This window comes from Myroides sp. N17-2 (assembly GCF_002286775.1).
Classification (GTDB): Bacteria; Bacteroidota; Bacteroidia; order Flavobacteriales; family Flavobacteriaceae; genus Flavobacterium.
Genome location: NZ_NSGJ01000014.1, coordinates 57,672 through 111,363, shown reverse-complemented (window position 1 = coordinate 111,363; position 53,692 = coordinate 57,672). Strand labels below are relative to the sequence as shown.

General features: G+C 34.7%; 42 protein-coding genes and 1 other RNA gene (1 of these 43 running past the window's edge). 15 read left to right on the top strand and 28 right to left on the bottom strand.

Going from position 1 to position 53,692, the window contains the following annotated elements:
• The first annotated feature begins 231 nt into the window (after positions 1 to 231).
• Positions 232 to 759, top strand: coding sequence for an NADPH-dependent FMN reductase (locus CF599_RS08090; protein WP_121965527.1), 528 nt, complete (start codon positions 232 to 234; stop codon positions 757 to 759).
• A gap of 266 nt (positions 760 to 1,025) precedes the next feature.
• Here the strand turns inward: CF599_RS08090 and CF599_RS08085 are convergent, their stop codons facing one another.
• From CF599_RS08085 to CF599_RS08060, 6 genes are all read right to left on the bottom strand, one after another.
• Positions 1,026 to 2,528 carry a WG repeat-containing protein gene (locus CF599_RS08085; RefSeq protein WP_121965533.1) on the bottom strand — a complete coding sequence of 501 codons (1,503 nt, stop codon included), beginning with the start codon at positions 2,526 to 2,528 and terminating at the stop codon, positions 1,026 to 1,028.
• A 370-nt stretch (positions 2,529 to 2,898) separates the two neighbouring features.
• The gene (gene ggt, locus CF599_RS08080; protein WP_121965526.1) at positions 2,899 to 4,575 is read right to left on the bottom strand and encodes a gamma-glutamyltransferase; all 1,677 of its coding nucleotides are present in this window, start codon (positions 4,573 to 4,575) and stop codon (positions 2,899 to 2,901) included.
• 153 nt (positions 4,576 to 4,728) lie between these two features.
• The gene (locus CF599_RS08075; protein ID WP_121965525.1) at positions 4,729 to 5,361 is read right to left on the bottom strand and encodes a hypothetical protein; all 633 of its coding nucleotides are present in this window, start codon (positions 5,359 to 5,361) and stop codon (positions 4,729 to 4,731) included.
• Positions 5,361 to 6,599: an AAA family ATPase gene (locus CF599_RS08070; protein ID WP_121965524.1), complete on the bottom strand. Its 1,239-nt coding sequence runs from the start codon at positions 6,597 to 6,599 to the stop codon at positions 5,361 to 5,363. The genes CF599_RS08075 and CF599_RS08070 overlap by 1 nt, the downstream gene beginning before the upstream one ends.
• 84 nt (positions 6,600 to 6,683) lie before the next feature.
• Positions 6,684 to 7,193, bottom strand: a complete 510-nt coding sequence (locus CF599_RS08065) for an HPP family protein (RefSeq protein WP_121965523.1) — start codon at positions 7,191 to 7,193, stop codon at positions 6,684 to 6,686.
• Positions 7,194 to 7,727, bottom strand: coding sequence for a TetR/AcrR family transcriptional regulator (locus tag CF599_RS08060; RefSeq protein WP_121965522.1), 534 nt, complete (start codon positions 7,725 to 7,727; stop codon positions 7,194 to 7,196). It abuts the gene before it with no gap.
• Between the two features lie 684 nt (positions 7,728 to 8,411).
• Between CF599_RS08060 and CF599_RS08055 the strand changes: the two genes are divergently transcribed.
• The 3 genes from CF599_RS08055 (at position 8,412) to CF599_RS08045 (ending at position 10,150) form a co-directional block, all read left to right on the top strand.
• Positions 8,412 to 9,143, top strand: coding sequence for a hypothetical protein (locus CF599_RS08055; RefSeq protein ID WP_121965521.1), 732 nt, complete (start codon positions 8,412 to 8,414; stop codon positions 9,141 to 9,143).
• 217 nt (positions 9,144 to 9,360) lie between these two features.
• On the top strand, positions 9,361 to 9,651 hold the full coding sequence (locus CF599_RS08050) for a DUF1778 domain-containing protein (RefSeq protein ID WP_121965520.1): 291 nt from the start codon (positions 9,361 to 9,363) through the stop codon (positions 9,649 to 9,651).
• A 1-nt stretch (position 9,652) separates the two neighbouring features.
• Positions 9,653 to 10,150 (top strand): GNAT family N-acetyltransferase, encoded by a 498-nt coding sequence (locus CF599_RS08045; RefSeq protein ID WP_121965519.1) that lies wholly within the window; start codon positions 9,653 to 9,655, stop codon positions 10,148 to 10,150.
• A 107-nt stretch (positions 10,151 to 10,257) separates the two neighbouring features.
• On the opposite strand, the gene CF599_RS08040 is transcribed toward CF599_RS08045, so the two are convergent.
• Complete coding sequence (locus tag CF599_RS08040; RefSeq protein ID WP_121965518.1) at positions 10,258 to 10,986, bottom strand: ZIP family metal transporter; 729 nt, start codon at positions 10,984 to 10,986, stop codon at positions 10,258 to 10,260.
• 4 nt (positions 10,987 to 10,990) lie between these two features.
• The gene (locus tag CF599_RS08035) at positions 10,991 to 11,722 is read right to left on the bottom strand and encodes a bifunctional 2-polyprenyl-6-hydroxyphenol methylase/3-demethylubiquinol 3-O-methyltransferase UbiG (protein WP_121965517.1); all 732 of its coding nucleotides are present in this window, start codon (positions 11,720 to 11,722) and stop codon (positions 10,991 to 10,993) included.
• 227 nt (positions 11,723 to 11,949) lie between these two features.
• Between CF599_RS08035 and CF599_RS08030 the strand changes: the two genes are divergently transcribed.
• The 3 genes from CF599_RS08030 to CF599_RS08020 all read left to right on the top strand — a co-directional run bounded on the left by CF599_RS08030 (position 11,950) and on the right by CF599_RS08020 (position 15,425).
• Positions 11,950 to 13,098 (top strand): THUMP domain-containing protein, encoded by a 1,149-nt coding sequence (locus CF599_RS08030; RefSeq protein WP_173835526.1) that lies wholly within the window; start codon positions 11,950 to 11,952, stop codon positions 13,096 to 13,098.
• Positions 13,099 to 13,100: 2 nt separating this feature from the next.
• The gene (locus tag CF599_RS08025) at positions 13,101 to 13,334 is read left to right on the top strand and encodes a hypothetical protein (protein WP_121965515.1); all 234 of its coding nucleotides are present in this window, start codon (positions 13,101 to 13,103) and stop codon (positions 13,332 to 13,334) included.
• 720 nt (positions 13,335 to 14,054) lie between these two features.
• Positions 14,055 to 15,425: a Gfo/Idh/MocA family protein gene (locus CF599_RS08020; protein ID WP_121965514.1), complete on the top strand. Its 1,371-nt coding sequence runs from the start codon at positions 14,055 to 14,057 to the stop codon at positions 15,423 to 15,425.
• A 519-nt stretch (positions 15,426 to 15,944) separates the two neighbouring features.
• On the opposite strand, the gene CF599_RS08015 is transcribed toward CF599_RS08020, so the two are convergent.
• The gene (locus CF599_RS08015) at positions 15,945 to 18,149 is read right to left on the bottom strand and encodes a S9 family peptidase (RefSeq protein WP_121965532.1); all 2,205 of its coding nucleotides are present in this window, start codon (positions 18,147 to 18,149) and stop codon (positions 15,945 to 15,947) included.
• A 574-nt stretch (positions 18,150 to 18,723) separates the two neighbouring features.
• Between CF599_RS08015 and CF599_RS08010 the strand changes: the two genes are divergently transcribed.
• Positions 18,724 to 20,133 carry a glycosyltransferase family 2 protein gene (locus CF599_RS08010; RefSeq protein ID WP_121965513.1) on the top strand — a complete coding sequence of 470 codons (1,410 nt, stop codon included), beginning with the start codon at positions 18,724 to 18,726 and terminating at the stop codon, positions 20,131 to 20,133.
• 179 nt (positions 20,134 to 20,312) lie between these two features.
• Here the strand turns inward: CF599_RS08010 and CF599_RS08005 are convergent, their stop codons facing one another.
• The 7 genes from CF599_RS08005 to ffs form a co-directional block, all read right to left on the bottom strand.
• On the bottom strand, positions 20,313 to 23,276 hold the full coding sequence (locus CF599_RS08005) for a prolyl oligopeptidase family serine peptidase (RefSeq protein WP_121965512.1): 2,964 nt from the start codon (positions 23,274 to 23,276) through the stop codon (positions 20,313 to 20,315).
• Positions 23,277 to 23,338: 62 nt separating this feature from the next.
• Complete coding sequence (locus CF599_RS08000) at positions 23,339 to 24,991, bottom strand: fatty acid--CoA ligase (RefSeq protein WP_121965511.1); 1,653 nt, start codon at positions 24,989 to 24,991, stop codon at positions 23,339 to 23,341.
• A 166-nt stretch (positions 24,992 to 25,157) separates the two neighbouring features.
• Positions 25,158 to 25,490 (bottom strand): hypothetical protein, encoded by a 333-nt coding sequence (locus CF599_RS07995; protein ID WP_121965510.1) that lies wholly within the window; start codon positions 25,488 to 25,490, stop codon positions 25,158 to 25,160.
• A gap of 160 nt (positions 25,491 to 25,650) precedes the next feature.
• On the bottom strand, positions 25,651 to 27,057 hold the full coding sequence (locus CF599_RS07990) for a sigma-54 dependent transcriptional regulator (protein WP_121965509.1): 1,407 nt from the start codon (positions 27,055 to 27,057) through the stop codon (positions 25,651 to 25,653).
• A 415-nt stretch (positions 27,058 to 27,472) separates the two neighbouring features.
• A complete protein-coding gene (locus tag CF599_RS07985) occupies positions 27,473 to 29,782 on the bottom strand; it encodes a BamA/TamA family outer membrane protein (RefSeq protein ID WP_121965508.1) in 2,310 nt (769 codons plus the stop codon).
• On the bottom strand, positions 29,763 to 34,832 hold the full coding sequence (locus tag CF599_RS07980; RefSeq protein ID WP_121965507.1) for a translocation/assembly module TamB: 5,070 nt from the start codon (positions 34,830 to 34,832) through the stop codon (positions 29,763 to 29,765). The genes CF599_RS07985 and CF599_RS07980 overlap by 20 nt, the downstream gene beginning before the upstream one ends.
• Before the next feature lie 123 nt (positions 34,833 to 34,955).
• Positions 34,956 to 35,054, bottom strand: an RNA gene (gene ffs, locus CF599_RS07975) — signal recognition particle sRNA small type.
• Positions 35,055 to 35,142: 88 nt separating this feature from the next.
• Here ffs and CF599_RS07970 point away from each other — a divergent pair.
• Positions 35,143 to 36,240 carry a glutaminyl-peptide cyclotransferase gene (locus CF599_RS07970; RefSeq protein ID WP_121965506.1) on the top strand — a complete coding sequence of 366 codons (1,098 nt, stop codon included), beginning with the start codon at positions 35,143 to 35,145 and terminating at the stop codon, positions 36,238 to 36,240.
• 72 nt (positions 36,241 to 36,312) lie between these two features.
• Here the strand turns inward: CF599_RS07970 and CF599_RS07965 are convergent, their stop codons facing one another.
• The 3 genes from CF599_RS07965 to CF599_RS07950 form a co-directional block, all read right to left on the bottom strand.
• Positions 36,313 to 36,987, bottom strand: a complete 675-nt coding sequence (locus CF599_RS07965; protein WP_121965505.1) for a DUF2461 domain-containing protein — start codon at positions 36,985 to 36,987, stop codon at positions 36,313 to 36,315.
• On the bottom strand, positions 36,984 to 37,481 hold the full coding sequence (locus CF599_RS07960) for a DNA-deoxyinosine glycosylase (protein WP_121965504.1): 498 nt from the start codon (positions 37,479 to 37,481) through the stop codon (positions 36,984 to 36,986). Before CF599_RS07960 ends, CF599_RS07965 begins: the two co-directional genes overlap by 4 nt.
• A gap of 829 nt (positions 37,482 to 38,310) precedes the next feature.
• Positions 38,311 to 39,132, bottom strand: coding sequence for an AraC family transcriptional regulator (locus CF599_RS07950; RefSeq protein ID WP_121965503.1), 822 nt, complete (start codon positions 39,130 to 39,132; stop codon positions 38,311 to 38,313).
• Between the two features lie 122 nt (positions 39,133 to 39,254).
• Here CF599_RS07950 and CF599_RS07945 point away from each other — a divergent pair, with 122 nt between their 5' ends.
• A complete protein-coding gene (locus CF599_RS07945) occupies positions 39,255 to 40,178 on the top strand; it encodes a GNAT family N-acetyltransferase (protein ID WP_121965502.1) in 924 nt (307 codons plus the stop codon).
• A gap of 49 nt (positions 40,179 to 40,227) precedes the next feature.
• Here the strand turns inward: CF599_RS07945 and CF599_RS07940 are convergent, their stop codons facing one another.
• From CF599_RS07940 to CF599_RS07925, 4 genes are all read right to left on the bottom strand, one after another.
• Positions 40,228 to 40,758 carry a GNAT family N-acetyltransferase gene (locus CF599_RS07940; RefSeq protein ID WP_173835524.1) on the bottom strand — a complete coding sequence of 177 codons (531 nt, stop codon included), beginning with the start codon at positions 40,756 to 40,758 and terminating at the stop codon, positions 40,228 to 40,230.
• Positions 40,759 to 40,805: 47 nt separating this feature from the next.
• Complete coding sequence (pdxY, locus tag CF599_RS07935; RefSeq protein WP_254050257.1) at positions 40,806 to 41,657, bottom strand: pyridoxal kinase; 852 nt, start codon at positions 41,655 to 41,657, stop codon at positions 40,806 to 40,808.
• Between the two features lie 327 nt (positions 41,658 to 41,984).
• Positions 41,985 to 43,052 (bottom strand): SDR family oxidoreductase, encoded by a 1,068-nt coding sequence (locus tag CF599_RS07930; RefSeq protein WP_121965501.1) that lies wholly within the window; start codon positions 43,050 to 43,052, stop codon positions 41,985 to 41,987.
• 89 nt (positions 43,053 to 43,141) lie between these two features.
• The gene (locus CF599_RS07925) at positions 43,142 to 43,714 is read right to left on the bottom strand and encodes a Crp/Fnr family transcriptional regulator (protein WP_121965500.1); all 573 of its coding nucleotides are present in this window, start codon (positions 43,712 to 43,714) and stop codon (positions 43,142 to 43,144) included.
• A gap of 98 nt (positions 43,715 to 43,812) precedes the next feature.
• On the opposite strand from CF599_RS07925, the gene CF599_RS07920 reads away from it, so the two are divergent.
• A complete protein-coding gene (locus CF599_RS07920) occupies positions 43,813 to 44,187 on the top strand; it encodes a hypothetical protein (protein ID WP_121965499.1) in 375 nt (124 codons plus the stop codon).
• Positions 44,188 to 44,213: 26 nt separating this feature from the next.
• Here the strand turns inward: CF599_RS07920 and CF599_RS07915 are convergent, their stop codons facing one another.
• Genes CF599_RS07915 through CF599_RS07905 form a run of 3 tightly spaced genes read right to left on the bottom strand, consistent with a single transcriptional unit; the run spans position 44,214 to position 46,513 of the window.
• Positions 44,214 to 44,972 (bottom strand): hypothetical protein, encoded by a 759-nt coding sequence (locus CF599_RS07915; protein ID WP_121965498.1) that lies wholly within the window; start codon positions 44,970 to 44,972, stop codon positions 44,214 to 44,216.
• A 24-nt stretch (positions 44,973 to 44,996) separates the two neighbouring features.
• Positions 44,997 to 45,734: a hypothetical protein gene (locus tag CF599_RS07910; RefSeq protein ID WP_121965497.1), complete on the bottom strand. Its 738-nt coding sequence runs from the start codon at positions 45,732 to 45,734 to the stop codon at positions 44,997 to 44,999.
• Positions 45,735 to 45,769: 35 nt separating this feature from the next.
• Positions 45,770 to 46,513, bottom strand: coding sequence for a hypothetical protein (locus CF599_RS07905; protein ID WP_121965496.1), 744 nt, complete (start codon positions 46,511 to 46,513; stop codon positions 45,770 to 45,772).
• Between the two features lie 578 nt (positions 46,514 to 47,091).
• Between CF599_RS07905 and CF599_RS07900 the strand changes: the two genes are divergently transcribed.
• Both CF599_RS07900 and CF599_RS07895 read left to right on the top strand, forming a co-directional pair.
• Positions 47,092 to 47,742, top strand: coding sequence for a hypothetical protein (locus CF599_RS07900; protein ID WP_121965495.1), 651 nt, complete (start codon positions 47,092 to 47,094; stop codon positions 47,740 to 47,742).
• Positions 47,743 to 47,751: 9 nt separating this feature from the next.
• On the top strand, positions 47,752 to 48,240 hold the full coding sequence (locus CF599_RS07895; protein ID WP_121965494.1) for a GNAT family N-acetyltransferase: 489 nt from the start codon (positions 47,752 to 47,754) through the stop codon (positions 48,238 to 48,240).
• A gap of 107 nt (positions 48,241 to 48,347) precedes the next feature.
• Here CF599_RS07895 and CF599_RS07890 read toward each other — a convergent pair whose 3' ends face one another.
• The gene (locus CF599_RS07890) at positions 48,348 to 48,584 is read right to left on the bottom strand and encodes a hypothetical protein (RefSeq protein ID WP_121965493.1); all 237 of its coding nucleotides are present in this window, start codon (positions 48,582 to 48,584) and stop codon (positions 48,348 to 48,350) included.
• Between the two features lie 290 nt (positions 48,585 to 48,874).
• Positions 48,875 to 50,770 carry a molecular chaperone DnaK gene (gene dnaK, locus CF599_RS07880; protein ID WP_121965492.1) on the bottom strand — a complete coding sequence of 632 codons (1,896 nt, stop codon included), beginning with the start codon at positions 50,768 to 50,770 and terminating at the stop codon, positions 48,875 to 48,877.
• Positions 50,771 to 51,875: 1,105 nt separating this feature from the next.
• Here dnaK and CF599_RS07875 point away from each other — a divergent pair.
• Positions 51,876 to 53,300 carry an L-serine ammonia-lyase gene (locus CF599_RS07875; protein ID WP_121965491.1) on the top strand — a complete coding sequence of 475 codons (1,425 nt, stop codon included), beginning with the start codon at positions 51,876 to 51,878 and terminating at the stop codon, positions 53,298 to 53,300.
• A gap of 5 nt (positions 53,301 to 53,305) precedes the next feature.
• Positions 53,306 to 53,692: the start of an SH3 domain-containing protein gene (locus CF599_RS07870; protein WP_121965490.1), read on the top strand. It continues 792 nt past the right edge of the window; only the first 387 of its 1,179 coding nucleotides appear in the window; it begins with the start codon at positions 53,306 to 53,308; the stop codon falls past the right edge of the window.

Genomic DNA, 53,692 nt, shown 5'->3' with positions numbered 1-53,692 from the left:
GAGAGACACTGTGTCCATTTGTGCCTTGATATTCCATATATCAAAGGTAAACATTTTTAGAAGCTGAAAGCTAAATGCACTAAAGTGCATAGTTTTAACTATAGTCTGCGACCAATAAAGTATTTACTAGCAGACATTAATCCTTTAAACCTACTTTCTTATCCTACATTAAGTAGAATACCTCATCCCACACAATATCTTTGTCCTATCAAAACATAAAGAGTAATACCAATGAATATATTAGCATTCGCTGCTACTAATAGCAGCACTTCAATCAACTTACAATTAGTTAAAAACGCAACAACTCAATTCGAAGATCATACTATCCAAATTATAGACATCAATGACTATGAAATGCCTATCTATTCACAGGATAGAAACAATAAAGGTGTTCCTCAACAAGCATTAGACTTTAATGAAGCGATCAAGAATGCAGATGCTATAATCATAGGATTAGCAGAACACAACGGTACCTTTAGCACTGCCTTTAAGAATATCTTTGACTGGGGATCTAGAGTAGAGAAAAACTTCTTTCAGAATAAACCGATGCTACTATTATCTACCTCTCCAGGTCCACGTGGCGGACAGTCTGTTATGGAAAGTGCTGCTACAATCTTCCCTTACTTTGGAGGAAACATAAAAGCGCAGTTCTCACTACCAAGTTTCCAAGATAACTTTAGTAATGGAACAATCCACACACCCGAACTAGCCTCACAATTAAGAGATAAAATAAATACTTTTAAACAAGAACTTTCTTAACTCCAACCAAAAAGCCCAATAACATGCTGTTATTGGGCTTTTATTTTTTTAATTATTATAATACACATCACGCCCTGTCGGCACATAATTATTATGAAAACATCCAAGGATGTTTTATGTGGACGTATGTGATACGTCCCTACGATTGCGGAAATACGTTGTCGATATTGATTGCGAATATATATTGTGGATGTATACACATCACACTATATATCACGTCATCTGAGTACTTACTGCCTATAAGGCAAACAATTCTTAATTCTTAATTACCTCAAGATATTCTTTCCTGGATGAAACTCCTCTCCATTTTTTAGATTCACATAGAAACAATTGTACTCGTTTTTACGCTCCTCTTTCTCTCTTTCTAATTCCACCTCTGCGAGATAATCAGCTCCATCTCTCACAGTCACAAATACAGGTTCGTAGACCACTAGACCAGTGCGTACATCAATTATTCCATATAACCCTTGCTCTTCCAATTGAAATACACAATACTTGATATTGCGCATTAATCGCAAAGAATAAAAACGAGGTGACAATACCCATTGACGACACTCTACATTCCATATCCCAATTCTGTTAACTTGATCCTTCTTGATAGAAACAAAATACAACGGTTCCTTCACACTGCTAATAGCATTAATCTTTTCTAATAAGAAACCTTCAGGAATATCCTTATCATCAATCAAAAGTTCCTTCGCAGGCCAAATCACTTCATTGTAATACGAAGTAATCGAATAATCACTTGGCTTATCTAAACAATCTTTTAATACACCGTGCTTAGTTAAAATATAGAACTCATTATGGCGATTATCACTATCTACAGGAGCCACTTCCACAATAAAGAATTGCTTCGAAGGCACAGGATATATATTTAGCACATGCTGCCAAATGTCTTGTATCGTACGCTCACTTTTGATTGTAATCACTTTCAGATGTACTGGCACATACATATCAAACTCATAGTTCACATAATAACGCCCATTACCCGTTGTATCCCTACATATAACTGGTTTGGCAGCCAAGTGAGACTTCTCTGTATTCATGCGTACTTTATATTCCTTTCCTTTATAGGTAATAGGAAAAATCGGCTGCGGAATGATTTCATAAGACTTAATGCGTTTTCCTTTTAGATTATAAACCCTTACCTCATCTTCATTCACTTTCCTCACCCATCTCAATCCATTGTCATAGGTACTAACAACTCTTTTGACAATGCGTTTTAATCGATCACTTTTAGCAAAATACAAATCATCTCCTATCTGAATCAACTTAGCACCAATTTTATTTATCTTAATCTCTTCTGTACTTTCGTATAGCCCTTCTTTAGAAACTGTTCTGGACTCCAGCACTTGTTTTGTATCCAACACTAATACCGTCGTTTTAGTACGAAATACTTCTGTTCCCCACAGTGGTTTTAGTGAAGCACCAGCACTCATTACATTAAAATTAGGCAAGAACTTCCATTGCCAAAAACGACTGTAAACAGTATAGGAATGAACAGTCTTCGCTACTGTAAAACCCCCTACTTCATACAACTCTATCTTCTCAAACCTACACTTCAGGACTTCCTTATTTTGCAAATCAATCACACCATATAACCCCTCCTTATCGCGTACAACAGCATAACCCGACTTAGTGAATAATTCACCATCGGCATACTGCTGACTGATAACGATTTGTTTGTCTTGATTACAATAGCCATACATCCCCCCTTTATCTAAAAAAGGATATATAACAGCGGTCTTATTAGTTGATGTGGTGTCCATAAGCCTGAAGTTTAAAAAGTCTCCTAAATATAGTGATTTTTTCATATGTAACCTCCTATACACCAGTGTTTTTTCACTCCAAAAAAGCGCATATCAATTAAGAATTAAGAATTGTTGCCCATGTACATCCACATAGTAATTCCCCACAGTTGCGCTAGCAAAGGACAGAATGCTAGAAAACATCTAGTAGATGTTTAATGTGGGCGTATAGTAATACGCCCGTACCGTTGTAGAAATATATTATGAAAATACGTTGTGGATATTGATTGCGAATATACATCACGCCCAATATCCACAATCAAAAAAAGACCGTCTTATAAAAGACAGTCTTTATATCACCATGGCTGAAAGCCACTAATTCCTAATTAAATTAGTATCCTACAGCGACATCATCACCACGTGTATCTGCACCAGCCTGATAAGTACCATTCTTATTTACAAGAACTCCCTCAACACGCCCATATGGCTTGCGTTCTTTTAGGATATACCCTTTATCAGTAAGTGCTTTACGTACACCTGCTGTGATAGCCGTTGGTTCATAATCAATGTGATCAGGAAGCCATTGGTGGTGAAAACGAGGAGCAGATACTGCCTCTTGCATATTCATCCCAAATTCAGTAACATTTAATATCGTTTGGAATACCGAGGTAATAATTGTTGATCCTCCAGGAGTCCCCACTACCATATATAACTTATTGTTCTTCTCTAAAATAGTAGGAGACATCGAACTAAGCATTCGCTTCTCAGGCTCTATTGCATTAGCCTTTCCGCCTACTAACCCGTACATATTAGGTGTACCAGGCTTCACAGAGAAATCGTCCATCTCATTATTCAATAAGAATCCCCCACCTCCTACGATAGTCTTAGATCCATACGAATCGTTTAATGTCGTCGTTGCTGACACAGCATTTCCCCATTTATCCACTACACAGTAATGCGTTGTTTCTTCACTCTCATATCCCCCTAATGCACCAGCTTTAATATCGGCACTCTTTGTCGCCTTGTCAAAAGACATAGATGCCATACGCTCCACATTATAATCTTTATTTACCAATTGCTTTACTGGAACTTTATAAAAGTCAGGATCTCCTAAGTGTTCCGCTCTATCTGCATATACTCTACGCTCAGCCTCTACCATTACTTGCACTGTTTTCTCAGACTGGAATCCCCATTGTGACAACGGATATTTCTCTATAGATTGGAACAGCGAGATTAACGCTATTCCTCCACTACTTGGCGGTGGCATAGAGATAACCTTGATTCCCTTATATTCTCCTGTGATTGGCGTTCTCCATTTTGCTTCATAACGTTTCAAATCCTCCAGTGTCATCATCCCATTCCCTCTCTTCATTTCCTCCACGATTAACTGTGCAGTCTTTCCTTCATAGAATCCCTTTCTTCCTTCTTTCTGTACGCGTTTAAGTGTCTCAGCCAAATCTTTTTGAACGAATAGATCTCCTTTATTCCATTGTGATCTATCTGTGATAGCTGTCTTTTGTGTACTAAACTTCACAAAATTATCGTGTTGCTTAGTGAACTCCCCAGCTTGTTTTTCAGTAATATAAAACCCTTTCTCAGCTAGATCAATAGCGGGTTGTACCAACTCCTCCCATTTTAACGTACCATACTTAGCATGTGCTTTTACCATTCCATCAATTGTACCAGGTACTCCTGATGCTAGCCCACCTTTCATACTCAACTCAGTAATCGCTTCTCCATCTCCACCCCAATACATATTTTCTCTCGCCTGCATAGGCGCTTTTTCTCTATAATCTAGTGCATCTACCTTTCCATCGTGACTGCGATATACGATAAATCCACCGCCACCTATATTACCTGCATTAGGATACACCACTGCCAATGCTAACTCTACCGCCACAGCAGCATCGATAGCATTTCCTCCTTTTTTAAGGATATCTACTCCTACTCTACTTGCTTCTGGATGCCCGGATACGATTACTCCATTTTTATACGCCTGGGGGTTCTGTGCTACTACTTGTAATATACTTCCACATAGTATAAAAGCTGATAATATAACTTTCTTCATGTTTTTTTGTTTTTGTTACTGCAAGATATAAATTTTGAGTTTATTATTAAAATGGGGGTTCAATTCTCTTATAAAAACAAAAAGAGTATATAAACATACTTAAACGTCTATATACTCTTTTTACTATTTCTGATATTGTTTAATGAATATTAACTACATCAAACCATTTTCTATGAGCAACTTTTTAAACATCAACGAAAAAGCTTGATCAGGATTGGCAAATATTCTCAATTTATCCTTAAACATATCATCAAAAGGCAGCTCTAATAAAGCTCTTTGTCTAATAATCTTATCTAATTTTCTCAGCTCTGTACTTCTAAGTGTATTATACAATGGTTTATTCAGATGATACTTCTGTATTGTATTTCTTCCTATCACACTTAATCCAATAACAACCTCATCTTCAAAACCTAAATGCTCTTCTATCTCAGCGTCTGTTGCTGTACAAGGATCTAAACAATTCTCATTAGGCAAAGCTCCATTAGCTATCTTTCCGACATTACTATCTTTATGTGAGAGATATAAGTTCTCCCATTCAAAGGCTTTAGTTGGATCCTCAGACACCTCAACATAATGATCTACTTGAGCTTCACTTAAATCATTAAACTTAACCTCACTATAAAAACATTTATAGAAGCTACTTCTAGCTAAAATCTCCTTTACCTCTTTATGCCCATATTGAGCTGAACTAGGTCTGTCTTTACCAGATGTTATAAACCTTTCTGTCCATACTACCTCATTATCTACTAATTTCTGAGGCTTATCTAATCGATCAATATGCCTCATTACTTAGCTTCTAATAATTGTTTAAGCGTATCATCTAAATTCAAGTAACCAAAATACTGTGGATTAATAGCTACTAACTTTTCTTCTATTTCCTTTTCTTTAATCTTATCACCAGCTTCGATTGCCTTGATTCTTTCCTGTAACAGTTTATCAATTTCAGCATTTGCAAAAGAACTTGTTTCTCCAAATACATCAGAACTCAATATCTCTTCAATAGGTTTATTAGAATATCTACTAGTCTCATCTATTATCCTTGAGTAACCTACTTCTGGTTTACACACATATACTTTTGCCCCTTCTACAGATCCCACGATAAATGGAGAATGTGTAGTCACTATAATCTGTATATTAGGGAACAACTTTAAAATAGAGTTTAAGAAAGTCTTTTGCCACTTAGGGTGTAAATGATTCTCTGCTTCGTCTATTAATAACACTCCAGGTGTTAAACACAGTTCCTCTAAAAGCAAATCATTTAGCTTATAGACAGAATACATCTGACTTAATAAAGAGATTAATCGTTGTACTAAATACAGATTACCACTACTCAACTTCTCTATCGTTATATCCACTCCATTCTGTCTAATAACAGGCAAGAAAGTAGAACGCTCTACGTGTAACAGCTCTCCATCTAAAAGACTAATCTCAAATATCTTCTTTAATACACCGTAGATATACTCTCCTTCCGCTCTCTCTGTAGGATTACTAGATGATTTAAAATAATCAAAGAATGTAATTACCTGCGTTGTATCTGTATTACGCTGAATACCATCTAAGCAATTTCTTAAATAACCTTCAGGTTTAATAAAACCTAAGGCATTTATATGAAATGTTTGGTGATCATTCTGTGATGTCCAATAGTTTAGTATCCATTTATTTCCTTTTGATGATGAATCGAATAATGCTCTAAGAAAAAATTCATACTTTTCTCCTCTATTATAAATGTCAAAACTCTCTTTGCTATTACCTTCATTTAACCTCGCTTCTAATAACAAATTAGCATAATTCAACTCTAACTCCATATTCAATAAAAAATCATTATTCCTTCTTATTGAACGGATGCTATCACTCTCATATTCCAAAAACATCTTTCTAATCGCATCGATGATAATAGTCTTACCAGCCCCATTCTCTCCAGTGATAATAGTTACTTGACTACCCGCATTTTCATTAGTAGCAAATTCTATCTCATCATCTAAGAAAGGGCCAATATTCTTTAAGTATAACTTCTTTAATTTCATCTTATCATCTTTTAGGTAAAATTAGATAAATCTTATTTATCACACAAATATCATTTATTGGTCAAACCCAATACTCTCTAACCATTACCACCAATACTTCGGATACTTTCTTTTCTTGCTTATATTATTAAAAAGCAAGGCTATAACGGTGATAATAACCGCTCCTGTCAATACAGGGTTAATTATAAAAGACCAACTAGCGCCTCCTAATATAATAACTAGAGGATCTGCTCCTGCTGGTGGATGAGTAGTCTTAGTCAATAGCATTAATCCTATCGCAGCTCCTACTCCTATCGCTAGTGAGTACCACTCTGTCCCTAAAAACATCAAACAAAGTAACCCCACTACACTTGCTAATAAATGTCCTCCTATGATATTACGTGGTTGCGCTAAAGGGCTATCAGGTACACCAAATGCCAATACACACGTCGCACCGAAAGGAGCCATAATTAAAGGCATTGATAATTCCTTCGTCATATAGGCAATTACACCTATAGCTAACATTCCACCAATACCTGAATAAATAGAATGGGTAGAGGTAGCCGACTTAGGACTCATTTCAGTTGTTTTAAACTTCGCTATATATCTCTTCATTTATAATACATCTTTCTTTAGTAAATCTATAATCTTCTTCACACAATCCGAATTTTGATACACACGGCTCTCTGTTAACCCCGCTTCAAATAACATATATAAGGTAAACGCCTTCCCTTGATCAGCAACTACTGTTTCAAAAAAAGCCTTTAACTCCTGCTTGTGCTGATGAATAACATCGTAAATCTTGCCTTTATCCTGTGGTAGTTCAGCTAACATATTTAGAAATGCACATCCTCTATACCCCTCTTTCTTATTCATCTCCATAATATAAGTGAAGACTGCTATTACTTTCTCTTTTTCAGTGCGCTTCTTCTCTACCAAAACCCGTAACCCTTCAAACCAATAGCTATGCCTACGATTAAGATACTCTACAGCTAAGTCATCCTTCGTTTTAAAATGGTCGTAAAAGCTAGCCTTAGCCACTTTAGCTTCTTCTATTACAGCATTGATACCTGTATTATTGTACCCCTGCTGATGGAAGAGCAAAGTCGCCGCTTTTAATATCCTCTCTTTAGGTGAATTATCTTTCATACAGCAAATGTAATAAAAAAAAACAGACAATTCTGTCTACTTTATGCGTTTTTAAAAGATAGCATAAGCAAATTATTTAACCTGTTCAGATAGGAAAAAGAAGCCTAATGATTTACACCTTTTTTACACACAAACTCCAACATCTGACGTTTTGGGCAAATTTTTTATGTAAAAACACTTCCCTACTCGACTGCATAGGAGACAAGAAGTGGACTAGAAGGAACCTTCTTATAAAATTCAAAGATTCTACTCTCTCATCTTTAACACATTTACTGGGCTCAGCTCAATACACTTTTTTTCTATGGTAAAAAACGTTTTTTGTTCATCACTATTCAACTAATAATAGTACACCCTATGGCACAGGTATTTTACAATAAGTATTTTGCCATTAGAATTTTAGCGTATAACTAACCCTAAAAAAGCATTCTATTACACAGAAAAAAAGCAAGGTTAGTCAACCTAAAAAAAGAAAATATTAGATCAAAAACAAGTGTATCGTTAGATAGGGACGAATTGAGAAATTCGTGCAGTTTTCTTTGGAGTGAGTCCATAGTGACTCCATAATGAGTCCATAGTGACTCCATTAAATAAGTCTTTTTAATGGACTTACTATGGATGCACAATGTTTTCAATATACATCCACACAAAAGCAAAGTGAATCAATTAACTTTAAAATAGCAGAAAATGGCAATTATCAATTCGAAAGGGCAACTAAAAGGAAACATAGGCCCTGTGACTAATCGCGTAGTGAATGGAAAAAACATTATGCAAGTTAAAGGTCGAAAACCTAAACAGACTAAAAATACAAAAAAAGCGGCTTCAGACTTCGGTTACGCTTCTAAGATGTGTAAAGTTCTACGAACATCAGTCGTTCAGATTATCAGTAAAAATCACGATAATAAGCTTTTTATTCGCTTTACTACAGCTGCTACAAATTTACTGAAATTAAATCCAACTATTCCAAAAGGGGAAAGAACTTTTATGAATACAGATATGAAAGGCCTAATAGGTTTTGACTTTAATATTAACAGTCCGTTTACTCGCTACTGTCAATTGCCTATACAGATAGAAAAAATCAGTGACAATCAACTTGCTGTAACTATTCCTGCATTTACAACCAAAGAGGTCTTTACTTTCATAGAAAAAACCTGTATAGCTAAAATTGGATTGACCTTGATTAGTCAGCCGCTAATAGAATACACTCGTATGGTTAGTAAACACTACTCTTTTACAACATCTTTAGATACAACAAATGAAGCTCAACAGTGGATTACAGAAATCCCTTCAAATGAGAACTTTAATATGATCATTGCGACTCTTACTTTCTCTAACAATTATACAGGTGAAAATGAAATAAGCATTAACAACAAAGATTTTAATCCAAGTACTATCCTCTATATCGACAATGGTCTATAGAGTAATTAGTCTACTATCTTTTATTCATAAAAAAAGACGATTCTCACGAATCGTCTTTTTTGTTATATCTACTATCTTATTATATAAAATACGCTACCACTACACCTCATATAACAACATAAAAAAAACTATAAATAGTTAATTTTAAAACACATATAACATTAAAAAAACATATTCTATTTACTTTTTTCATACCTTTGTATAACATTATTTCTTGATGAACGCTATATCTAAAAATACAACAGAACTTAATAACCTACTCTCAAAAGAACAACAAATTCTTTTTGAGAGAGCTTCTGTATTGGGTGGATATAAGAACTTAACTGATTTTATTCTAAACATCGTGCAACAAAAAGCAGAAGAAATTATTAAGAATAATGACCTTATTATTGCATCTGAAAAAGACGCAGAGATATTCATTGATGCAATTAATACAGTGCAAGAGCCTTCTACTACCTTAAAAAAAGCATTTGCTGATTATAATTCACTGCTAACTAATAAGAAGTAACATGCTAACAGAATTACTACAAAAAAAGCATAATAGAATAGACTTTGACTGTGGTAAAGAGTTACTAAACAACTATCTTAAAAATCAAGCTAGACAAGATCAAACGCGTAATTTAGCAAGTTGCTTTGTATTACTAGATGATGATGCTATTCAAATCAAAGGTTACTATACTTTATCCAATACTAGCATTCCTTTAGAATCATTACCCGATTCTTTAAAAAAGAAACTTCCTAGCAGTTATCAAAGCATACCTACTACATTGATGGGAAGATTTGCTATTAGCAATTCTTATCAAAAAAAGGGCTTAGGCAAATTATTACTAGTTGATGCATTGATGAGATGCTATGAATACAGTAGTCATATAGGTTCCTTTGGTGTTGTCGTAGACCCAATAGATATGGAAGCAGAGAGATTTTATTCCCACTATAAGTTTATTAAACTCCCTGATAGTGGAAAAATGTTTATCACAATGAAAACACTTGAAATACTATTTAAATAGAATTAATTCGTAGCAAATGGTAGTTAAGGATTTAAGGTATAACCTTCTAGTTCATAAAAAAAAGACGATTCTCACGAATCGTCTTTTTTGTTATATCTACTATCTTATTATATAAAATACGCTGCTACTACACCTAGTATAATAGCGATTAGCTTATTGATATTAAATGAATGCCCTTCATTACTCTCAAAGATAATCGTCGATGAGATATGAAACAAGATACCGACTACGATAGCTGATATCTCAGCATAATACTGGCTTAAGAAAGCTACATTACCAGATATCAATGTTCCTATCGGTGTCATTAATGAAAAGATAATCATAAACATAAATACGACTTTCTTATTCATATTTGCATTGATAAAGAAAGCGGTAAGAATCACAGCTATTGGCAGATGATGTATTCCTATTCCCCAGGCTAACTCCTCATGTTGACTCACTGGCATTCCTTCAAACAATGCGTGAATACACAAACTGATAAATAACAACCAAGGTACTTTATCAAGCTTATCATGTGAGTGTACGTGTCCGTGCTCTGCTCCCTTAGAGAAAAACTCTAAGACAATCTGGAACACTATCCCTATCATAATAAAGAATCCAATATTACCAGAACTATGGTCATGCCCATGCGCGTGAGTATGACCTACATGTTCAGTGATAGCAGCTGCTTCACTAGCGGCATATACATCAGGCAATAAATGGGTAACCGTTAATGTAAGTAGAAATGAACCACTAAATGCCATTAATAGTTTAAGGTTTTTCTTGTTTTTAGGCTCTAATATCACTGCTATTAGATATCCTATGATAACGGCTAGTAAAGGAATAATATAAACCATAGGCTTATTTGAATATCATAATTAATCGATCTGATTCTTGTCTGTAAAATGGCTTTAACTTATAATCACCGAAGACATCTAATAAATAGATTTCTTTTTCATTCATCATCGCTTCAAAATCTTCTAATCTCAAGGCTTTAACTTTCTCCATATACTCGTGGTGTTCACCATCTGCATCGAAGATAATTTCTTTGATAATAAAACCGTCTTCATATTTACGTGTAATATTAAACTCTATACCATCTACTGTCTTTACTTCAGAAGGTACTAGATTTGCTATTACTTTATCTACGTTCATAAAGTCTATCACTGCTAATCCAAATTCATTTACACTTTTATGGATAGCATCTAAGGTACGCATATTGTCTTCTGGATTAGGGAAATACCCAAAACTAGTAAACAAATTAAAGATAGCATCATACTTCTCTGTCGAAGGTTCGCGCATATCTCTAACTTCAAAATGTAATGTATCAGTAGCATACTGACTTGCTTCGGCTATACTATTAGGTGACAAATCTACTCCTGTCACATCATAACCTAATGAATTTAAATATATAGAATGTCTCCCTTTCCCACAAGCTAAATCCAATATTTTAGCTCCTTCATCTAGATTTAAATATTGCGTTAAATTATCAATTAACACTTGTGCTTCACTGTAATCCCTATCTTTGTATAAAGTATGGTAATAAGTGGTGTCAAACCACGACTTATACCAGGCTTTGTTCTCTGTTGACATATATTTATTTTAAAACTTCTTTATTAGCCTGCAAATTTACTTTATTTTTGCGGATTAAACATAGCATATATCACAGACATATCAGGATTTTAAATTCGGGTTAAATAGTCTTGTTGTAACGGAGAAAAAGTTGTAACTTAAACGATACTATGTCACATATAAAGTTTTGGTTTATAATTGAATAGTCAATTATTCCTTATATAATAATAAAGATGGAAAATTTTAAAATGGTTGCGAAGACATTCTTCGGTTTTGAAGAAGTATTAGCAAAAGAATTGCAGTTATTAGGTGCGTCAAGTGTACAAGAAGGTACTAGAATGGTGAGTTTTAAAGGAGATAAAGGTTTTATGTATAAAGCTAATCTAGCCTTGCGCACTGCTTTAAAAATACTTAAACCTATTAAAACTTTTGCAGTCTATAATGAAGGTAATTTATATAAGGGAGTTCAGAGTATTGACTGGAGTGAATATATCAATGCTAATCAATCATTCGTTATAGATGCTACGGTATTCTCGGACAACTTTAATAACTCACAGTTCGTGTCTTTAAAGGCTAAAGATGCTATCGTAGATCAGTTTAGAAGTAAGACTGGTGTACGTCCTAGTATTGATAAAGATTACCCAGATTTGAGAATTAACATTCACTTACAACAAGATTTGTGTACGGTATCTATCGATTCATCAGGAGCTTCTCTACACCACCGTGGATATAGAACGGCTACTAATATAGCGCCTATTAATGAGGTGTTAGCTGCTGGGATGTTATTAATGTCAGGATGGGATGGTCGTACAGATTTTATTGATCCGATGTGTGGATCTGGTACTATTCTGATAGAGGCTGCTATGATAGCTTGTAATATTCCTGCGAATATCAACAGAAAAGAGTTTGCCTTCGAGAGATGGAATGATTGGGATGCAGAATTATTTGATACTATCCAAGAGTCACTTTTAAAGAAAGTAAGAGAATTTCACTATACTATCAAAGGATATGACAAGGCTCCTTCTGCAGTAGCAAAAGCTATTGACAATGCTAGAAATGCCAACTTAGATGAATACATCAGAATAGAAGATGGTAACTTCTTCGATTCTCAAAAACAGACTGAAGGACCACTACACATGGTATTTAACCCTCCTTATGGAGAGCGTCTAGATATTAACCTAGAGCGTTTCTATAGAGAGATCGGTGATACATTAAAACAGTCTTATCCAGGTACAGAAGCTTGGTTTATCACTGGTAACGTAGAGGCATTAAAATTCGTAGGACTTAGACCTTCAAGAAAGATCAAGTTATTTAATGGTAAACTAGAAGCTAGATTTGTCAAATACGAATTATACGCAGGAAGTAAAAAAGGAAAATATATGAACCAAAACGATTAGTTATGAGTGTAGGTACTAAAACTATATTATTACAGTTCGCGAGTTTTGCTATACTATTTTTTATATGCAAATTCGCTCTTGCAACATTCACTGAATTAAGTGGCTTATGGTTACCTGCTACGAGTGCTGTTGTGGCGACGATCTTAGCTCCTCAATTTAAAGTATTCAAAACGGATAAAGGAGAAAAGATTTGCGTTCGTTGGATATTCTTAAAAGGTGTTAAGGTTTTGAACTAAAAACAAAGCTCTAAATGAATAATAACAACGTTATTCTCTTAGAAAACACGCAAATAAGCAACTATCTATAAAAGATAAAAGGAAGGGTTAAAAAGACAGTTTTTGACTTTTATTGTAGGGTTAAATAACCTACATTTGTCTCATATCCCTTTAAAATTACAAATACTAAAAAGCCAATTGAATATCGAAAGATGACGATTGGCTTTTTGCTTTTATCACCCTTGTCTTCCTAAGGAGACACAAGATATTGCCTCAACTTTATGTACCAACAGGGTGTAATCTTGATTACGTATTTACATTGGATCATATATTTCCACAACTATTATCCACAACTTATTTCCACAATCGTAGGGACGTATCACATACGTCCAAATAAAACATCCTTGGATGTTTTCATAACATTTATGAAAGTGTATTATGGCTACTGGGTAGGCTGTATGTAATACAGCCCTACGATTGTGTGCAACAGAACGTGATTTGTGTTGTGAATATTTACACAAAGTCAGAAGACTTCACACACAAGGCGGTCACTCTCTATAATGGGCATTTGTTTTACTATTTTCATATTATTTCTTTTCACAAATTACAGCAATTTACCCTTTTATATCAAACCCTTTTTTTATAAACAACAATACAAAAAGAGAAATAAGTCACCTTTTTACTTTTAAATCCCCTCTCAATCTTCTATTTTTGAGAACTAACCTAATAACAATAACTATTATGAACAGAAGAAGTTTTCTTCAAAATACCAGTATGGCAGGTATAGGAGCACTTATTGTTCCTTCTTCCCTATTTAGCTTTTCTAACTCAACCAAAAAAGTACGCATCGGAATGATCGCTGTGGGGCTTAGAGGCCAAGTACACTTAGACGAATTACTTAAACGCGACGATGTGGAGGTAATCGCAATGGCTGATCCAGATGATAGAATGATCAAAAGAGCACAAAAAATAGTAGATAAACACAACAAAAAACAACCTATCGTATACGGAAACGGTGATTATGACTACCGTAACCTACTTAAACGAGAGGATATCGATGCTGTAATTATTTCTTCTCCATGGGAATGGCATGAAAGACAGGGGACAGAATCTATGCGTGCAGGAAAGATAGTGGGGATGGAAGTATGTGGTGCTATGACTCTAGAAGAATGTTGGAAATACGTAGATGTATATGAAGAAACGAAAGTACCGCTGATGATGCTAGAGAATGTGTGTTACCGCAGAGATATTATGGCTGTCTTTAATATGGCTAAAAAAGGAAAATTTGGGGAGTTAATCCACGGTACTGGTGGGTATCAACATGATCTACGCAATGTACTCTTTAACGATGGCGTACAACCTTATGGCGGTGGTGTAGAGTTTGGCGAGAAAGGATTTAGTGAAGCAAAGTGGAGAACAGACCATTATGTCAATAGAAATGGGGAGTTATATCCTACACATGGTGTAGGTCCCTTAGCGGCAATGTTCGATGTGAACAGAGGTAATCGAATCACTCATCTTACTTCTATGGCTTCTAAAGCAAGAGGATTAAATAAATATATCATAGAGAATGGTGGTCAAGATCACCCTAATGCGAAAGTTACTTTTAAACAAGGTGATATCGTGACGACTACACTTAAATGTGAAAATGGTGAAACGATGGTTCTTACGCATGACACTTCTCTTCAACGCCCATACAACTTAGGTTTTAAGGTACAGGGAACTGAGGGAATTTGGCAAGAGATAAGTTCTGGTGGTTTTGACAAAGGGTTTATTTACTTCGAAAAAGAGATGAATCACTCACACCAATGGGCTAACTCAAAAGAATACTTAGAACAATATGATCATCCACTATGGAAAAACAATGCGGATAAAGCTGTAGGTGCTGGTCATGGTGGAATGGATTACTTTATGATTAACGCCTTCGTCGAAAGTATCAAAAGGAATATAGAGTTCCCATTTGATATTTATGATTTGGCGACTTGGTATGCGGTTACACCATTAAGTGAGAAGTCCATAGCTGCACATGGTCAAGTACAGGAAATGCCAGACTTTACTAGAGGTAAATATGTGAATAGAAAAACTGTTTTTGGTTCTAATAGTGAGTATTAGAAGTGAGTCTATCGCTACGCGGTTATTCTTTTACTTTTTTGTCTTGACACAAAAAAGTAACAAAAAAAGTCAAGGCTGTAATTCCTAAGCGGTCAATCACGGCACTCCTGCCTATGCAACGCCTGGCTTCTTCGCTAAAAACATCTACTAGATGTTTTTTAAACGCTTGACCCTATTAAGGCCAAGAGGGCTTCGCAAGGTTAATTACTTTAAATAGAGTATTTCATTTTATCACTTCGTATAGTAATAAAGTGCAACATAGTTTATATCACGTCCTGTTGGCACGCAATCGTAGGGACGTATTACATACGTCCACATAAAACATCTAATAATGCTTTCATAACATTCTGTGCCAACGTAACTGGGTGGATATGGACGGCACGGATTACAAATCCGCGCCAGCGCTACTGTGTCGAAATACTGTGTGGATGTATATCACATCATCTATAACACTTGATATTAATAATAAACAGCCCCATAATAAGTGTTATTATGGGGCTGTTTGTTTAAATCTATTGTTTATTTTAAATGCTCTGAGACAAATCCCATCATACATTTATAGAATGCGATACTGTTCTCTTCTTTTGAGAAGCCGTGTCCCTCGTCATATTTGACCATATAAGGAACTTCAAATCCTCGTGCACGTAGTGCTTCTACGATTTGATCTGATTCTGCTATCTTTACCCTAGGATCATTAGCTCCTTGGACGACAAATAGTGGTTTGTTGATTTTGTCTAGTTGATACACTGGAGATACTTCTCTTGCGATTTTTCTTTCGTCTTCCTTGTCTAGATCATACCATATCTCTTTCACCATATCTTTATACGGCTTCCAATATTCTGGGAATGATTCAAAGAAAGTAAATATACTTGATACACCTACATAATCAATCCCACAAGTATAAAGCGCTGGTGTCTTCACTAGCCCCATAAGCGTAGCATATCCCCCATGACTCGCGCCATAGATTGCTATCTTAGAGGCGTCTACCCATCCTTGTTCGATTACATAGTGCACACCATCTTCTACATCATCCATTACCTTGCGACCGATTTGTTTAAAACCAGATTTAAAGAACTCCTTGCCATATCCTCCTGAGATACGGAAGTTGACTTGTAGGGTAGCATATCCTCTACTAGCGAATAATTGAGTCTCTGGATTAAAGCCCCAACTGTCTCTAATACCTTGCGGTCCTCCGTGTGGATTAACGATAAGAGGTACTTTATGCCCTTGTTTAGCTGATTTAGGCAATGTGATATACCCATGTAATTTTATACCATCACGACTCATAAAACTAATCGGTAGCATCTCTGCCATATCCTCTTCTTTAAGTTGAGGCATTAAATCATAAAGTAACGTTACTTCACCTGAGTCCTTATCGTAATTATAATATCTACCATAAAGTTTATCACTCTGTACAATCACTAAGTAACGGTCTTCGTTCTCTGTCTTAGCAGCAATAGAATATTCATACCCTCCAAAGTGGCGTTCTAAGTCTGCACTTATCTTCTTAAACGTTTCGCTTATTGGTTCTATAATCACTTTTTCTCCCTCATAACCAAGGTAATCGATTTCCCAGTTTCTGTTGCGAGATAATCCTATAATAGAGGCATCGTATTCAGCATTAGCATATACTTCCTTAACGACAGTCTTCGCTTTAAAATCATATAATACAATGCGTTGCTTATCTGAGTCAAGATTCGTCAATACATACGCTTCATCCTTATTCTCCGAAGCATAGTTAAATGCCATTAATGAAAAAGTATCAGACCAGTTAATCGTATGGAATAATTCGTACTCACTTCCTCCCTCTACTTTATAGAAGTACTGCGTCTGTACGCCATTATACATTTTAGAATATCCTCTAAGATTACCATCTTTATCAAAGTCATAATCAGATACAGGGTTAGAAGGATCATCATTAGTGAACAACTTGGTGTATTCTCCTGTATGGATATTTATTTTATATGGTTCGAATACTTGGGCATTCTCTAAGTTCATCGAGATAATGATATAGTCTTTCTGCTCTTTTAGCATATTCAATATACCTGCCTGAACCTTGTCAAATGGGGTTAAATCTATATTATTCGTTCCATCTACATTAACAGCATAGATATGATAGTTCTCATCCCCTCCATTATCCATCATATAAGCTAATCGGTCATCATTTATCCATCCGTATCCTCGTACTAATTCTTCCCCCTCATCTATCACGCGAATAACATTACCTGAAGCTATTTCTTTCACATAAACGTGACGTTTATTCTTCTCGTCTTTCTCACGGTAAGACAGATACTTCCCATTCGGTGACAACTGAAAACTAGATGATGTAGGACGTTGAAAATAGTCTTCTACGCTGTATTTATACGTTCCTTGTTCTTTATTAGCTAAGGCTATTAGTTCTTCTTCTGTAGAGACAAGAGAAGGATTACCTGGAAGAGTAATAATCGTTTTTTCAAAGACAACAGGTATTTCCTGATCCATCTGCTTGATTATTCCCTCTATTTTATCTTCTACAACAACTCCTGAAAAGCTCATAGCCATAGCTGTTATAGAGAATGCAACAGTTGTATCACTAATTACTACACTGCTTGCTTCAAGTCCCATTGCCCCTTGACTAGGCAAGTCTATCGTTACTTCTTTATCTTCAGTAATATGTAATACTAAATCTAGTGTCATTTCTCCTAAATCTAGTGTTGCCTTATAATCTCCTATTAGTTCTTTCATAACTTCCTTTTTAAAGTTGTGCCTATTCACTTCTTTGTATACAAAAATAGCCATTTTACTGCATCTTATAAAGAATTATAGTATCCCTTTACTTCTATAAATATTCTCATATCATCATACATTAGGCGTGCGTTAATAGACGAAAAGTAACATTAAAAGACAAAACAGAGTATTCCGTCCTCACTTGATTCCCCAACTATCTACACTATGGGTCACATATAATGTTAAAAAAGCCCTTATAAGCCGTATAACAGGGATGGCATAACTATTGAAACAGTATTTATAGACTATTTGATGATTTAGCCTGCTACTAGAATTTATTTACTAACAACCTAAATGAATTCTACTCAAGACAAACGAAAGCAGGTTAAAGAAACAAAACCACAAATAGAATAACCTTAAATATGTAACGACCATTTACTGTGAATTAATTCTACTTTACATAGCTTCAATTAGCTCCAAAACCACACTACAGTGTGCTTTTATCACTAATTTCGCTCTGCTTTGTACAATTCATTCTCGTTTAAATGTTATTTCCAAATTTAAGGTATAACAATTATTAAAAGATAAGGTTATGCAAACGAACACAAAAACTGATTCACAAGACGCCACAAACGATAGTAAAAAAAGACTGAATATTTTAAACGGTAAATCACTTTCTACATCAGATTACCTTGTTTTAGGTAGTACATTTCTACTGATGGGGATAGGTTTATACTTTATTTATAGATTACAACCATACTTTGAAAAAATACACTTCGAAAGAATTAAAACCTTTTGGGGAGCTAGTATTATCAACTTCGGATTAATTCTATTTGTACTACAGATAAGTTTCTTATTATATATCGTGTATTTATACTTTAGATATAAACCAATAGCTTCTGTTAGTGATGAAGAACTACCTACCTGTACAGTAATAGTTCCTGCTTATAACGAAGGAAGATTAGTATATGATACTTTAGTTAGTTTAGTGAATAGTGATTACCCTGCTGAGAAGATAGAGATTATCTCTCTAGATGACGGTAGTAAAGATGATACTTGGAACTGGATGATTAAGGCGAAAGCTGAATTAGGAGACAGAGTAACAATCTTACAACAAGAACGTAATCAAGGAAAAAGACACGCATTATACAGAGGATTTAACATAGGTAAAGGGGAAGTATTCGTTACTGTAGATAGTGACTCTATCGTTAAGAAAGATACACTTAAAAATTTAGTAAGTCCTTTCGTAAACAATGAGAAATGTGGTGCTGTAGGAGGAAATGTTAGAGTATTAAACACTGCAGATGGTATTATACCTAAGATGCTTAATGTTAGTTTTGTCTTCAGTTTTGAATTTATTCGTTCTGCACAGAGTGCTTTAGGTTCTGTATTATGTACACCTGGTGCTTTAGCTGGATATAGAAGAGAGGCTGTAATGAACTGTTTAGAAGAATGGATTAACCAAACATTTATGGGTCAACCTTCTGACATCGGTGAAGATAGAGCAATGACTAATATGATCTTAAAACAAGGATATGATGTATTGTTCCAACGAAATGCTTATGTCTTAACTAATACACCTGAGACTTATAAAACACTGTACAAAATGTACATCCGTTGGGAGAGAAGTAATGTGAGAGAGAATATTGCGATGAGTAGATTTGCTTTTACTAACTTTAGAGAAGGGTCAAAAATAGGACCGAGAATATTATTACTTAACCAATGGTTAAATGTATTAATGGCTTATCCTATCACGATATTAATGCTATACTTCGTAATCACTCAACCGATTATGTTTATAAGTTCTGCTTTAGTAAGTATTTTTATCTTCTCTAGTATTCAAGTATTCTTCTATTCTAAGAGATATAATTTATTAGAGTCGTTCTGGGCATATCCTTATAGTATATTCTATACATTCACACTATTCTGGATTACTCCTTACGCTATTATTACAGCGAATAAAAGAGGTTGGTTAACACGTACCCTACCTGTTGAAAAATAAAAAGTAAAGTAGATTTATATATTTGATTGAGTAAAAAAGACAGCATGCACTTCGCTGTCTTTTTTCGTTTCTATACATTGCAGAGATATAAGAACTTCTATTATAGAAAACCATATTAAATACCAAAAGGCTATTCCATTACAGAATAGCCTTTTGCTTTATAGTGTGTTCAAAAGAGATTACTTTACTTTCTCATCAGTTAAGTCAAATCCCCAATCTTTACCTTTCATAGTAGCAGGAACTCCTTTTACCATCCATACAGGTGCTTTACCATCTTTTAGATAATAGTCAAAGAACTGCTGTTGACGAATCTGAATGTCTTTTCTATTTTGACGTTTCATTAAGTTGTGTTCATCTCCATTATAGTTAAGCATCCATGCTGGTTTACCTAAACGTCTTAATGCCATAAACATTTCAATACCTTGGTACCATGGCACTGCTCCATCATTATCATTAGCCATAATAACTACAGGAGTTTTGACATTAGGCATCTTAAATAACGGTGAGTTTTCAACATATAAGTCATACCCTTCCCACAGTGTTTTACCTATTCTACTTTGAGTCTTTTCATATTGGAACTGACGACTCATACCACTTTGCCAACGGATACCTCCGTAAGCAGATGTCATATTCGCTACTGGAGCACCAGACCAAGCTGCTGCATACATATCAGTCACAGTAATCAAATGTGCTACTTGATAACCTCCCCAACTTTGACCTTGGATAGCGATCTTCTCCCCATTCACCCAACTATTCTTCTTTAGATGCTCTACTCCAGAGTTAATATACTCTTCGGCAGATTTACCTGGTTGTCCATCTACATAGCTAATATCTGGTGTGAATACTAAATAACCATTACTCACAAAGAATGGAATATTCAAACGAGATGGCGTAGGTGCAGGTGACTCATATCTATTTAAATTATCAGATACCTTCTCATAGAAGTACACGATCATCGGGTACTTTTTAGTAGGGTCAAAACCTTCTGGCTTAAATAATACTCCTGTAGAAGTATATCCCTTAGGTGTAGTCCACTCTACTAATTCATTCGTTCCCCAGATATAGTCTTTTTGTTGTTGATTAATATCACTTAATTGAGTAGCAGTCGCTAGATTCTCTGTGATAAATAAGTTAGTAGGCTCTACAAAAGATCCTTTTACATACCCATACACATTAGCATCCTTCGCTTTAAACAATGAACTATATCCACTATAAGCATCCATCGAAACTTGCTTCAATGCAGTAGCATTATTAATCTCTGTAGTAAAGAACCCAGCTTCTTTATTCTTCTCATTAAACGCAGCTAAGATTAACTGTTCTGTTCTACTGAAAGAACGCTTTTCTTCATCTAATTTTAAGATGTCGAATGCGATATTATTTTGACGACCATATCCGTTGGTAATCATTCTCGGTGCTTTATTGCTTTTTAAATAAAACTCCCAGATATCAAAACGGTCTCTAATCAATACAGACTCATCATTATCAGTCCAAGCTTGAATACCATAAGCTGAAGCATTATCAGGCATATCGAAAGTCTCATCAGCAAATGATACTGTTAATCCCTTATTTAATTGCTTAGTGATTTTAGTCTTTACATCATAAGCATACCAATTCTTCTCCTCACTATTATAGTACACAACAGCCGTTCCCTTAGGAGATATACGCGCTGAACCAGGCAAGTCTGCAACTACTTCAACCTCTTTCCCTGTAGTAACATCTACAATATAATAAGACGCTACTCCTGAGATATCCCACTGTCTCTCTACTCTACGACCAAAGTCTGATGAATTAAATACAATGTTTGCATTTCCTTCATCAACTAACTGCGTATTGTTAACTTTATCATTTGCTAAAGTAATCAACTTGCTTTTATCCTTTAGGTTGATAGTTGCTAAGAAACTCTTTTTAAGATCTTTATCTAAGTTCACTAATTGTTGTGGTTGGATATAGTCTTCGCTATAATGCCATACGTCAACTACTGCATGATCATCAGCAATTAATGTAGTGTCTTTAGCGATAGGCTGTGGTGCTATACCAAGATATAAACGTCCACCATTCTTACTAAACTTAGGTTTATTATTCTCTGATACGACCCAATCTTTTGGCATACCTTTAATGGTATTAGAAGCTAATACAGTAGCACCAGTCGTAAGGTTAGTATAGTATAATTCGTATTTCTTTACTAATACTTTCTCTTCATCATTTGTACCAATGAATACCAATTGTTTTCCAGTTTCATCAAAAGAGAACTGCGTATATTTACCATTTCCTTCAAGTAAAGTCTTTACAGCTTTAGTCTTTAAATCAACAACAAAAACTCCGAAAGGCCCTTTAGCAACTTCCTCTTTAGCTGTTGCTTCTGTTGTAGTAGCTACTTCTTTATTTTCTTCCTTCTTGTTCTCGTCCTTTTTATCTTCTTTCTTATCGTCCTTTTTCTTCTCTGCAGGATCTTTCGTAACGAAGACTAAGTATTGACCATTAGCATCAAAGTAATAATCAGTAACATTTTTATATGATAGCTTCTCACCTGTCACTAGGTTTTCAAAGACTAACTCTAGTGGAGCGTCTTTTCCTGGTTTTTTAGCTGCAGGCTTTTTAGCATCCTTTTTATCTTTAGCTTTAGTAGTATCCTTAACTGGCTCTAATAAATAAGCTAAATAATCACCTTTCTTCTCCGGTACTTTAAATGACTTGATATCTGACTTCTTAGTTAAAGCTCCTGTTTTTAGGTTATAAATCCCTAAAGAGTCTTTCGCTATCTCATCTTCTTTCTTTTTCTTATTCTTCACTGCTTTTAAATCAGCATATGTAGGGCAAATAGAGAATACAGAGAAATTAGACGTCCCAGTGAATACAGGCTTTTCTCCCCTAGGAACAGTGATTTGTTTTGTCTTTTTAGCTGTAGAGATGTAAAGTGTTTTATCTCCTTCTTGAGGGTTCACTTGATACAATACCCACTCTCCATTATTAGAGAATGACTTCTCACCTATACTTTGCCATCCGTCATAGACAGTATGGTCCAAAGGTTTTTTTTGTGCGTGGGATGTAAGGGTACCCAGCACAAAAAGACCTAATCCTAACTGTTTCCAGAAATAGCTAGGAGTAGATCTTTTTGATTGTTTTGTTGTTTGTGGTAATCTCATATTACGTTAGTTAATTTACGGTTCGGAAGTTACCGCAAATTTACTATATCACCAAACAACGCCTATAATTGGTTGCTTTCTTGCAATTCTCTAATGCGTTTCTTGCTAATTTTTCCAACACTTGTCTTCGGAATATCCTTTACAAACACAAATCTATCTGGAATAGCCCATTTATTAATAACAGCCTTATCTACATAGGTTTGCATGTGTTGTTTTAACTGTTCCTCTGTGATTACCTCCCCTTCTTTAACTACTACTAAGGCAAATGGTCTTTCTCCCCATTTCTCATCTGGTATCCCTACAACTGCAACATCTAATATGCCATGATAACTACCTATCATCTCTTCTAAAGCAAGAGATGACATCCACTCTCCTCCAGTTTTAATCACATCTTTAGAGCGATCAACTATTTTTACGTCATTATTAGCATCTATCCAAGCGATATCTCCAGTGTGTAAATACCCTCCTTCCCACAGTTCTTCACTCTTAGCCTTATCTTTATAATAGCCCATCGTTAGGTATGGAGCACGCACTACTAATTCTCCTAAGGACTTTCCATCTTTAGGTACTTCTTTCCCTTGTTCATCTACAATCTTTAAATCTACTAATAAAGCAGCCCTACCAGTCATAGTTCTAATGTTTAGTTGAGACTCTAAGTCATCTTTGATAGTTTCTAATGATAGATAAGAGGTAGTTAATAATGGGCAAGTCTCAGACATACCATACCCTGTAATGACGGATATCCCTCTCTCCATTGCTCGACGAGCTAGAGGTTTACTAAGTGCAGATCCTCCTACTAATACACTCCAATTAGAAAAATCAATATCATTAGCTTCAGGGCTAGTCAGAAGCATATTTAAGATAGTTGGTACGCAATGAGATATGGTTGGTTTCTCTTTTCTAAAAATCTTCAAGAAACTTACAGGTTCAAACTTGCCGACATATACTTGTTTTAAGCTTAGAGCTGTAGCTGCGTAAGGAAGACCCCAAGCGTGGACATGGAACATCGGCGTCAATGGTAAATACACATCTTTTGAATTTATCTTAAACGCTTCGTTCATTAGAGATAATACACTCATTTCTACCATCGTATGAAGCACTAACTGTCTGTGTGTAAAATACACTGCTTTAGGAGCACCCGTTGTACCTGTTGTATAGAATAATGTTGCAACTGCTTCTTCTGAGAAATCGGGGAAAGTATATTCACTAGATGATGATGTTACTAAATCATCGAAATAACCACTAATCGATAGTGATGTATCCACAATATTGTTATTATTTCTGATTACAATGATTTTTTTCACTGTTGTCATCTTATCCTTTATCGATTCAATTATAGGTAAGAAATCCTCGTGAACAACTAATACCTCATCCTCTGCATGATTAATGGTATACAACATTTGTTCTGGTGCTAGGCGCCAATTGACTGTATGTAATACATTCCCTGTAATAGGTACTGCAAAGTAATTCATCAGATAGCGATGACTATCATAATCTATGACTCCTACCACACTTCCTCCTTCAAGACCAAGGTCATTGTACAAGTTACACAACTGTTTGATGCGCTTATATAACTCATAATAATCGAACCTTTCCTTATCTTTATAAACTATCTCGTGCTGAGGATTTACTCTAAGAGAATTCTCTAAGAGATCTTTTATCAATAGTTGATAGGAATGAGCATTACTAGCTGATTCAATTGTTTTAATTTTCATAATTATGGTATTTGTTGGTTATCCACAATATACTGAAAAATAATCACCACCGCAATACTTACTATTTAGCTATCAATACGATATACAGCAACAACGTCTATATAGCGTATAAAAAAAGCCCTGTAAACAAATTGTTCACAGGGCTTACTATATGTTTATAACAAATCTAACTTCTTAATGAAACGATGAATTCTTCCACATCCGAGTCAAAGGTTGTCTCTTGAATCAATTCTAATGCGTATTTAGTCATTTTCTTAAAATGAGCCTTAGAGAAACTTCTTCCTCCGAAACTCTCTTTACAAAAATCACCTATGATACCGAAGACTCCATTCACTTCGTCCATAGTTACCTCTTTCTGGTCTGCATATCTACCTCTTAATACAGCAGCTCCAACATAAGCTCCAATCTTAACAACTAAGTCTGTATCTAAAATCCCTTTCTTATCTGCTAAATAAAATAACTCATCTAAATTATGATGTAATAGCGTTTTAATATCCATATTCTCTAACTCTCTAATTTATGCAAAGGTAAAAAGAAAACTACAGATATACTTAGAGCCTGTTTAAATTCGTCTATGTATTTTATTTAGCTACTTATTAGAATCAGATATAGGTAAAGAAAAAAAGGTATCACAACGACCTGTCATGATACCATTTTAATTATAATTCTATGTTATACAACTTCATTTTGTTATATAGAGTCTTTCTGTCTATCCCCAATACTTGAGCAGCTTTCGTTTTATTGAACTTAACTTTCTCTAGAGCTGTGCGGATTACCTGTTCTTCATTACGAGAAGAGAATAACTTCAAATCATCTTCAACAGATTCACTAGAGTTAGTCATCATCATACTTTCTGATTTAGGAACGAGTATCTCTTGTGGTAATACATCTTTTTCGATGATATCCCCACGAGTCAAAAGAACAGAACGTTTAATAATATTCTTCATCTCCCTTAAGTTACCTGGCCAATCATAAGTTAAGAATATACATTCTACTTCTGATGAGAATTTCTTTACCGTCTTCTCTAGTTCTATATTTGATTCATTCAAGAAGTGTGTAGCGAACATTAAGATATCTGCGCCACGATCAGCTAATCTAGGAGCGACGATACCAAACTCATTTAATCTGTGGTATAAATCCTCTCTAAACTCACCATCTCTAACTGCTTTAGGCAAATCTTCATTCGTAGCTGCGATAACTCTAATATCTACATCTATTTCATTACTACTACCTACAGGTTTTACTTTGCGTTCTTGTAATGCACGAAGCAATTGTACTTGGACTTCATAAGATAAGTTACCTACTTCATCTAGGAATATTGTTCCTCCATTAGCTGCCTCAAAGTGACCTACTTTATCATTAACTGCCCCTGTAAAAGATCCTTTAATATGTCCAAAGAACTCACTAGAAGCTAGATCCTTTGGTATAGCACCACAGTCTACTGCGATATATGGTTTATCTTTTCTCTTGCTTTTTAAATGAATAGAGTGTGCGATATTCTCTTTACCTGTACCACTGTCTCCTATAATCAAAACAGACATATTAGTAGGAGCTACTAAATCAATATACTCGTGCAGTTGAGTCGAAACATTACTCTCTCCTCGCACATAATCTAATTCGTCTACTACTTCAACATCATCATTAGTAGTTACAACTGCAGCCTTTGTTTTTGGTTTGACAGTTTCTCCACTTTCTAGACTAGCTTTTCTCTCTAGTGCCTGTTTTATAGTCAAAAGTATTTCGTCTGGATTAATCGGCTTAGCAACATAATCAAATGCTCCTAGCTTCATCGCATTCACTGCTGTCTTAATTTCAGTATAGCCAGTCATTAAAATAACTTGGGCTGTTCTACATTTTGATTTTATATATTTTAGCAGTTCTAAGCCATTACTATCAGGCAATCGAACATCAGTAAGAACAATATCATAGCACCCTTCGTTGATGCATTGCTCCGCTTCTGTACTACTAAATGCATTAGAAACTATATAACCTTTCTTTGTCAAAAAAGTTTTTAGCATTTCGCAAAAAGGAACGTCATCATCTATTACCAGAATCTTGTGACTCATATTATCAAATTTTAAGTGCTAAATGCAAATTTAAACTTTTTATTATTCATTCCCTATTTCGTTATAAAATTAACCTTTTAGAAACAACAAAAGGGAGCCTGAGCTCCCTATTTGTTTGAAGATTTCTCTTCTTCACCTTACTAACGATCTAACCTGTTACCTCTCGGTAACATAACTTTTTAAATAAACACTTAAATTTTCTTTTTCAAAAGCAGTCAGTCTTTCGACCTTTTCACTTTTTTTATAACACCTTACTGTAATAGTATATATACAAAATCGTGCCAAACCCAATAAACACGAAGACGAACAACATACACACCTTATTTACAATACATTATATAAATAAAAAAAATGCTCCCCAATTTTCCACACTAGGAAAAATTGAGGAGCATTCTGTGTATTGTTTCCACATTTATTAGAATGGATACCCAATAGCGAAGTTAAACATCAAGTTATCTTTTCGCCATTTGCTATCTCCAAACTTAATATCATCTACCACCCATTGTTCTCCTGACTTATTATAAGGTACTCTTAATGGAAATGCAAAGTCAAAACGCAACACTAAGAATGTTACATCAAAACGCAAACCTGCTCCAGCTCCTACAGCAAAATCATTTAGGAAGTCTCCGCTAAACTTTCCACCAGGTCTATCTGATACATCATTCAAGTTCCAAATATTCCCTGCATCAACAAATAAAGCACCGTGAACTATACTAAATAGTTTCTTACGATACTCTAAGTTCATCTCTATTATCATATCTCCAGATTGGTCAGGAATGAACTTAGCATTATTAATACTTGGATCAAATGACCCTGGTCCTAATGTACGCGCTCTAAATGCTCTAATACTATTCGATCCTCCTACATAAAATTGTTTTGTATAAGGCATATTCTTAGAGTTACCATATGCTACTCCTACTCCTGCGTGTACTCTACTAACTAATTGTGCTGTCTTGCTCAATTTTAAATAATGTCTAAAGTCATGTTCAGTCTTCACATATTGACTAAACGGCACATCTAATATACGTTTCTCCTTATCCTTATCTACATTAGCCCCCATTAACAACCCAGTCAAATTAGCCGAAAAATCTAACGACCCTCTATAGTAGATGGTGCTTTTCTTATATTTTTTAGCTGTATTAGTGAAGGTATAGGTGTAACTAGGTCCGAACGTCAACTGCTTATCTAACACCCTCTCTAAAGAAGGATTACCTGCTGCATATTCTTTATAGTAATCTGTTATATGACCAGGTCTAACATAGTTAACATCCATCACTTTTAGATCGTGCTCTCTATAAGCACTTTGTTTCCATAAATATCCCCATGAAGCTTTAAATGATTGTAGTGAATACAACTGACTTCTCTCTAAATACTCTCCTCCTAATATCGCTCTTGTCTTAGGGATATAAGCAGTTGTAGATGAGATATTAAATGGAGATATCAGTTTAGGCCAAGTAAGACTAGTTTCTAGACCAAACTTATACACATTGTAGCCGTTATTTCCACCTGACATCTGAAAATCAGCTCCTCCATAAGCAGACACAGAAAATACCTCGGCTCCTTTCATAAAGTTCTTATTACTCCAGTTTAGATTAAGCTCTGCTCCATTATAACTAGCCGAGTTCATCTTACCTAATAGTTCTAGACGTATCGCTTTAGGGTTATCAGGAGTAAGGAAATAATAAGCATTCAGCTTGTGATTTAAACTGTCCGATATCTCAAATTGATTCTTCACAAACTTAAATACACCAAGACTAACTAATCTATTTAATGATAAGTTATGGTCATTCCTATTATATACTTCTCCTTGTTTTAAATGAATAGCGTTGTCAAAAATAGAAGACTTAAACTTTCCTTTAGGATCTACTATTGTAAAATCTTTATACGTTTTAGCGGAATCTAAAGCTTCTTTATAGTTACCATCTGACAACACATAGTCAGAGAATATGAATATCTTATCTATCGTATAAGGTGCTAATGCTAGTTTAGGTGTGTTGTCCTTTACCTTTAAGAACAAATCGACCTCATGATTACCAACTGTACTATCAACCTGAACTAACAAGTCATCTGCACTAAAGAAATAATACCCTTTATTCTTTAAATAATTATCAAAGCGCGTACGCTCTTCTTTTATATTATCAAGATCATAAGCTCTTCCTTTTCTTAGTCTAGTGAAGCGCATTCCTTTATTCAACATTTTATTAATCTCTGTTGAATCTCTAACAAATGTAAACTCACGTATTTTATATTGCCCTCCAGGAGTCACCGTGTATTGAATACCTTTCTTTTTTGAACTAGGCATTACTGTATCGTATGCCACATTCACATTAAAATAACCTTGATTCTCTAATCGATTTGAAAGAATCGCACTATTCTTTTCTATATCTACTTGATCAAATAATACAGGAGCTTCCCCCATTTTATTTCTCATCCATCGACGTAGCTTATTACTCTTCTCTGGATCTCCAGCCATATTATAAAAAAACAACTTAGGGTGCATTCCTAAAAAAGAGGCATTAGGTATCGGACGCATTAATCCACTCAGTTCTTCATTCATCGCTGCCTTCTTAGCTTTAGTCAATGAATCTCCTTCGAAGACTAACTTCGTTCCAGAATATAAGTATTCCTCATCACCTAAATGACGCGTTGTATTACATGAGAATAAAGATATAAACGCAACACATCCTACTAATCCATAATATAACCTACTCTGCTTTAGCCTCATCTCTCAACTGTTTTTTTAATTGTCTCTTATCTTTACTACGCTCAAATAATTCTTTAAATCTCTCATAACTCATCGTGATGATAAACCCGACTCCTGTCTCAACTACTTGTCCTTGTATAGCAACTTCATAAATATTCTTTCTGTATACTTTCACTAGATATCTTCCATCTTGAGATAGTGCATATTCTAATTCTATATCACCAGCTATATTAGCAGCTTGTTCGTTCTGACGGGTATTTCCCTCAACTTCAAAACTACTACCCACAGTCACTTTTAATCGATCTGCAAATAAGCGTTTAGATACAGCTACATTAAGGTCTGTCCTATTTTCTCTACTTCCTGTTGAAAAATCCTCAGAAGATTCTAAATTAAAGTTAAGTTCAACTCCTGCTATTAGATTACCCGCAAAATTATTTAACTGATCTGATAACAGTCTGCTTACACTCTGTCTAGCCATAGAACCTGCTGTCATTCCCCCTGCACTACTCTCAAACGGGTTCTCTCCAATGAATCTATTCAATAACAACAGAGCAAATACCTGCTTATTCATCTCAGACTCATTCTGTCTTAATTGCTCTAACTTCGTTTTAGTATTACTTAATACATCACCTGACACACTTGTTATTCCCTCTTTTAATTGTACATCAAAAGAAATCTCTGGTTTAAGCAACTCCCCCTTCATTTTTAGCAAAGCTTGGAATGGTATCTTTTGCTTATACATATTCTGTTGAGTAGGTGATAATCCACTTAACTGATTACCTAATAAATCAATAGGTGCTGTCTTAGTTTCATAGATAGCCGTTAAGCTTAGGTTCGCGTCCGTAGGATCTCCTGCCCACACAATATAACTTCCCTTCTCTATATCAAACTTCCTCTTCATCATATTAAATGACAAATCATATGATCCTTGAGAGAACTCATACCTTCCAGCTAAAGTAACTTTACCAGAAGGATCTATTCCTCCCACTAAATCTCCTTCACCTTTTAGGATTATCTTATCTCCACTAGATTTATCCATAATCATAGTGAATGTAGCTTCTTTATCTACCTTGATAGAAATAGATACATCTAATCCTTTTAATGCAGATGTATTAAAATCATCTTGATACTTTTGCATTTCAGCAAGCTGTAAACTGTGTTCATCTACAAACTCTACAATTCCTTCTCTATCTGCAATACTAGGATCTTCTTGTGGTAGTACAAATGAGAAATCGGTCTTCTTACCTATCTCTATACCACCCGTAACTATTGGTTTATTTAAATCTCCTTTTATCTTAATATCACTATCAAACACAAGTTTCCCATAGTACATATCATTATCTTTAGAAGTAGAATTAACTGCTTTAAAGTCTAATGCTTTAATGCTTAGATTAAATACAAAGTCTTTATATGTCTTTGTTAATACTTGCCCATCTACAACTAATAGATTACCATCTACATCAGTAATACTGAATTTATCTAACTCAATACCTCTATCTGTAAACGATATCTTCTCATTAATCTTTTTAAAGTCAGCATTCAGTTGATTTACGTGAAACCCTACATTATTAAAGTCCATAGCTCCTAATATCTTAGGATCTGTAAACTTACCACCTATCTTAAAATCTCCTGAGAAATAGCCCTCTGTCTCTGAGATATGCTCTTTTGCGAAGTACTCAAATGCCGCCATCTGAAGTTTCGCTAGACTTAATCTCATATCCATCTCTTGTGTATCTGCATCAGCCCAACCGTTGATAGATACCTTATTTTCTCCACCTTGAAGTGTTATATCTGTAATAAACTTACTTGCACTTTCATTTTTAACTCCCACATGTAGATCTCCTAAACCAATCTCCATCACGTGTAGTTTAGTAATATCTATATCTGATATAAACCTAAAGTCTGTTGCTAAGTCTTTTAAATACACTTCTCCATTAATAAATCCACTCGCTAATAACACATCCTTTTTAATCATTTTAGTCAATGTCTCGATACTAAAATCATTAAATGACAACTTTAATGGACTATTAGGTTCTTCTGATTTAGAAGCTATTTCTAAAGCGCTTTTATCATGAGATAATTTGAAGTTACTGACATAAAATCCTTTTGGTTCCATGACAAACTTATTATCAGGATTAACTACCCACTTCTGATAATCTAACATAAAACCATCTGGATGTAATCTAGCGATGATATCCCCATCCTTAGTACTCACATCTCCAGCTATTAAATAACACGGAGCTCCTGTCTTATCTTTTAGATTGAAGTTATAGTTAAGACGGTTATTCTGAATATCCCCTTCTAAACTTAAACGTCTAAGAGCAACACTAGCATTCGCTACTCTCTCTACACCTAAAGCATAAGTTAAAGCACCATCTACTGGTTTTACATCTACTGAAATAGTATTAATCTCATTCTCGCCATACTGAATAGCAGGAATAACACCACTTAAACTAATAAAATTAGTACCTGATTCATATCTTCCCTTAAAGCTAATAGGCTGTAATTCCTTTAACTCTGGTACCAAAGAATGAATCATAGAATTATCTTTTACTTGCAGATTATAAGTAAAATAATGATTTAACTCTCCTAATTTAGCTTTATTAATAGCCTCTTCTTTTCTCTCTTTGTCATCATCAGTATCAAAGTAACTCTTAAAGGTATTCGTTAATAAATCACCTAATAGCGTCAACTTATACTGACCTTGCATATTAAAATCAATTAAATCAGAATTTAATTCAAGCGACTTCTGATTACCATCTGTAACTGCTGTGATTGTTATAGGTTGTAAACTTAATACCTTGTCTTCTACACTATATGAAAGGTTACTAACTTTGATATTTCCATCTAGATCATCAGGTATGATATTATTTAACTTTGTATCTATTCTTCCCTTAAATACTGATGGAGTATCCATTAACTTTAATTGATATAAATCTATATGCTTAAGATCAGCTAATAAATCTAAACTAATACTATAGTCTCCTACTATTCCACTAGCATCAATAATGAAGTTTAAATTCGGATCTTCATTAATAGAGTTAATTTTGTAATTCCCATTATCTAAAGTAGCATTAACTTTAAGATTGTTATAATTATATCCGTTATACTCAGCTTTATCAACTTTAAGTTCTCCTTTAAGATTTGCTTTTTCAGGTTTAAAGCCTACACCTGATACATTAGCAGACATAGTCAGTGTACCGATAGAATCATTCTTTAGAATCTGACCTAACTTTAATTCGTTCAATGTCGCTTCTACAGAGTACTTCTCTTTCCCTTTATAACGTTGATCTAAAAATGCCTTTAATGTAGCATTCCCTGAAGTAGTTTTTAAAGCAAGTTGAGTTTGTATTGTATTCTTATTCCCTTTCACATTTCCAGAAAGAAATATATGAGCAGGTACAGCTATATTAGCAGGTATCATACCTTTAGGAGTAATACTAAATATATCCTTTGCTGAAGTCTGAAACTTATTTATATTCAGATTGACAATAGCAGTTTCAGGCTTAGTAGCCCCTTTCACATTTCCTTCCACATTAATCTCAGTAGAGTGTAACCCTGTCATTAAGAACTTCTCTATAGACAAATCCCCTATTAACCCTTTTACGACTACATCTATTGAAAGATCTTTCTGATTTAAGTTGCTTAAGCCAGCTTGTTCAAATACACTCGGCATAGCCAAATAAATATCTTTCAACCCCAAATGCGAGTTTTGTATATTCACATCTAACGAAGTATTTTCAAGATCCTCAGTAAGTTTATTGACATCTTTATAATTTAATACCACATTGGCATCAAACTTCGAATGAGGTGTTTCTAGTATAAAATCTTTGATAAAGGCTGTTTGATCACCATAAAGGAAGTAAGTCTTAAACTTATCTAACTGTAATCCGCTCTTTTCTTTAAACGAAAAGCCTTCTAGATTTCCCGTTATGGTATTAGGAGAGAACTGAAAGTCCTTTAAATCAAAATTAATATCTGTAAACTCAACGTGATTAGGATCTAAACCATAAGCAAGTGGCTTAAAGTTAGCATTGTCAAACTTAACATCTATCGAATTTAAAGAGAATTGTTTTATCCCAAGCTTCCAAGGCGTTCCCGCTTCTTTTACGACCTCTTTTTCTTCTTTAGTGCCTGGTTTAGCTACTGCTACCTCTTCTTTCTTTAAAAGCAATGGTAGCAAGTGCACTAACGCTTTCGTATCATCTAAGCGTATTTCTTTAATATCTATCTGTTGATTGATTAAATCGATATGATCAAATGTCGTTTGGAAGCTTCCTAATGCTACACTAGCATAGATCTTACTATCCTCATCGTCAAACTTTATTTTACTATCTGTCCACTCTATCGTACCTAAATCTATGGAAGGTAATACAGCCTCACTCTTCTGTTCCTCCACAGGTGGTACAGGAACCGCTTGATTAGAAGCCAATGAGGCAGGCTTCTTTTTATAATCTAAGTTAATCCCATTAATCGCTATTTTAGGAATAGCGAACTTCATTTGATCTAAATCAAACTGCTTAAATCTCGTGATAAACTTTTTTAGTCCAAACTTAACGTGATGACCATCATAGTCATCATTATACTTCACATCGATATTACTAAGACTTATCTCACCAACATCAATCTTCATAGAGCCACTATCCTCCTTATCTTCTTCTTCAGAGGCAAAGGCTTCTATGATATAATCAAAGTTAAAACGCCCTAAACTATCGCGTTTCACATCTGCTTTAAGCCCATCTAGCTGTACACTATTTACATTAACAGAACTCTTTAGCAGTGCAAATAAACTAATATCGACACCTAAATGGTCTGTATATAACAATGTATCGCGCTGCTGAGACTCAATGTATAGATTCTTAACTACTATTTTCTTAGGAAATGCAATTTCAATTCTTTCCAACGAAACAGGAGTTCCAATCTTATCTTGCACATACGTAATCGCTATATCCTTCGCTTTATTCTGGACATAAGGTACCTGTATCGCTACGATGAGAACTAATAGTAGAATGAATAAACTAAGCAAGAACCAGCCTAGTATCTTACCTACTTTAATTGTTATCTTCTTCAAAACAAATTTTTTATTCAAAAATAACAAAAATCACCCCTAACTAAAAACGATAATCAAATATAAAGCAAAAAAGTTTGGGCAAAAAAAAATCTCCAACACGGAGATCAATAGTTTAAAAGAAAAAAATGGCAAGCTACCTACATCGCACCGCTACAACCTCGGACCTTTGCTGCGTTCCCACCCTGGAGGATTAAGAGGGAGCTGGTCGTGTAGGACTTGCCGTTGCAAATATACAACGCTTTTTTATTTTTGCAAGCTTTTTCAACTATTCACATTAGATTTGTATATTGTATCAAATTAAAAATTACACATGAAAAAATATAACATTCTAATTCCGTTAGTATTAGGAGTAGCTTTTATGAGCTGTTCAAACAAAAAAAATTTAGAAAAAAATGTTCTTTCGATTGAAACTGGACATCTAAAGCAACTATATAAGGGGAATGAGGACATAAAACTAAGTCTAAAAACAACCGAAAACGCCCAAGTTGACTCAGTAGTTTATTTCTTCAATGACAAAAAAGTAGGTGCTTCTTTAAAGAATGACATCTTAAATTTGAATCTAAAACAACAAAAACTTGGTAAAACAGTAATCAAAGCTGTGGCTTATGCTGATACTGCTAACAAAGAATTTACAACCAACATAGAAATTACTGCTCCAAATGCTCCTGTTTTCTATACCTATAAAATAGTAAATACTTACCCTCACGATCAAGAAGCATATACACAAGGATTGGAGTTTTACAACGGAATTTTATATGAAAGTACAGGTAATGGTGAAGGTGGTGGTACTACCCAATCTGGTAGAGGTACTGGTAAAAAAGGAATCTCTAGCGTACGCCAAGTAGATTATAAAACAGGTAAAATAATAAAGATACACAATCAACCCGCAAATATATTCGGCGAAGGATGTACTATCCTTAATAATAAATTATACCAACTGACATATCAGAATAATGAAGCTTATGTCTTTAATCCGGAGACATTAGTACAAGAGAAAACACTACCTTACTTTCAGAAGATGGAAGGATGGGGACTGACTAATGATGGTAAGCATCTATATATGAATGGTGGTACAGAGTTTATCTATAAACTAGACCCTGAGACGTTTAAAGAAGTAGATAGAATAAGTGTATACACAGACAAGAATGCCATACCTCACGCTAACGAATTAGAATGGGTAGATGGTAAGATATATGCTAACTTCTATGCTCAAAACGCAGTTGCTGTAATAGATCCAAACACTGGAGCTATAGAGGCTGTCATAGACTTTAGTAACTTAGTTAATCTAACAACATACCACGATGATAGAGATGTAATGAATGGTATAGCTTATAACCCTCAGACGAAAACTTTCTTCTTAACTGGGAAGAACTGGGATAAGATGTTCGAAGTACAAATTATTAAGTAGTGTTGAGTGATTAGTAATCATTCAACTGAATAAACCTAAATACAAAAAATGCTGACCTCGGTCAGCATTTTTTTATTCATACAGGCTCACGCCATTTACATCTGTAGTCAATACATCTGACATATAGTCAAACAGTGGTCTCATCGCTATAAACGTCTTAAGTACCTCCTCTTTAAAATTAGGCGCTAACACCTCTTTATCTGTAAAAGAACGCATCACTAAATACTGCTTCTTGCGCAATAAATCTATTGCAGGGTGTTCCTTATCAAATCCCTTAGGTGCAGTCTTTAATTCTTCTCCTTGCAGTTCGCCAAAGTACTTCTGGAACTGCTCCTCTGCTATAATTGCCCTCAGTTCACTATCATCCATCTCTATCTCCTTGCGGATACGAAGTAGATCATCTTTATTCGGTTCCCAAAATCCTCCACCTACGAAGCTACTTCCTGGCTCTATATTCAGGTAATACCCACCTCTCAGCATTGGCTTAGTACGTCCTAAGTGCAATCCAAAGTATGTTTTATAAGGTGTCTTATCTTTAGCGAAACGCACATCTCTATAGATACGGTGCACATGCAGTAGATCTATACTATCGTGCTGTAACATCTCATCGTGTACCTCTTTAAAAAAACCTTTTACCTCCCCAAATAGTTTATCAAATTCAGCCTTATTCTCTGCAAACCAAGGCTTGTTATTATTCTCACCTAAAGTGACTAAAAAGTCTATATGTTCTTTCTTCAATTGTTTCATAATCTCGTTTTTAATTCTTGCCAATGCCTCACCTTTTCTGACAAGCTCATTCTAGCATTTGCACCACTTGGCGAGGGTAAAGTTACTAAAGTCACACCACTTACCTCCCCTATGTATTTTGTAAAGTACTGTTTTGCCTTCTGACTAGAGAATACAAGCGTCATAATATTGGGATATTCTACTAACAATCCCTTAATATCATTAGCCTCCTCCCCTATAATATCACTATCTAAGCTACTCTTGCGTTCACAAGACTGTAATACATCCCATAGCGCAATATTCTTCCGCTTTACTAATGCTAACTTGTCAGTATATAAATCACTGTACTCCTCTTCAAATACCACAAATAATATCTTCCAAAACACATTCTGTCTATTGCCATAATACTCCTGTTGTTCTAAAGATTTAATACTCGGCATCGTACCTAATATCAATACCTTAGAATCAGTACACACCACAGGCTTAAACGAATGTATCCTACTCTGTTCTATCATATTACCAAAGATACTATAATTCCTTTCATACCAATAACAAGGAATGAGTCCAAGCTGATTTTGCTAAAATTTATAACAATCTAATATTTAACTAACAAAAAGTAATAGCTATTTTGTTCTAAATAAATCACTAGCACTTTTTTATTATTCCTCTAAAAAAGACCTGATCTATCTTCTATTTTTTCAAAATAGGCTCATTTTTTTCAAATGAACAGCTTGTTTTTACTTTTTTTTGTCAAAACCTAAAAAAAACAACTCATTTTTTAAGTCAAAATCCTACCCGTTAAAAATATAACAAGATAATAATCAACAGATTAATATAATAAAAGCAAAAGCATCTAAAACCATAATACACGTCTTTAGCCCAGTATTTACAAGGCTTATGCGCGGCTTGTTGGACAATACAAGGACAATAAGCAGTGAATAGTGGGGGAAAAGACCTCTTTGCCCAAGAAATCTCCTTTTATACTCCCGTTATTCTCCACTTATTCTCCGTCTACTCCCTACCTGTTATAACTCTTGGCAGTATACAGTTCTTCACAACTATCTTAAAAGATTACTGTTAACAAAGTTTAACCCAAAATCAGCGATAGACAGATAAGCGAAAAGTAATTATACAAAATAGGTCTGAATTAGTGATTTCAGCATACTATAGTATGGTTATAGCGCTAATGAAAGACCTATGAAGTAGAATTGCTTTGTAGTATTTGGCTAATGCTGATTTTGGGTTTAATAGGATAATTAATTAGCTTTAATCTGTACACAGCTATTCGCTTTCTAAAGAAAAATCAACCTTAGAGAGTACGTGATACTAATTAAAAAATGGGAATTATAAATGCGCTTGACGATAAACTAAGGGTGACTGCCCACTATGCTTCTTAAAATAGCGACAAAAACTTGTCGCATCAAGAAACTGAAGCTCCTCAGCGATCAAGTAAATTGGCTTATCTGTAGCTATTAAATACGATTGAGCTTGAGTGATGACTAACTCATTTATAATAACAGATACAGTCTTTCCAGTCTGTTTTCGAACTAATGTCGTTAGGTATTTTGGCGTTAGTTTTAACTGGTCTGCGTAGTAGTGAACAGTGCGTTCTGTCAGATAGTGTTGATGTACTAAGTTGTACAATCTAAATATTGTAGTCTCTTTTTTAGAACTTGGTTTTAAGTTTACCTCATCTTGCTCATAAAATCGATTAATATGCGCTATTAATGAATACAGCACATACTTCATCGCATCACTGTGAAACACAGAGTTAGCATACTGAAGATTCTCTAATAACAAGTAAAAATAATCTTTAAAAACCTGTTGGTTACCTGCTGATAAATGAACAATAGGATGACGTACTAGTTCGTTTAAAAACTGATAATTAGTAGGTAAAACAAGATCTTTAATTACGTCAAAGTAGAATAACACACATAAATACTTCCCCTTCCTTTCAGAAGCAGGAATAGAAAATATACGCTGTGGAAATATGGTAAGCAATGACCCCGATCGGAATTCTTCTACTCCGTTATTTACCTTTATAGCGGTATTTCCCTCTAAACAATAAGAGAGTAATATACCCTTCTCGGTATATTCTTTGGTCAGAAAAGCATTGGGAACAATGCTATCTGACACCATAACTTCGATAGGAATAAACTCTGCCATATTTACCTTATTTAATAATACAAAGTTAACATTAAAAACAACCTATTGCACATTAATAAAACAATACTGTAAATACAAAATAATGCTATTATACAGAACTTTGCAATAAATAAACAAATGTTATGACAAGTAAATCAGTACAAATAAAAGACAATACGTATACCTTACATATCGGATACCAAGAAAGCGAAAACTTGCGAAAAGAGTTTAATAGACTGACTAATGAGGTGTGGGAATTTGACTTTGAGAACTTCTACCAATCGGGATATTGGGGAGAGGATTGTATTATTTTTTCGCTGTTTCAAGAAGAAAGGATTGTGTCACATATTACCTTAAGCATATTTGAAACGACGATAGCAAATCAAACCGTAAAGATAGGGCAATTAGGCACTGTGATGACGGATCCAGACTACCAACACAAAGGACTTTCAAGATTCTTATTAGAGTATATTGAAACAGAGTACAAGAGTATATTATCAGGTTACTTTCTATTTGCTAATGATACCGTATTAGACTTCTATCCTAAGTTTGGATATACTGCCATAGAAGAATATCAAGCCACATGGAATGCTAATATTCAAGTACCTAACACATCTCTTTTAGAGAAATTAGATTTAGACAACCCTGTATCACTTGCCTTGTTTCAAGACTATGTAGAGAACGGCTACACCTATAATACATTAAATACAGCTAATACGGGATTAACCTTCTTCTACTGTTATGCTAATCTAGACTTTGGGTTTAAAGACTCGGTATACTATAGCACTGATTTAGAAACTGTAGTTATCTATCAACAAGAAGAAGACAGCGTCACTATCTATGCCATTTATCAAAAGAACCATACTCTAAGACAGCTTGACGAGATAGTGAATGTTTGTTGTTCGGAAGATACAAAAAAAGTCTACTTCGCTTTTTCACCCGAAACAGAAAAAGCAACTTATAGCCTATACAAAGAAGAAGAGGATATCACGCTAATGGCAACGAAAGAATTAATACACTTATTCGCTGACAAACAAAAAATGATAGCTTCGCTATCTCATACTTAATACAAAAATAAATAGAGGAGTATCTCACCTGAAATACTCCTCTATTATATTATTCCATAAAAGCCTCTGGATACTCCACTATTCCGTTAATTCCTTTTAGTCCATCAGGTATTAATTCACAAGCCATACAATTCTCATCTGGTACATCAAATGGCAAGCTGATATTATAATACTTCGTTTGTTTATACCCAAACTTAGGATAATAATCTGCGTGTCCTAAAAGCACCACTGAAGTATGTCCTAATGCTTTAGCACGTTTATGTGCCTCTGTTATCAATGCTCCTCCGATACCTTTACCTTGGTAAGTTGGCAAAACAGCTACAGGGGCTAAGGCAAGTGACTCATAGGTATCAGTTGCATTCACTATCTTTAACTTTGTCAGTAGAATATAGCCTACAACTACTCCATCCTGTTCATAAACTAATGACAATTCAGGAACAAAAGCATCTGACAGTCTCAAGCGTTCTACTAAAAACTGTTCTCTGTGATCACTTAATTCTTCTGTCTCAAAAGCTTTTTCTATTAACTCAAAAACTGCTTTGTGATCTTTTGGTAGTTCTTCTCTTATTTGGATGTTCATCTCCTATTCATTTATTTAATTGACAATAACAGTAGAGTACCTCAGCGTTATTCCTCTTTCTTGTTTAATACCCCTTGTGCCTGTAATATCGCCATCGCATTCATCTCTTTTAATCCTTGAGTATATACATACTTTAGAACAGTCGACAAGAAGTTCATACTAACTTGTATCGCTTCAGATAATGATTGCCCCAAAGTCAACTGAGCTGATAGTACTCCTGTAAACAAGTCTCCTGTACCCACTACTTCTACAGGGATATTCTCTGAATAGAAGTGCGTCAGAACACCCTTATCTATTAAGATTACCTCCACCTGATGATTCACATTCTCAGATAGCTCTGCCGTGGTTAATACTATCTGCTTCTTTGATAATAAAGGATGAGATTTCACTGCATCTATCAATTCTCTCTCATTTGCAATCTTACTTCCTAAAAGATACTCTAACTCAAAGTGATTAGGCGTAAGAATATCACTCAATGGTAGTAACTTCTCCATCGAGTAATCTGCTTGCTCCTTAGGGATGTACAAACCATCTGTACGTGTATCCCCAAAAACAGGGTCATAGATATATGTAATGTTATTCTGCTTCTTCAGCTCTTGAATAAGTAGAGCTGTAGCATCTATGATTTCTTGGCTTTTTAAATAACCACTTATTGCGTATTGCGTCAGTTTAGCAGTTTCTATTTCTAGTACGCCTTGAGCAAGTTTATTAAACAACTCCTTACTTACGGCTTCGCCATAATATACAGGCTTATCTGTATGACTTGATAATAATATCGTAGGTATCGCTACACAGTTAATACCGTGAAGCTGGATAGCAAAGCTCGCTGAATTATTCCCTACATATCCTGTAGATACTGTACTCTGTATTGATATTATATGTGGTTCTATTGTATTCATAATGATAGTCAAATACCTAAGTAGATTTACTCAAGTATTCTTATATTTAGTTACCACAAAATTACAACTATAATTGCCAATAGAGATAGTCCAGTTTAATGAAAAAAGCACTCTTGCCCTAAAATAACTAAAACTAATAAAGCAGAATGTAATTCTACTTTATTCTACTACCTTAAATCTGCAGATAACGTTTAAACGAGAATAAATTATACAAAACAGAGTAAAATTAGAGATTAATGCACACTGTAGTGTGCTTTTAGAGCTAATTGAAGCTATGCGAAGTAGAATTTATTCGCAGTAAATGGTAGTTGCAGATTTAAGGTATTATTAAGGTATCAGTTTTTCTTCTCTTAATCTTTCAAACAGATCTATAAACGAATCTATTGTGCTTTTATATTCGCTAAAGCCAAGCTTTCTACTTTTAGACATATCTGTTAATACTTCTATTGGACGTCCGAGATCTGCATCCGTATGCCAAGGAGAAACTAATTTAGTTAATGGAATGGCTTGTAGCTCATTGTTATCTATAATACGTTGCCATACTTCAGCTTTGGTTAATAGATGTGGTTCAAGAGGTTTTATGCTTCCATTATACCCTTCGAATGGTACATTAAAGTAGTTGGCTATTTCTTCCCACAGCCACTTCCATCTAAACACATCTCCATTAGTCACATTAAACGCTTGGTTCTTGGCAGTATCTGTTGTTGATGCCCAGATTAATTGTTTGGCTAATACAGTTGCGTCCGTTACATCAGATATCCCATTCCACTGCGCTTCTGAACCCGGCCATACCATAGCCAGTCCCTCCTCTTTACATATATTAGCATATACAGCTAAGGTAATTCCCATATTCATCAGATTACCTACTGCATGCCCTACCAAGGTATGTGGGCGGTGTATACTCCAGGTAAAACCGTCACGTACTGAAGCATGATACACTTCGTCTTCCTGTGCATAATAAAAGTTCTCTAAATTTAAACGAGGATGTTCTTCACGAACTGGTGTAATAGGTAATACGCCAGTATTCACATAAGACTCAAAAGGTCCTAAGTAATGTTTTAAGCCCGTAACTAAGGCTACGTGCTTTACTGATTGTTTAGGAGCTAAAACATCTAAGACGTTTCTAACTAATGTCGCATTGACTACTATATTCTCTGCTTCTGTATTCTTACGCATCCATGTCGTAAAAAACACATGTGTAGGATTAACCTCTTTTAAGGCTATAATTAAACCTTCTTTATCTAATAGATCGGCTGCTACTGATATTACTCCCATTACAACTTCTTTTGGGTTTTTAGCCAATCCATAAACTCCCCAACCTTGAGTGATTAACTCTTTAGCCAAATTACTACCTGCTAATCCTGTTACCCCAACGACTAATGCTATGTTCTTCATAATTAAATTCTTTGAGAACAAAATTACAATAGACACAGTAGCTACGCATTGATATAGATTAACGCTTTCTCTTGATTTAGATCAAGGCATTACTTCATTTTATTCTTAATACGGCTTACTGTTTCAGGTGTAAGCCCAAGATAAGAGGCTAACAAATGCTGTGGAATACGATCCACTAACTCTGGATAACAAGTCAATACTTGTGTATATTTCTCCTCTGCATTAAAGGCAATATTACTGAGTATGCGTCTGTCTTTAGTTGCTAAGCTACGCTCGTATAATATTCTAAAATACGTACTCATCACAGGCATAGTTATCATCATCAAATCATACTTCTCCTTGGATAAGAGTAGTAGTTCCGCATCTTCTACAGCTTCGATATTTAGTATTCCTTTTTCACCTGTGTAAAAGCTATAAGAATCTGCCATCCACCAACCTTCCCAACCGATGAAGTTGATTGTTTCTACGCCCTTCTCATCTATCACATAAGATTTTAGAACTCCTGAAGAGATAAACGCCATATATTTACACACCTCTCCTTCTTGCAATAAGTATTGTCTCTTGCGCAATTTCTTAACTATAAAGTACTCCTCTAACTGTGTCTTTTCTTGATCCGTTAGAGTTACTTTTTCTTGGATATGTTGAAGTAATAATTTGAACATCTGATGCTAGCTAAATGAACTACAAAAATACTTTCTTCTTCTGTATACACAAATAAACTATGATTCATTATCTTTATGTTTTATCAACTACCTAGACTATGTCCCTACTTATCAATGAAAATCTGTTAATTCCATTCCCGCAAAAGATAGACTTATCTATACAGTTTTCTTATGAAATAGTAGATATACACAATAGTTTTGATTACTTAGAAGAGCTATGGGATGAGATTATTTCTACCATTTCGACTAGTATACAAGACAGAGGAATTACATTCTTAAAAGGAAAGACAAATATTAATGACACTTTTACTATCATTGCCTATGATATCATAATATTAGGTATTCCACCTTCTCTCAACTTAGCCTTTATATACGATGAATTAAGCAGTATTGAGTTACCTAACATATTTACAATCTATACGCCTAATCATTACAATCATAAGGTGAATGATATACTAATACATACAAATTAAGAAATGATTAGATCTATAGCAGCAAGTTATTTAATAGGTAAGGCATACATATAGTTTTCCCAAGAACCAGGAGAGAAGCTCCAGTTACCATCTTTTTTAATCAACACAAACACATCCAAAGAATCACTTGTAACATTTATAAGACTACTTCCTATAACCATATCAAAGTTTGCTTTACTAGTATCAGGATTTCCTTGTAAGTTAGCCCCAATAGAAGGTTTATTAGTTACTGTTCCTCCTATAAAGTTAAAACCAACTTCTGCTCTAGCTATAGTAGATGAAGACAAACAAGACTCTAACCATAAATTATTAGTTCCTTTATTATCTATAGTTAAACCCCAAGTCACAATCCACTTTCCCCTTCTTAATTTTATACTTGTATTAGAATAAATATGTCCTGTAGCATTAGCTGGATTCACAACATTAGCACCTGTAAAGACACCTACTACTGCAGGTATTGCTTCTGGTAATACTTTAATCGTACCGACTCCATCTTCATTAGATGTAAGTACTTTATCTGTACCTTGATTTCCATCTGTTATCTTCACACTTCCATTTACCTCAAAACGAACTGAAGGATTCAAAACACCTATTCCGACATTTCCTTCTTTAGTTATCACAAAATCGTCCTTAGTTTCATCTGAAGAAGGACTAACTATAGAGGGGTTATTTCCTTTTCCATCAACGTGAAAAGGATGTAAAGGCAATTTATTATTTACTCCAACCTGTGCCATACTAAAAGCGCTGTATAGAGTTATAAGTAAGGTTATTATCTTTATTTTCATTGTAACTGTATTAATTTAAACAAACTACAAAATAGGACTAGCGTAAAAATAGTTTTGAGCTGCTTCAGGATCAAATGACCAACTTCCGCTTTTTTCAATCAATAAATACAAAGTAATATTCTCTGCAGTTACCTCTATAACAGAACTTCCCATTAACATTCCATTGCCTACTTTTAATCTTGCAGCATTAGCCGTACCTGTATTTGCCAAAGTAGTAAACTTAAAACCATTTTGTTCTTTTCCAGTTTTTAAAGTAGACAAAACAGAATGTATCCACTTTGATGTGTTCATTTTAAGATTAATACCACTATTAACAACCCATCTTCCTTTAGTCAACTGAACATAATAATATGAAAATATATGACTTTGGTTAGCTGCACCACTGCTTGAAGTAACAAGCGCATTCCCTTCTAACTGCCCTACTAGAGTTGGAATATCATAAGCTACCTTTTCCCATTTCCCTACTCCATTCTTATCAGAAACCAATATCTTCCCAATCCCTTCGGCTCCATCCTTTATACGAATAGTACCATTTATTTCTAATTTAGATGTAGGGTTAACAACTCCTATCCCAACATTCCCTTCTTTTGTAACAACAAAATCATCTTTACCCTCTTCTATACTAGGTAATTTATCTACAGGATTATTCCCCTTAGCATCTATGTGTACAAGATGCTGTGGTAATACTGTACCAATCCCTACTTGAGAATACCCTAAAAAAGGTAATAGTATAATTATCAAATAAAATATAGAATTCCTCATATAACAATAATCTAACTAAACATTCCGATCCATAATTACACTACTGGTATAGCATAAAAATAATTCTCCCATGATGAAGGAGAAAATGTCCAAATATTAACATTCTCAATCAATACATAAATAGTAACAGTATCAGCTGTCACATCTATAACTGAACTACCAAACAATAAAGCAAATTCTGAACCACCAGCCACACGAGACGCATAGGATGTATTATTCTTAGCAGGACCTAAAAAAGTAAAGCCCGTTTGTTGTCTCCCTGTCTTCACAGTAGATAACACTGCATGCATCCATCTATTATTTGTGGAATGTATTGTCAATCCACAATTAACAATCCATCTACCTTTAGGCAAAATAATGTATCCTCTACTATAAGTATAACTTCTAGTATCTTCTGTACCGCTAAAAGCCACTTGAGCACTGCTCTCGAAAGTCCCCACTATCGTTGGCACAATAAATGGCACGGTACTCCATCTCATATTTCCAAAGCTATCTGACGTAAGAATCTTATTATCTCCCTGACTCCCATCCATTATCTTTACTTGTCCATTAACATCTATCTTGGCTTGTGGAGTATATGAACCAACACCTACATTACCTTCTTTTGTAACAACAAAATCATCTTTTTCTTGTTCTATATTCGGCGCAATACCTATAGAATTATTTTTACTTCCATCTACATGAAATACTTGTAAAGGAAGAGGTACATTAATCCCAACTTGTCCATAACTACTAGGAATTAAATAAACTAAAAATAACAAAGAAAGCACTTTTCTCATATTAACACTTTTCAAACCAACATTAAATATCTGCAATTATTACAACACCAAAGATATAAAACACCATATAGAAAACAATTACAAATGTTAATATTATATCACTGATAAGTGAAAAATATCAAAATAAAAATAATTAAACACAAAAAGGCATAAAAAAATAAACAAAACAATGTTTTTAATAAAATAACAACCCTAAAAATGACATAATATGCTATTTCTAATTATCCTCCCCCTCTAATTACCTATCATTAGGGCTATAGATTTACTTTTTTTCACCTTGTTATTCACGAAAGAACTCATTATATACTTCGTTTTATATTTTCTTTACTATAAACAGCCTCCTTCCTTACAATCCAAAAAAGACAAAAAATCTGTATTTATTCACTTAGCTTGTATACAATAAATATTAATTGCAATGAAGTAACTATACTAGTCATTCCACTATATCTAGACTTACTTTCATATACAATAAACTAAACGTACCGAATTACTCAAACATATTTACAATCTGCGCTCCTAATATTTTTAAAAACAGAATAAAAGACATTATCTTACATGCTTTATAAAAGTCAAGAAACATGAAAGCATCTGCAACGAATAAATCCCTATTACCACTTCCTAATGACTTAAAAAAACTGTGTAAAACTATTTGCCTATTAGACGCTATACTGTGTCAAGAGTGGGAATATCGTTATTATTCTTACGACAAAAAATGGTCTGAAGACGAAGAGTTTTTTCAAATGAGAGATGGAGAAGGTAATGATATGATGATTCTGTTTAAACAAGATGGTACAGTCATCAATGGTTTTGAACACGAACTTTATGATTACGAAGCAGAATTACCTAGTAAAGAAAAACTAACAGATAAATTACCTGAGCAGTATAGTGAATTTATCTTTGGAGAATTAATAGCTACCATCGGTACTACTTATTGCATTTGGACTGATGATAATAATCAATGGACAACAGGAGTTTTAGAACACGAACAAGATGGTTCAGAAGAACAGCTAGCTATCTTTAATACTGATCCGAATACTTATATTAAATGGGCTGTAGATTATTATTACGAAGGTGAGGAATTATCAGATTCAAGCATTGAAGTAATCAAATCTATTTATCAAGGTGTCACCTTAACCAAAGAAATGATTACTACTCTTGCTCCAGAATTAGAAGATTGGGATTTACTAAAAGAGGATATTAATGGCATTGGTTATCCATCTACCATTTAAGCTATTACTATGATAAAACCACTTACAACAGCTTATCTATCTCAAGCGTTAGAAGTGCTTGATCTTGTAAAAAGTCATATGATACAACAAGGTCTTGATCAATGGGATGAACATTATCCTAATCAAGAGACCTTGACTACTGATCTACATAAACAACAAGCCTATATCTATTTGGAGCATGGAATGATACTTGCTTATATGGTTTTAAATGAAGAATATGATATAGAATACGATGATTTGGTTTGGTCTACAAAGACACCATTTCTCGTCATTCACAGATTATTTGTTCATCCTATAGCACAGGGCAAAGGTATCTCAAGCCAAATGATCCTCTATGCAGAACAATATGCTAAGGAACATCAATACCACTCTATACGCTTTGATGCTTACTCTCTTAATGATACAGCTAATGCAGTCTATCTTAAAAAAGGTTATACACATGTAGGAACTGTTACTTTTAGAAAAGGTGTATTCAACTGTTATGAGAAAGCTTTATAAAAAAACCGAGCCTATACAGACTCGGTTTTCTAATATCTTTACTAATATGATATACTAATTCTCTAAGTTTTTGCAAAACATATTCTGACCAAACTATCTTCATAGTCTTACCACTTAGATACCATCTCTTTTACTTCATCATGTGTATAATATCTCCCCTCTTCATAGTCTTTACGAGAAATAGCTAATCTACGCTCTAACTCTTCTTCAGACATAGGCGTAAACATATCCTCTTCTACACCTTTAAGAGAACTAACATATTCACTTATCCTATCGATTAAGGCTTCATCATTTATATCCTTAAGGAAGTTCACTAACTGTTCTCTTTTTGTTTCTATGCTCATAACCTATTCATTTACAACACAAAGTTAATCATAACATTTTAAACCCGAAATACGCGATAGACAAATAAACGAAAAGTAATTATACAAGATAGGTCTGAATTAGTAATACAAGCATACTACAGTATGGTTTTAGAGCTAATGAAAGAGCTATAAAGTAGAATTGCTTTGTAGTATTTGGCTAATGCGGATTTTGGGTTTAACTAAAGTATAACAATTAAACTTTACCTCATAAAAAAACCGAGCCTATACAGACTCGGTTTCTTTCTTTATAACTATAAAACGGGGAGGAATTATTTTACCTCTTCGTAATCTACATCTTGTGTACCATCAGCATCACCACCTTGGTTAGGTTGTCCTTGTTCAGGAGCACCTTGTCCACCTTCAGCTTGTGCTTTGTACATTTCTTCAGAAGCAGCTTTCCAAGCTTCGTTGATTTTATCTAACGCAGGTTGAATAGTTTCTACATTTTTAGTTTCAAAAGCAGTTTTTAATTCTGCTAAAGCACCTTCGATGTTAGACTTATTACCATCAGATAATTTATCTCCGAATTCTTTTAACTGTTTCTCTGTTTGGAAAATCATAGCATCAGCTTCGTTGATTTTTTCAACAGACTCTTTTGCTTTTTTATCAGCATCAGCATTCGCCTCAGCTTCTTGTTTCATTCTTTGGATTTCTTCTTCAGTTAATCCAGATGAAGCCTCGATACGAATATCGTGAGATTTACCAGTTCCTTTATCTGTAGCAGATACTTTGATAATACCATTTGCATCGATATCGAAAGTTACTTCGATTTGAGGAACACCTCTTTGTGCAGGTGGTAAACCATCTAAGTGGAAACGACCGATTGTCTTGTTATCATTAGCCATTGGTCTTTCTCCTTGTAATACGTGGATTTCAACCGATGGTTGGTTATCCGCAGCTGTAGAGAACACTTGTGATTTCTTAGTAGGAATCGTTGTGTTCGACTCAATCAACTTAGTGAATACACCTCCCATAGTTTCGATACCTAATGAAAGTGGCGTAACATCTAATAACAATACGTCTTTTACATCTCCAGTTAATACTCCACCTTGAATAGCAGCACCAACAGCAACTACCTCATCAGGGTTAACTCCTTTATGTGGTTTTTTACCAAAGAACTTCTCTACTTCTTCTTGGATTCTTGGGATACGTGTAGAACCTCCTACTAAGATTACCTCATCGATATCTGATTTAGATAAACCAGCATCTTTTAAAGCTTTCTCACATGGAAGCATAGAACGACGTACTAAATCATCAGACAATTGCTCAAATTTAGCTCTTGTTAATGTTTGTACCAAGTGTTTTGGTCCAGAAGCAGTAGCTGTTACATAAGGTAAGTTAATCTCTGTTTGTGTTGCAGATGATAACTCAACTTTAGCTTTCTCAGCAGCCTCTTTTAAACGTTGTAATGCCATAGGATCTTGACGTAAATCTACACCTTCAGCAGCTTTAAACTCTTCTGCTAACCAGTTGATGATTACGTTATCAAAATCATCTCCTCCTAAGTGAGTATCTCCATTAGTAGATAATACTTCGAATACACCATCTCCTAACTCAAGGATAGAGATATCGAATGTACCACCACCTAAGTCATATACTACTACTTTTTGATCTTTTCCTGTTTTATCTAATCCGTATGCTAACGCAGCCGCTGTAGGCTCGTTGATAATACGTCTTACTTTTAATCCTGCGATTTCTCCTGCTTCCTTAGTCGCTTGACGTTGTGCGTCATTAAAGTAAGCTGGTACAGTGATTACAGCTTCTGATACCTCTTGTCCTAAGAAATCCTCAGCTGTTTTTTTCATTTTTTGCAAAATCATTGCAGAGATCTCTTGTGGAGTATATAGACGTCCGTCGATATCTACACGTGGAGTGTCGTTATCTCCTTTAACAACTTTGTAAGGTACTGAAGATGTCTCTTTTACAGACTCACTATATTTTTCTCCCATAAAACGTTTGATAGAAGCAACCGTTTTAGTTGGGTTAGTTACAGCCTGACGTTTTGCAGGATCACCTACTTTAATCTCTCCACCTTCTACGAAAGCTACGATAGATGGTGTAGTTCTTTTTCCTTCAGCGTTTGAAATTACTACTGGCTCGTTTCCTTCCATTACAGAAACACAAGAGTTTGTAGTTCCTAAGTCAATACCAATTATTTTACTCATAATATTTTCTATAGTTTATTTTTATACTTAATTCATTGTTGTGAGCATCAAGCTCGGTTACTCTTAAACAATCTTTGTGCCAACAGAAAAAAAGTTCCTTTTTGTCTGTTTTTAGTCAGTTTTAAGCATTCTATAATGTCACAATGTCACTTTTAAGCCTTTCTACAATCATCTTATTGCCTTTTTCGTCAGTTTATATTGTCAGTAATATGAAGCAAGATTGAACAATTAATTACTTTTTATCCTTTGTAAAAATATAATTGAGATTATATTCCTCTTAAAAAAACATAATGTCCCTCTATCAGATCTGCTCATTTTAAATTTCGTAAATTTGCAACTTGATACTCATTTCTATTTCATTAGAAATCAATGATCCTATCTCATAAGGATTAAGCTTATTTTACCCTATTCCATTCCAAAAACACTTTATTAATAGCTTCTTTTAGAATTGTTCCTATCTTCATTCATATGAATGTATACTGACAGCATTGTGAGAGTATAGTGACTCCATTAAAAAATCTGTTTTAATGGAGTCACTATGGACTCATTATGGACTCACTATGGACTCAAACGAACCAAAACTGCATAAAAACCCCTATTCTAGCCTACTAACAAATGATATGATTATTTTAAAATATTGACCTTGAAGAATGGTCTGAAAAATCACAAAAAACCTGATATTCATTGCTTTGCAAAGATATGAATTTAATATTAAGATTTTACTACACCCTTAATTTATCATCAGTAAGAGATTTATCGATAATTCACTAGGTTTAGGCATTAAACCCTCATTACATTAGCCAAATACTACAAAGCAATTCTACTTCATAGCTCTTTCATTATTTCCATAATCATACTATAGTATGCTGGAATCGCTAACTCAGACCTATCTTATATAATTACTTTTCGTTTATATGTCTAGCGCATAATTTGGGTTCAAAACAAAAGACAAATAATCGTCTCAAGGAGCATTAATTTAATTGTCGGATAGTACTAACCAGTATACCATTAAAATGTACTTCTCAACTTGCGTTAAATAAGTCCCTAAAAGTTGTCTCTGATTAGAATTTAGCTATCTTCGTATTATTAAACTCACTACTATTTTATGGAATGTATTTCTGTATTTGATATGCTAAAGATTGGCGTTGGACCATCGAGTTCACACACTTTAGGCCCTTGGAGAGCTGCAGAGCTATTTTTAAAAGAATTGCGCGAACGCAATATCTTTGACCAAGTTTCATCTTTAAAAATCGACTTATTTGGTTCTCTATCTCTAACAGGAGTCGGGCACGCTACTGATTTAGCAGTTATGCTAGGGCTTAGCGGAGCTGATCCAGAATATGTTCCTATAGATGATATTAGTGGTATTATTGAACAAATAAACACTTCACAATCAATTCTATTAGGAGGTAAAACGTCTATTCACTTTATCCCTAAAGAACACATTGTATTTAATAGAAACTTCTTGCCATTCCACGCTAATGGAATGACTTTTACTGCTAAATATGGAGAACATAATAGCTATGAATCTACCTTCTACTCTATCGGCGGAGGATTTGTCGTTAAAGAAGAAAGTGTAGAAAATACAGAAAACGAAGAAATTAAAGCTACTTTCCCTTTCCCTATAGAGAAGGCTACAGAGCTATTAGCATACTGTAAAGAGCAGAATAAATCTGTATCTGAAATTGTGTATGAAAACGAGAAATCTATACGTACAGAAGACGAAATACACCATGAACTAATGCGTATCTGGAACACGATGTTAGAGTGTATGTACATCGGATGTCACACTGAAGGTATCTTACCTGGAGGACTTAATGTACGCAGACGTGCTTATGATACACACACTAAACTTAAGGGTGAATTACCTTATAATACTCCACAAGAGTGGTTACAAACAATCAGAAAAACGAAAGTTTACTTTAGACAAATATTAAAATGGGTTAGCTGTTTTGCACTAGCTGTTAATGAAGTAAATGCTGCATTAGGGCGTGTAGTAACTGCACCTACTAATGGTAGTGCAGGTGTTATCCCTTCTGTATTAATGTACTATTTAGTAATCGAAAACCACAAAGCTAGCGAGAAAGAGATTAAACAGTTCCTTATGGTAGCTGGTGAGATCGGTAGTATCTTTAAAAAAGGAGCGACTATATCTGCTGCTATGGGTGGATGCCAAGCTGAGATAGGTGTATCTAGCGCTATGGCTGCTGGTGCTCTATGTGAATTAATGGGAGGTACTCCTGAGCAAGTAATGGTAGCTGCAGAGATAGCAATGGAGCATCACTTAGGGCTTACTTGTGACCCTATAGGTGGATTAGTACAAGTACCATGTATCGAAAGAAATACGATGGGAGCTATTAAAGCTATAAATGCTGCAGAACTAGCCTTAGATACTGATCCTAAAAATGCTAAAGTACCTTTAGATAAAGTAGTAAATACAATGTGGGAAACTGCAAAAGATATGAATAATAAATACAAAGAGACTTCTGAAGGAGGTCTGGCTGTAGCTGTAAATTTAGCTGACTGTTAATAACAATGAAACAAACTATTTCCTTACTATGTTTATTAATCTCATCGATCGCGGTGAGTCAAAACCCATTATATGTAACTACTCCTACAGTAGCTTATGATGATGCTAATGGAACTAACCAAATCGGTGTATATGTTCATGGTGCATACTTAGAAAATGTAGAAAAAATAAGCAAAGATGTATTTAAGGTTACCACGGAATATTCAGGTATTACCTATATCTTAGATACTGCTAATCTTAAAGAAATCATTACTAATGCAGATGAGTCAGAGAAGTCTCCTGCTCCTATTATTGATTTTGATGATTACTATGGTAGCCCTCACTTATTCACAGTAGTAGGTGGACTTAAAGTTAGAAAGGCTCCTAATCATCAGTCTGAGACATTAGGTGTA

Bases quoted from the DNA above. Each gene is read 5' to 3' on its own strand.
- CF599_RS08090 (WP_121965527.1), top strand. From the start codon at position 232: ATGAATATATTAGCATTCGCTGCTACTAATAGCAGCACTTCAATCAAC.
- CF599_RS08085 (WP_121965533.1), bottom strand. From the start codon at position 2,528: ATGGACACCACATCAACTAATAAGACCGCTGTTATATATCCTTTTTTA.
- ggt (WP_121965526.1), bottom strand. From the start codon at position 4,575: ATGAAGAAAGTTATATTATCAGCTTTTATACTATGTGGAAGTATATTA.
- CF599_RS08075 (WP_121965525.1), bottom strand. From the start codon at position 5,361: ATGAGGCATATTGATCGATTAGATAAGCCTCAGAAATTAGTAGATAAT.
- CF599_RS08070 (WP_121965524.1), bottom strand. From the start codon at position 6,599: ATGAAATTAAAGAAGTTATACTTAAAGAATATTGGCCCTTTCTTAGAT.
- CF599_RS08065 (WP_121965523.1), bottom strand. From the start codon at position 7,193: ATGAAGAGATATATAGCGAAGTTTAAAACAACTGAAATGAGTCCTAAG.
- CF599_RS08060 (WP_121965522.1), bottom strand. From the start codon at position 7,727: ATGAAAGATAATTCACCTAAAGAGAGGATATTAAAAGCGGCGACTTTG.
- CF599_RS08055 (WP_121965521.1), top strand. From the start codon at position 8,412: ATGGCAATTATCAATTCGAAAGGGCAACTAAAAGGAAACATAGGCCCT.
- CF599_RS08050 (WP_121965520.1), top strand. From the start codon at position 9,361: ATGAACGCTATATCTAAAAATACAACAGAACTTAATAACCTACTCTCA.
- CF599_RS08045 (WP_121965519.1), top strand. From the start codon at position 9,653: ATGCTAACAGAATTACTACAAAAAAAGCATAATAGAATAGACTTTGAC.
- CF599_RS08040 (WP_121965518.1), bottom strand. From the start codon at position 10,986: ATGGTTTATATTATTCCTTTACTAGCCGTTATCATAGGATATCTAATA.
- CF599_RS08035 (WP_121965517.1), bottom strand. From the start codon at position 11,722: ATGTCAACAGAGAACAAAGCCTGGTATAAGTCGTGGTTTGACACCACT.
- CF599_RS08030 (WP_173835526.1), top strand. From the start codon at position 11,950: ATGGTTGCGAAGACATTCTTCGGTTTTGAAGAAGTATTAGCAAAAGAA.
- CF599_RS08025 (WP_121965515.1), top strand. From the start codon at position 13,101: ATGAGTGTAGGTACTAAAACTATATTATTACAGTTCGCGAGTTTTGCT.
- CF599_RS08020 (WP_121965514.1), top strand. From the start codon at position 14,055: ATGAACAGAAGAAGTTTTCTTCAAAATACCAGTATGGCAGGTATAGGA.
- CF599_RS08015 (WP_121965532.1), bottom strand. From the start codon at position 18,149: ATGAAAGAACTAATAGGAGATTATAAGGCAACACTAGATTTAGGAGAA.
- CF599_RS08010 (WP_121965513.1), top strand. From the start codon at position 18,724: ATGCAAACGAACACAAAAACTGATTCACAAGACGCCACAAACGATAGT.
- CF599_RS08005 (WP_121965512.1), bottom strand. From the start codon at position 23,276: ATGAGATTACCACAAACAACAAAACAATCAAAAAGATCTACTCCTAGC.
- CF599_RS08000 (WP_121965511.1), bottom strand. From the start codon at position 24,991: ATGAAAATTAAAACAATTGAATCAGCTAGTAATGCTCATTCCTATCAA.
- CF599_RS07995 (WP_121965510.1), bottom strand. From the start codon at position 25,490: ATGGATATTAAAACGCTATTACATCATAATTTAGATGAGTTATTTTAT.
- CF599_RS07990 (WP_121965509.1), bottom strand. From the start codon at position 27,057: ATGAGTCACAAGATTCTGGTAATAGATGATGACGTTCCTTTTTGCGAA.
- CF599_RS07985 (WP_121965508.1), bottom strand. From the start codon at position 29,782: ATGAGGCTAAAGCAGAGTAGGTTATATTATGGATTAGTAGGATGTGTT.
- CF599_RS07970 (WP_121965506.1), top strand. From the start codon at position 35,143: ATGAAAAAATATAACATTCTAATTCCGTTAGTATTAGGAGTAGCTTTT.
- CF599_RS07965 (WP_121965505.1), bottom strand. From the start codon at position 36,987: ATGAAACAATTGAAGAAAGAACATATAGACTTTTTAGTCACTTTAGGT.
- CF599_RS07960 (WP_121965504.1), bottom strand. From the start codon at position 37,481: ATGATAGAACAGAGTAGGATACATTCGTTTAAGCCTGTGGTGTGTACT.
- CF599_RS07950 (WP_121965503.1), bottom strand. From the start codon at position 39,132: ATGGCAGAGTTTATTCCTATCGAAGTTATGGTGTCAGATAGCATTGTT.
- CF599_RS07945 (WP_121965502.1), top strand. From the start codon at position 39,255: ATGACAAGTAAATCAGTACAAATAAAAGACAATACGTATACCTTACAT.
- CF599_RS07940 (WP_173835524.1), bottom strand. From the start codon at position 40,758: ATGAACATCCAAATAAGAGAAGAACTACCAAAAGATCACAAAGCAGTT.
- pdxY (WP_254050257.1), bottom strand. From the start codon at position 41,657: ATGAATACAATAGAACCACATATAATATCAATACAGAGTACAGTATCT.
- CF599_RS07930 (WP_121965501.1), bottom strand. From the start codon at position 43,052: ATGAAGAACATAGCATTAGTCGTTGGGGTAACAGGATTAGCAGGTAGT.
- CF599_RS07925 (WP_121965500.1), bottom strand. From the start codon at position 43,714: ATGTTCAAATTATTACTTCAACATATCCAAGAAAAAGTAACTCTAACG.
- CF599_RS07920 (WP_121965499.1), top strand. From the start codon at position 43,813: ATGTCCCTACTTATCAATGAAAATCTGTTAATTCCATTCCCGCAAAAG.
- CF599_RS07915 (WP_121965498.1), bottom strand. From the start codon at position 44,972: ATGAAAATAAAGATAATAACCTTACTTATAACTCTATACAGCGCTTTT.
- CF599_RS07910 (WP_121965497.1), bottom strand. From the start codon at position 45,734: ATGAGGAATTCTATATTTTATTTGATAATTATACTATTACCTTTTTTA.
- CF599_RS07905 (WP_121965496.1), bottom strand. From the start codon at position 46,513: ATGAGAAAAGTGCTTTCTTTGTTATTTTTAGTTTATTTAATTCCTAGT.
- CF599_RS07900 (WP_121965495.1), top strand. From the start codon at position 47,092: ATGAAAGCATCTGCAACGAATAAATCCCTATTACCACTTCCTAATGAC.
- CF599_RS07895 (WP_121965494.1), top strand. From the start codon at position 47,752: ATGATAAAACCACTTACAACAGCTTATCTATCTCAAGCGTTAGAAGTG.
- CF599_RS07890 (WP_121965493.1), bottom strand. From the start codon at position 48,584: ATGAGCATAGAAACAAAAAGAGAACAGTTAGTGAACTTCCTTAAGGAT.
- dnaK (WP_121965492.1), bottom strand. From the start codon at position 50,770: ATGAGTAAAATAATTGGTATTGACTTAGGAACTACAAACTCTTGTGTT.
- CF599_RS07875 (WP_121965491.1), top strand. From the start codon at position 51,876: ATGGAATGTATTTCTGTATTTGATATGCTAAAGATTGGCGTTGGACCA.